The following is a 55826-nucleotide window of genomic DNA, read 5'->3' as shown; positions in this document are numbered from 1 at the left end:
CACGCCCTGAAAGCCACGGCATCATGCCGATCAGCACCACCAGTCCGGCGAGGGCGACGATCCGCGAGGCGGTGGCTTTCAGGAAGGCTGAACCCGTGGGCATCACCCTGCTGCGCCTGTACTGCTGGTGAACCCCGTCTTGCTCCTGATCAGCGCCCGCTCCCGCGGATCCCGCTCCACATCCCGCATCCGCCCGGATTCGCCCTGAATAACGCGTTCGTGCAGGAGCGGGATGGCCGCGTCCCGGGCCAGGATGAGGCTTTCGGCGGCGGCGATGGCAGCACGGCGTTCCGGGCCGGCGGGGATGCCTGCGGCCTTGGCCAGGGCTTCGTCTACGCCCGAATCGCAGAACTGGGAGATGTTGAAGGAGCCGGCGCAGGAGAAGTCGCTGAAGAGGTAGGCGACGGGGTCGCCGGAGTCCAGGACGGTGGCACGGGAGAGGATAAAGGCATCAAACTTTCCGGCCAGCGCATCAGCTTCGATGTGCTGGTACTCGCGGACGTCCTGTTCCACCGTGAAGCCGGCGGCCTCCAGCTGCTGTTCCAGTTGAACCGCAACTTCCGGCAGTTCGGCGCGGTCAGTGAAGGTTCCAAGCCGGATGGGAGTCCCCTTGACAGCGGTTGCGGGCACACGGGTGGCGAGGTTCGCAGCGAAGCCGTCGCTGTTCCGCTCCTCCGCCGCCCAGGGGAGGGCGGGGCCGAGCAGCCCGGCGGCCTTGTCTGCGCGCCCCTCATAGACCCTGTCCACAATGGTGCCGGCATCAATCGCCCCGCGGGCTGCAGCGCGGACGGCGGGATCAGCGAAAGGGCCCGACGCCGTGTTGAGGTAGAGCGTATTGGTCCGCGGCATCGGCACTTCATGCACCAGTGCCGGGTCGATCCGGGCCACCTGGCCCACCGGGATGGCTTCCACAATGTCCGCCCCACCGGTCCTCAGGGCAGCTGCCCGCGCGGTTCCGTCCGGCACAAACTGGACGTCGACGCCTCCGGCTTGCGCCTTTTCGCCCCAGTATCCATCGAAGCGGTCCAGCCGTGCTGATGAGGTGCCCTCCACCGAAACCAGTTGGTAGGGCCCGGTACCGGCATTGACCGGATTCACGACTCCGTCTTCCTTGTACGCGGTGGCAGCAAAGACGGCCAATTGGGGGCTGGACAGCCGCTGTGGCAGGAGGGGGTCCGGCGTCGCCGTCCTGACGATCACACCGCTCGGGCCGTCGGCCCGGGCGGTAAGGTCCACGCCGTCCAGGATCCTGGGCTTGGGGCTGGCCTTGGCCGCGGCGGAGAGGGAGGCAACGGCTTCCGCTGACGTCAGGGCCGTACCGTCGTGGAATTCGACGCCGTCCCGCAGGGTGAAGCGCCACGAGGTCTGGTCAACCTGCTGCCACTGCGTGGCCAATGCCGGCTCCGCTTCGCCCAGGTCGTCCAGCACCACCAGGGTCTCGGCGGTCTGCCACCGCGAGAGCTTAAAGGCGTCGTCGCTCAGCGGTGACAACCCGGACCGCGGCGGCTGGAGCATGGCCAGCTTGATCCGGCCGTCACCGTCACCGCTTTCCGCTGACTGCCCGCCACCGGCAAAACATCCGGTCAGGCCGGTGAGCAGCAGGGCCGAGATGGCAATAACGCCTGTTTTTGATCGTATTTTGGGCATATGGATTCCTGTTTCCGGGGTCGGTGGTGAAGGGAGATGGCCAGCACCCGGCCGGGTCTGGCCTTTGGGTGTCTACGTTCTGGGGCTTAGCGTTTGGCAGGCAGGAGCCGTGACAGTCCGACGGCGGGAAGGACCGTGAGTGCCGCCATCACCGCCCAGGGCCAGGCGGCGTCGGGTCCCGGCTGGGTGGCTCCCGAGTAGAGCGGTCCGAGGACAACGTTGCCCAGCAGCACCGCGCAGCCGCCCATGCTGGCAAGGAGTCCGTAATAGATGCCAGTCCGCCGGCCGCGGGCAAAGTCCAAGACCAGCGGCATGGCGACCGGTCCGATGCACATGTGCCCCAGGCACAGCCCTACCACGAGCAGCAGCGGGGGCAGGAGTTGCTGGGTGCCGGTGGCCGGAACCTGGGCGAGCAGGGCCATGGTGCCGAAGGCCAAACCCTTGAGGAGGAAACCCGCCGTTAGGGCCCGGCCCGGTCCGATCCGGGTTGTCAGCCGGGAGATGGGCCACTGCAGCGCAATGGTCAGGACCGAGGCGACGGCAAACAAGCCAGCCAGCGCGCCGGCGCCCGCACCGCTCCTGGTCAACTCGATGGGAAGGCCGAAGTACAGCTGGTTATAGGCCAGAAGGTTCACGCTGTAGAGGGCGGCAAAGGCTACAAAGCGCTTGTCTCGCAGCATCACGGTGATCCCTTCGCCCCGCGCAACGGAGGAAGGTGGCTCAGGGGAAGGTGGCTTAGAGGAAGGCGCAGTGCCGCGCACCCGATTCGGGGCTCCGGCGGGCACGCTGCGCCACAGCACCCCCGTCATCACGGCAAAGACCACCGCTCCGGCCAGTGCCGCCCAGCTGAAGGAGGTGCCCAGCAGCAGGGCGCCCACCAGCGGTCCGGCCACCGCACCGATCTCGCCGCAGATGGCGAGGAGCGCAAACAGTGCCGGCGCCTTCCCGCTGGTGTTCCGCCGCCGTTCTTCTGCCTGCCCAACCAGGGACTCCAGGGCAGGCGAGAACAGCGCACCGCCCGTCCCGGTGAGGACCGCGCCGAGGAGGAACAGCGGAAAGCTGCCGGCAAGCGCCAGGGTGAGGTAGCCGCAGATGCGGACCAGGCAGCCCACCAGCATGGCGCGCCGCGGCCCGAACCGGTCCGTGATCATCCCGCCCACCAGGAAAAGCCCCTGCTGGCTGAAGACGCGTGCGCCCAGGACCACACCAACCGCTGTTGCCGTCATCCCGAAGTCCTGGGTCATGACCAGTGCGAGGAACGGCACCACGGCGTAGAAACCGATATTGAATACGAGCTGGCTGGCGAGGAGGAGGCCCGGGGCCGGGCGCTGGTTCGCTGCCGTCCGCTCTGGAGCGTTGAGGGCAGTCACAGGGCAACCGCCTGGAGGGGACCGGGGAGCTGCGGGCCCCGCGACGCCTGCACGAGGGCAACTGCGGCGGAGCTGGCGGGGTTCTCCAGCACCTGGCCCGTTGGCGCCTGTTCCACGATGCTGCCTTCGGAAAGCACGGCTGTGGTGCCGCCCATCCTGGCAGCGGTGGCCAGGTCGTGGGTCACCAGGAGCAGTCCCAAGCCTTCTTCGCGTACCAGCCTCTCCAGCAGTGAAAGAACCGTATCCCGCAGGGGGAGGTCCAGGCCGCTGACGGGCTCGTCGGCCAGGAGGTAGGCCGGCGAGACAACCAGGGCGCGGGCCATGGCCACCCTCTGGTTCTGGCCGCCGGACAGCTCGCCGGGCCGGCGTTCGATCAGGCCGCTGGGCACTTCGACCCGCTCCAGCGCCTGGCCCATCAACACCCGGTGGTTTCCTTCCACACGGAGCTGCCGAAGCGGTTCCATCAGCAGCTGCGAGACGGTCATCCGAGGGTCCAGGCTTCCCGCAGGATTTTGCGGAATGTATTGCACCGCGCGGCGGTACCAACGAAGGGTGCGAACGGGACCGGGCGCCACTTGCTGCGCTCCGAGGCTCACGGTACCGGTGGAGGGCTTTTCCATGGCGAGCAGAATCCGCACAAAGGTGGACTTGCCGGAACCTGAGCTTCCTACCAGCGCCGTGCTGGTGCCGGGGGAGACGCGGAGGCTGACGTCCCGGAGCGTTTCCACGGGGCGCTTGTTGCGGAATCCGCGGGTGGGGTAGGCGAAGGAGATGCCCTCCGCGGCCAGCGTGCCGATCACGCTGCCACCGCTGTTCTTGCAACCGCCTGCGGCAGCACCGCACCCGAGGCCGCGTGGACCAGACGGCGGGTGTAGGGATGGCGCGGGTTCCGCAGCAGGTCCGCCATTGATGCCTCCTCGACAACCCTGCCGCCCTCCATGACCAGCGCCCGCGTGCACAGCGAGGCCGCAGCCGCCAGGTCGTGGGTGATAAAGAGGAGGCCGCGGCCTTCGGCACTCCAGGCGTGGAGAGCCGCAAGGACCGTGAGCCGGGTGACGGCGTCCAGGGCGGTGGTGGGCTCGTCGGCCACAAGGACCTGGCTGCCGCTCGCAAGGGCCAGGGCGATGCAGACTCTCTGCAGCTGCCCTCCGGAGAGTTCGCCGGTATACCGGGACAGGATGGCGGCAGGGTCCTCAATCCCGGCTTGGGTCAGAACGCGCGATGCTTTAGCCCGCGCATCCATCCGGCTGAGTCCGGCCCTGCGTAACGGGATGAGCAGTTGTTTGCCTACCGGCACCAAAGGGTTGAGCGAGGTCTGCGGGTCCTGCCGGATGAGCGCAGCCCTGGCTGCAGCGCCGGGACCTTTCGGGCATTTCCCGGCGAGGCCGGCTGCGAAGGATACCTCCCCGCTGGCCGTGATCCCGCTCGGAACCGTTCCCGTCACGGCGGAGGCTGTCAACGACTTGCCCGATCCCGAGGCCCCCAGCAAGGCGACACACTCGCCAGCCTGAACGGAGAACGTCAGGGGGTGCACCAGAGGTCGGCCGGCATGTGTCAGCGCCAGGTTCTTCACGGAGAGGGCGGGTGCAGGCATCAGAACGTCGTTTCGTGGCAGGACTTACAGGGCTAAACCGATGCTATCAATAATCATTCGCATTTACGCAACCGCGTCTTCCACATCAATCGCTGCTTTAACGAGGCACAAAAAAGCCGGCGGATGCACAGTGCAGCCGCCGGCTTTCACAAAATCCTAGGCGTAGGCGTTGACCAGGCGCACCGCGCCGCCGTCCACGCCCTTGGCGCCCTGTACGTAGTCCGGGCCGGACTTGAGGATTGAATCCGAATCCTCGGTGACGGTGCCCATGATCCATGACGGCAGGCCACGGTCGTTCAGCCGGGAGACAGCGGCATCAGCGACCTCGGCGGACACGATGGCCACCATGCCCACGCCCAGGTTCAGCGTGCGCTCCAGGTCTGCCAAGGGCACGTTGCCCAGTTCGGACACCAGCTTGAAGATGGCCGGTAGCTCCCAGGTGGAGCGGTCAACGGTGGCCACCAGGCCCTGGGGGAGTACGCGCGCCAGGTTGGCGGCCAGGCCGCCACCGGTCACGTGGCTGAAGCCGTGCACTGCAGATTCACCGGTGACCGGGAAGGTGCGGGCGAGGTCCAGGCAGTCCGCCGCGTAGACGCGGGTGGGCTCCAGGAGTTCCTCGCCGAGGGTACGGCCCAGTTCGGAGACCTGGCGGTCCAGCGCCCAGCCGGCGTGGTTGATCACCCGGCGCACCAGGGAGTAGCCGTTGGAGTGCAGGCCCGAGGAAGCCATGCCGATCACGACGTCGCCGGCGCGGACGCGGTCCGGTCCGAGGAGGTGGTCGGCCTCGATGACGCCGGTGGCTGCGCCCGCGACGTCGTATTCGTGCTCACCCAGCAGGCCGGGGTGCTCGGCGGTTTCGCCGCCGACCAGTGCGGTGCCGGCTACGGAGCAGGCTGCTGCGATGCCGCGGACAATGTCGGCGATGCGCTCGGGCACCACCTTGCCACAGGCGATGTAGTCCGTCATGAAGAGGGGCTCTGCGCCCACCACGACGATGTCGTCCACCACCATGCCCACCAGGTCGAAGCCGATGGTGTCGTGGATATCCATGGCCTGGGCAATGGCGACCTTGGTGCCGACGCCGTCGGTGGACGTTGCCAGCAGCGGCTTCTTGTACGTGAGGAGCTTAGAGACGTCGTAGAGGCCGGCGAAGCCGCCCACCCCGCCGATCACCGAGGAGTTGTGGGTGGCCTTGATGGCGCCCTTCATAAGCTCGACGGCGCGGTCGCCGGCTTCAACATCGACGCCCGCGGAGGCGTAGGTGATGCCGGCTGTGTTCCCGGCGGTGTTGCCGGAGGCGGGGGCAGCGGAAGTCATACGGACTCTTTCTTGTCAGCGTCTGGGGTGGTGACTGCGTGATGAATCTCTGGCACGAGGTCGGCTTCGGTCAGCAGGTTCTCAAACTCGGAATCCGGTCCGGGATCGCAGCCCGTGGCGCCGGACTTTTCCGCCGGGTCCACTGCCGGGTCGATTGCAGGGTCCACTGCGAGGGCGGCAGTCCGGCCCGGAAGGGCGGACGGCGAGGGCTTCAGGCCGCCGAGATCCGTGCGTTCCAGCAGGTTCTTGCCCAGTTTGTCCGAGCCCGGAAGCTCGATGGGGTACTTGCCGGTGAAGCAGGCAGTGCACAGGCGTTCCCGGGGCTGCCGGGTGGCGCCGATCATCCCGTCTTCGGAGATGTAGGCCAGCGAGTCCGCGCCGATGGCCTGCGAGATCTCCTCGATGGTCGCGCCGTTGGCAATGAGCTCGGCCCGGGAGGCGAAGTCTATGCCGTAGAAGCAGGGCCACTGCACGGGCGGGGAGGAGATCTTGACGTGGACCGCGGCGGCACCGGCTTCGCGGAGCATCCGGACGATGGCGCGCTGTGTGTTGCCGCGGACGATGGAGTCATCCACCACCACCACGCGCTTGCCGCGGATGACGGATTCGAGGGCGTTGAGCTTGAGCCGGATACCCAGCTGGCGCAGCGTCTGCGAGGGCTGGATGAATGTACGGCCAACGTAGGAGTTCTTGACGAAACCGTGGGCGAACGGGATGCCGGACTCCTCGGCGTAGCCTACGGCGGCAGGGGTGCCGGATTCCGGAACGGGAATAACGATGTCCGCTGCCTGCGTGTTTTCGCGGGCCAACTGGCGGCCCATCTCCACCCGGGACTCGTACACGGAGCGGCCGGCGATGGCGGCGTCCGGTCGGGCGAGGTAGACGTACTCGAACACGCAGCCGGCCGGCGTCGGCTCAGCAAAACGCTGGGAACGCACGCCCTGCTCGTCGATCGCAATGAATTCGCCGGGCTCGATCTCGCGGATGAAGCTGGCGCCCACTGTGGCAAGTGCGGACTGCTCGGAGGCGACCACCCAGCCGCGTTCCAGCCGGCCGAGGACCAGCGGGCGGATGCCGAAGGTGTCGCGGGCGGCGTAGAGGGTGCCTTCGTCCATAAAGACGAAGCAGAAGCCACCCTTGATCTTGGGCAGCAGTTCGATGGCAGTCTCTTCGAGGGACTTGCCCGGCTCACCCTCCAGGAGGGCGGTAACGAGGGCGGTATCCGAGGTGTTGCCCTGCTTCATTTCCCCTGTGAGCTGGCCGCCGTTGCGTTCCTGGATCATGGCGTTAAGCTCAGCGGTGTTGGTGAGGTTGCCGTTGTGCGCCAGGGCTACCGTGCCGGTGCTGGTGGCGCCGAGGGTGGGCTGGGCGTTGGCCCAGTGGCTGGCTCCGGTGGTGGAGTAGCGGCAATGGCCCACAGCCAGGTGCCCGGTGAGGGTATTCAGGGTGGTCTCGTCGAAGACCTGGGAAACGAGGCCCATGTCCTTGTAGACGTTGATCCGGTTGCCGTCGCTGGTGGCTATACCAGCCGACTCCTGACCGCGGTGCTGCAATGCATACAGCCCGTAATAGGTTAGTTTTGCTACTTCTTCACCTGGTGCCCAGACTCCGAAAACGCCACAGGCGTCCTGCGGGCCTTTTTCGCCAGGGAGAAGATCATGGGAAAGTTTTCCATCGCCGCGTGCCACTGGTCGATTATCTCACGACATGGGGTAAGACTTTTCCGGCCGCCGGTTTATGACCGGGGCTACGGCTGGGAATCCGTCTCCGGTTCAGAGTCCGGCACGGACTCCACCACGGCCCGCTGCTGCCGTTTGACGCTGCGCCGGTCCAGGATGAGCGCCAATACCGCACCCAGAACCGCGCCGCCCGCGGCGAACAGCACCAGGAAGAATCCGAAGACGGCGCCGGCGTCGAAGCTTGCCGTTTCCGGGAGGCCGTAGGCCACCACTGCGGCAGCGGCGATACCCACCAGTGCGCCCAGAATCAGGAACGGGACGTACTTGGGCGCACGGCGGACCGTGATTTCGCGGCGCTCGGCAGGGGGTTGTTCAGAAGGCATGCATCAAGCCTACATTTCCACCGTTGACCTATCACTTGCGGTTGCCAAAACCCCGGAATGGGGACCATAAGTGATAGGGCAACGGGGTGGGTCAGCTGCCGCGGTAGGTGGAGTAGGCGAAAGGGCTGAGCAGGAGGGGGACGTGATAATGCTCGGGGCCGGTGACTTCAAACACCAGGTCAACTTCCGGGAAGAACGTGGCGGTCTGCAGGCCGGCGTAGTAACTCCCGGTGGCGAAGTTGAGCTTGTAGTGTCCGGGGTCCAGCTGCTCCGGACCGAGGTCCTTCGCGCGGCCATCGGCGTCGGTGGTGGAGCCGGCCAGTTCCTGCCAGCTGCCGCCGTCGTTTTTGTACAGCACGACGGCGACCCCTGCCGCCGGGCGTCCGGCGCCGGTGTCGAGGATATGGGTGGTGACGTGGGAGACGCTCATTCGGTGATCAGTCCTTCAAGCCGCAGTACGGCGATCTCGCGCAGCTGCTGGGCCACGATGGTGTCTTCTTCGGCCGGGGAGTTTTCCAGCCGCTCCTTCAGGGATTGCAGGATTTCCGGGGCGGTGCGTCCGGCTGCGCGGATCAGGAAGACGCGGCCAAACTTTTCCTCGTACTCCCTGTTCCCTTGGGCCAAAGCCTCTGCCAGCGCGGTGTCCGCCGGGTCTACCCCGGCCTGCTCGGAGCGGGACATGGAGGCTTCGGTGGTGGCCGCTGTCGGCCGTTCGCCGATCCGCGGGTGGTGCGCCATGGCCGACTCGACTTCGGCGGAGGTGAAGGGGTTGGCGGCGTCGGCGGCGAAAGCGAGCAGGGCTTCCTTGGCAGGGAACGGCCGGGCGGCGGTGACGGTGTCCAACCAGCGTTGAACGTCGATGCAGGGCCTGAGGGTTTCCGCAGCCCTTGCGGGGTCCGCGGTATTGAATTCGGCAAGCTTCATGCTGGCTGGTTCCTCGATGACAAATGCTGGCATCCATGGTGACGGCTATGCGGAGGCCGGAATTCGGCACCCAAGCATCAGCAACGCCAGCTTAGGCTTCCGCATCATGGAACTGTTATTTCAGCATACGTAATATCTAAGGGCAGGCGGCGTGTGGTGTCAAGAGAGTACAACACCAGTTCACCGCAGCCGGTATCATCGCGGAAGGGCCGCGGGTCGCGTTAATCATTATGGGGATAACAAGTGAAGATGGACGGGGCGGCTATGCAAAAGCTGACCGAACAGGATGCCGGGCGGGATGTTGAACTGCGGGAATACGGGCTGGTGCCCGCAAACCCCGGGACCATACCGGCGCTGGTCGATGACCGGGCCCAGAGTGCCCTCAATAACCTGGTGCGCCTCGCCGCATCGCTGTGCGGCGTCCCTTACGGGGTGCTCAACATCATCACGTCCAACCAGCAGCTGCAGGTCGCGGCCTCGGGAATAGACGCGGGCATCTGCTCGCGCGAGGATTCCATGTGCGCCACCGTGTTTATGGGCCCCGGCACCACCGTGGTGCGTGACGCATCGCAGGACCCGCGCTTTGCGGCCAACCCGTTCGTCACGGGGGAGATTGCCGATGTCCGCTTTTACGCGTCGGTGCCGCTGAAAACCTCAACCGGGCTGGTGCTGGGCTCCCTGTGCGTGTTTTCCACGCAGGCTGCGCTTCCCACGCCGGATCAGATAGACCTGCTGGAGGTGCTGGCGCAGCAGGTAGTGGAGCTCTTCGAGCTGCAGCACCGCACCCTCCAGTTGAACGAAGCCCTGGCTGAGCTCCGGCGCAGCAATGCCATGCTGGCCGAGTTCGCGGGACGTGTCAGCCACGACCTGCGGACACCCCTCACCACCATCCTGGGATACGTGGAGCTCGCGGAAGATGATCCCGGCATCGCACCGGACCATCCGTCCACGGAATACCTGGGACTGATCGCCAGTGGCGGACGGCGCATGCTCGGGACCCTGGATGACGTGCTGGACTACTCCCGCACAGACGGCTCGCTGAACCGGGAGCGGGTGTCCCTGCTGGCGGTGACGGCGGAGGCTGCCCAGGATCTTGGCGTGGACCTTGGGCTGGGCAGCGGCATCCTGTGTGAAGACGCAGAGCTGTTTGCCGACCGTGCGCAGCTGCGCACCATGGTGCAGAACCTGCTGGCCAACGCCATGAACTACCGCAGCCCGCACCGTGCCCTCAAGGTCGCGGTGACTGCCGGCACCTGCCCCCGTGGGGTTACCGTGCACGTGGCGGACAACGGCAAGGGCATCCTGTCGGCAGACCGGGAGCGGGCCCTGCAGCCGCTGGTCCGGTTGAACCGTCCCGGTGACGGCCCCGGGACCGGGCTTGGCCTGGCCACCTGCAGGCGGATCGCGCAGGCACACGGGGGAGAGCTGGTTATCAGTGAGACGCCAGGCGGCGGCACCACTGTATCGGTGCATTTTCCCGCCTGTTCCTGAAACGCGGAAGAGCGCCGGTCCGGCTGCTGCCCGGCCCGGCGCTCACGTTCCTAGCCGCCCTGCGAGGTCCGCGATAGTACCCAGGTGTTGGTGCCGTCCTGCCGCTCGAAGGTGACGGTGGTGACAAGCGCCTCGATGAGCGCCAGCCCCCGGCCGGACTCTGCCTCCTCGCCCGGCCTGACCGGTTCCATCGGCCCAAACGGCGGCTTGGCGTGATAGGCGCTGACCCGCGCCTGCAGCAGCGTTGGCCGCACCTCGATGTCCACGCCCAACTCCACAGCCTCCTGCCCGGCCGGCTCAGCATGCTGGACGATGTTCGACGCCGACTCGATCACCGCCGTCGTAAACGTCATCTGGTCCATGTCCTGCACGAAGGGGACATCGAGCCAGAGGCTGTCCAGATCATTGTGGACGGACTCGATCGCGTCCCCGGCGGCCAGCCCGCGGAAGCTACGGGATGCCAGGACCTCAGTCATTGCTGAACGCCTCTTCTGCTGAACCGTAGGCCGTGAGGACCTTGTCCATGCTGGTCAGCTGCAGGACCATTTTCACCTGCGGCTGGACCGCTGCGATCCGCAGGTCCCCGCCTGCCTGCCGTGCCGCCTTGAGGCAGCCGATGAGCGCGCCGAGGCCGGAGGAGTCCATAAAGGCCGTGTTCTCCAGGTTCACCACAATCCGGTTGGATCCACTGGCAATGACGCCGCTAACAAACTCGCGAAGCTTGGGCGCGGAAACCATGTTCAGCCGTCCGTCCGCCTTGACCTCCGCATACGAGTCCTTGACCTCATAGCTAAACTCCATCGGCATTCCTTTCTGTAACTGCCGGCAGCTCTGCGGCCGGTTCATAACCCTTGTAAAGCACTGCCCGGACCAGGATGCTCATGACCACCAGGTCGAAAATGACCCAGGCGACGTTCACCAGGGTGCCCAGCGGTTCGGCAAGCCCGTTGGCCAGCCGAACGATTCCGACGACGGCGGCCACGGCCAGCAGCACGGACACCACGATCTGTGGCCGGATCAGGCTCCAGCCGGGTCCGCCGCTCTGGCGGGCCTTGGGGGTGACGGCAAACCCGAGGGGACGGCCGAACCAGACGTTGCGGGCCGCCGTCGAGCACGCCTTGATCCAGGTGGGAAACAGGGCCAGGCTGTACTGCTGGCCGCGCCAGGTGGGGATACCCCGGCCGGCGACGGCGAACAGCAATTGGTTGACCACCATGAACGGTATGAACCGGATGAAGAAGTCCCAGCTCAGGCTCGTGACCGGCAGGATGCCCAGCAGCAGGTAAATGATGGGGGCGGCGAAGTAGATGACCGCCGCGTACCCGCTGAGGTAGGTCCACATCGTGGCAAAGTACATCAGCCGCTGGCCCAGCTTGAGGCCCTTCTGGACGAGTGGATTTTCGCGGAGCAGCACCTGGATGGTGCCCTGCGCCCAGCGGAGGCGCTGGGTAAGCATGGTCTTGAGGTCCTCCGGTGCCAGGCCGTACGCCAGGACCTCGTGGTGGTAGACGCTCTCCCAGCCCATGGCGTGCATGCGCATGGCCGTGGCCATGTCCTCGGTGACGGAGATGGTGGCCAGCGGCATCACGGGCTGGGCTTCGTCGTTGCGTTCCACTGAGAGCGCGTCCAGGACGGCCTGCACGGATTCCAGGGCTCCGAGCGGCGACCAGTCGCGGGCGGACATGCGCTGAACTGCGTCATCTGCCACCACGGGAACGCCGGATTCGCCCACGTGGGCCAGTTCCATGGCAGCGATTTCTTCGAGGTCTGCCTGGAGGGCTTCGACGTCGGCCATCACCAGGGTCTGCACGGCTGCGTCCACGCGCCGGCGGACGCGGTAAGTGATTTCGCTCAGCGGCTGGCCGGCGTCCAGTTCCTGCTGGGCCTCGCGGGTGGCAACCTCCACCTCGTCGAGCACCTGAGCCACCAGGGGAGTCTCCACGTCCGCAGACTTCCGGGCCTGCTTGATGGCGGAACGGGAGGCGGCCAACGCCCGGCGGATGCTCTTCTCGGTTTCCTTCACGTAGCCCACCAGGCCCAGCTGCATCAGGGCTTCACGGCGCAGGATGGCGTTGGAGCCGCAGAAGAAGGCGGCGTTCCAGCCGTCCTTGCCCTGCTGGATGGGGCCGTAGAAAAGGGGTGCCTGGCTGCCGAGGGGATCGTCTGCGGGCACGTTGCTGAAGTACTGCGGTGTCTGGACCAGCGCCACCCGGCGGTTGTTGAAGTAGCCGAGTGTTTTTTCGAGGATGTCCGGCTCGGGGATCTGGTCCGCGTCCAGGATCAGGAGGAATTCGCCGTGCGTTTGCATCAGGGCGTTGTTCAGGTTGCCGGCCTTGGCGTGCCGGGGAACGTTCGAGGTCCAGTCCTCACTGCGGGTGACATAGCCCAGGCCGTGCTGCTCAGCGAGGGCCTTCAGCTCGGGCCGTGCGCCGTCGTCCAGGATCCAGGTGCTGTGCGGATGCCGGATCTTCTGCGCGGCCAGGGCCGTGGTCATCACCATGTCCAGGTCTTCGTTGTAGGTGGTGATGAAGACATCCACGGTGGCGTCATGCGGGGGCGGCGGCGCGCCCTTGCGGATTTTCAGTTTCCAGACCGTCATGCCGAACAGCATGACGTCAATTAGGCTGTACGTTTCGGCTACCACCAGCGGCACGGCAATCCACCAAGCGTCCCAGTTAAGGGAGGCTGCCCAGCGCCAGGCAATGTAGTTGACGCCGGTAATGACCGTCAGGACCACCACCAGGCGGGTCAGGAAGCGGGTCATGCGGTTGCTTCTTCGGGCAGCCGGCGGACCACCACTACGGTGACGTCATCCTCGGCGGTTTCGGCGGGAGCCAATGCCAGGATGGCCGTGCTGGCTGCCTGGGCCGAATCCCCGCTTTGGGCGGCGCGGCGGACGGCGTCGGTGAAGTCCTCCACGGAGCCGAAGACGTCCAGCACTCCGTCGCTGACCACCACCAGGGAATCTCCCGGGGCGAGGTCCAGGGTGGACTGGGGCCACTGGCTCCCCTCCCAGGCGCCAACCGGTGGGCCGCCGGAAGGAAGCCGGTGGGCAGTGCCGCCGGAACGGACGTGCAGCGCAAGCCCGTGCCCGGCGTCGACATACCTGACCTTTCCTGACGCCGCGTCCAGCCGTGCATGGAACAAGGTGGCAAAGGAGTTGGAGGAGTCGAGGTCGGTGGCGATGGCCTTGCTGGCGGAGGCGAACGCGCCGTCCAAGTCCTGCCGGTGGCCGGTGGAGCGCATCACAGCGCGGACGGTTGCTGCAATCAGCGCGGCTCCCATGCCCTTGCCCATGGCATCGGCGAAAGTCAGGTGGAGCCCGTCCGGCGTCTGGTACCAGTCGTAGAAATCCCCGCCCACGCTGCGGGAAGGGCGGAACATGCCGGCCACGTCATAGCCGTCCACGCGGATGTCCTCCTTGGGGAGGAGGCTCTGCTGGACTTCCGTGGCGCGCTCAAGTTCGCTGCGGGCGGCCAAATCCACGGCGGCGGATGGCTTGCGACGGAAGAGGGCGTTGATCCTGGACTGCAGTTCCCGGGGGCTGAACGGCTTGCTGATGTATTCGTCGGCTCCGTTGTCCAGGCCTGTCAGCTTGTCCAGTTCGTCGGCGCGGGCCGTGAGCATGACAATGAAGGCATCCGAGAATTCGCGGAGCAGCTTGCAAACTTCCAGGCCGTCGAGATCCGGAAGGTTCAGGTCCAGGGTAACCAGGTCAGGCTTGCGTCGGCGGACTTCCTCGACGCCGGGCAGGCCGGCGGCGGCCTGAGTGACGTCGAAGCCCTGCTTGACCAGGACGCGGACCAGCAGGCCACGAATGTCCGGGTCGTCCTCGATAACAACGGCACGTCGGATTTCGGGGGTAGAGACCATAGCTCTACTTCTACCGCATTAACGGCTGCCGCCCGTGTCGCACCGCTTCCCAGCCTTGAATGTCGTGGTTGTTTCCTTGCTCACGACGGCGGGCGCGGCCATGCGGGGCGATCTTGCGTAAATCTTGGGACCCGCTTTCCCGGACGTTGAGGAAGGCCCGGGACACTCGAAGGCAAGGCAGGGAGCAGCTTCTTCAAGTATGAGGGTCAAAGACGATCCCCCCGGAGGCTGCACGGCGTGCAGGAAGGCGGAGCAGCCCATGGGACAAACCAACAAGAAGGACCGGACGACGGCGGGCGGTGTGGCTGGTGCAGAACCGGCCCGTGCAGTGCCGGCCGGTCCCGAACTGAACTCCCGGGATTCAGCAGGGGAAGCGGCGCACGGTGACCTGGTGCAGGCCGCTGTGGAGAAGGGCAGGGCGCTGCTGCGGGTCTACTTCCACTCACGGAAAGTGCGTGCCGCTGCCAATGCCCTCGCGCAGGCGCTGGCCGAATCGAGGGAGGCGTCCAGTTGGCCGGGCGACCGGCTTCCGGTGGGCGCGGAGATGTCTGTCCAGGTGGAGAGGCTGACGCACCGCCTCAAACTGGAGACGGAGGCACACAACAGGCTGGAAGCACTTTTCAGGAGTGTAGATGTGGGGCGTTCCGCCGCGGCGGTTTAGGTGCAACACTTAGGAGCAATCGAGTGGCTGGGGGTTTACCGGGTCAGGAGATTGTTGTGGGTTTGTGGACAGGTTGGGCGTACCTCATTGCGGGACTCATGACAGTCGATGCTCTGCTTTTGGCATTGTGGGCCATTGACGAGGACTGGCCCCGAAAATGGTGGAAGAAACCCTGACTCACGGACCCGGGGCCATCAACCTGACAGGTCCAAGCGCATCAGCACCCGCGGGAAGCCATTGAGGACTGACTCTGTGTCCGCCGCCTTGGTGAATCCGGCGTCCTCGAAGAGCTTGCGGGTGCCCACATATGCCATGGTGAGGTCGACTTTCCGCCCGCCGTTATCCACGGGGTAGCCTTCGATGGCTTCTGCTCCATAGGTCCGCGCCAGTTCCACCGCGCCCTTCAGCAGGTGGTGCGATATCCCCCTGCCACGATGACCCGGCCGCACTCTGATGCACCACACCGACCACACCTCCAGATCGTCCACGTGCGGGATCTTCCGGTTGCCGGCGAAACTGGTGTCAGCGCGGGGGTGGACCGCTGCCCACCCAACTGCCTCGCCGCCGTCGTAGGCCAAAACCCCCGGCGGGGGATCCTGGGCCACCAGCTCTCTCATCAGGTCCCCGCGCTCCGTCCCACGCAAGGCCTGGTTCTGTCTGGACGGAATGCGGTAACTCAGGCACCAGCAGACGGTGGCGTCGGGCCGCTTGGGCCCAACCATCGTCTTGACGTCCTCAAACTCGGTGGCCGGACGGACCTCGATCACCATGCGGCCATCCTGTCACCGGGGTGGGTGTGCTGCAACGCTCTAGCGGAGATACTAAGCATGGATTAGTATTTTTCCCTACCGCGGCACTGGCTGGGAGCGGTCGCGGTTGAACCCTCACGACCGAAGGAGAACCCTTGAAGTCTCTCAGCCATTCCGCCCGTCTTACTGCAGCTACGGGCTCGCTCATTCTGGCGACCTTCGCCCTGCCAGCCGTGCCGGCCCTCGCCGACCATACACGGGAACACACCTGCGAACAGGCCGGTGGTGTCCATACCACAGGAGCTACGCCGGGAGCAGATCGGTGCGTGGTTACCGCCTCCAATTCCGTGACCGGCCCATTCGGTGCACCTACAACCACGTTGAGCCAACCCGTTCCTGACGGCACCAGCCCTATCGTCATCGATACCGTCCCAGTGCCGGCCGGTAATCCCACCATCGAGAAGGAGACACGGAATGTCGGGGATCCCGTCGTCGTCGCCACATCAGTTGCAGGGACGCCAGAGAAGTCGTCCGTGGATCGCGATGCCGGCGAGCCCACGTCGGCATCCGTGGTGGTCGCCGGGGTACCGAGCACGGAGACACGTACCGTCCGAGGCGCTCCCACCAGCACGGAGGCGCCCGGAACCCGTAACTGTGAACGTGTAAACAACGCCAATGCCAGGCAGCCTGTCGAGAGGTGCGAGCGAACGGTGGTCACCACGACGACCACCCCCACTGAGGAAGTAGCTACTGTCACCACGCCACAGGAGAGGGTCACGACCACCACCCAGCCGCGTGAGACGGTCACCACGACCCGGACGCCGAGCACAGAGGTGTTCACGTCGACTCAGCGACGGGAGCAGTGCGTCATCACCACCCAGCCGACCGAGTTCACTCGGACGACGACCCAGACTACGACCCAAACACGGACCGTCAGCTATCAGCAACGGACCATCACAACGACCACGACCACAACATACGGCTATCGAGTTGTCGCGGGGAGGCCAACACTTGAGCCAATAGTTTTCCCGGTCGCGCCCAACCCGAGGGTCCAGACGACGAGTGCACCAGCTGAGCCGCTCGTCAGCCGGACCACCGTGGCCGGGCCCCCAAGTGTAAACGTTCAGACGTTGGCCGCTGATCCGGTCGAGACGACGGTTTGCGCACCCACCGGACCTGATGTAGGGACCACCGAGGGTGAGACCACCTACGCGGAAGAGCAGATTGTCGCTCCTGCCGCCCCGATCATCACCGAAGAGCGCGAAGACATTGAGCCGCTGGTGGCCGAAACCAGGACACCCGGTCAGCCGGTGATTACAACCACGGTGAACGGTACCGGCCAGACCTGCACGAACAATCCATCGAACGCGCAGGAGCGCGCTAACCGCTGCTGAGCCCCTAGCTGGTGCAGGGGTGGTGGAGCATGAACTCCGCCACCCCTCAGTCAGCTTGCCGTTAAGCTGCTTAACGGGTCCTGCGGTGGCAACGGAGGGGGGTTTTCACCCTGTCGGCTCCCGGTTGGTCCTCACTACACTGGGACGCATGACCGAGCAGGAACCGGCCCGGCGCAGGGCTGCTGCGGCGTCCGACGGCGGGACAGGACACGGCGAGGACGTGGCCGTCAGCTCCATGCCCGTTGAGGACGGGGAAGCCCCGCACCTGGCTGACCCGGACGCCGTCGACACCTCCGTGCGCAGCCCGTCAGAAAGGTCGCGCACCTTCACCGGAATCCTGGTGAACACTGCCCTCGCCAACATCACCACCAGCTACCTGTGGTTTGCCCTGACGTTCTGGGTGTACCTCGAAACGCGCAACGTGATCGCCACCGGGGTGGTGGGCGGCGCGTACATGCTGCTGATTGCCCTTTCCAGCATCAGTTTCGGCACCTTCGTGGACCGCTACCGCAAGCTGGCCGTGATGCGTTTTGCGGCCGGCTTCACCCTGGTGATGTTTATGCTGTCCGGGGTGATGTTCCTCCTGACGCCCGCGTCGTCGCTGCTGGACCTGACCCAGCCATGGTTCTGGGTGTTCACCCTGGTCATCCTGATCGGCGCGGTGGTGGAGAACCTGCGGAACATCGCATTGTCCACCACGGTCACCATCCTGATTGAGCCGGACCGGCGGGCCAATGCCAACGGCCTGGTGGGGATGGTGCAGGGGCTGATGTTCCTGATCACTTCCGTGCTGTCAGGGCTGTCGGTGGGGCTGCTGGGTATGGGGTGGACCATCGTGGTCGCCCTCATGCTCACGGCGCTCGCCTTCGCACACCTGCTCATCCTCCGCATGCCAGAGGAAAGGCAGGTCGCGGCCACCGATGCGCACGGCGGGTTCGACCTTCGCGGCTCCTACGCCGCTGTGCTGGCCATTTCCGGCCTGTTCGCACTGATCCTGTTCTCCACGTTCAACAACTTCATAGGCGGCGTCTATATGGCGCTGATGGACCCCTACGGCCTGGAGATGTTCCCAGTGGAACTCTGGGGGATTTTTTTGGCTGTAGGCTCCAGCGGATTCCTGATCGGCGGGGCGCTGATCAGCAAGTTCGGCCTCGGGGCCAACCCGTTGCGCACTCTGCTTATCGCGGTAGTAGCCATGGGGGTCCTCGGCGCGGTGTTCACCCTCCGGGAGTGGGCATGGCTTTACGTCGTCGGGATCTGGCTGTACCTGACGCTGGTGCCCGTTGTGGAGGCCGCCGAGCAGACGGTGATCCAGCAGGTGGTTCCGCTGCCACGGCAGGGCCGGGTGTTCGGTTTCGCCATGGCGTTTGAGTCTGCGGCGGCGCCCATCACGTCCTTCCTTATTGCGCCGATCGCCCAGTTCTGGATCATCCCCTACGCACGGTCGGCCGACGGCGCGGCCCAGCTGGCCCCGCTGCTGGGCGAGGGCACCTCCCGCGGTATTGCCTTGGTGTTCCTCATCGCCGGGATCATTATGGTCATCGCCGCGCTGCTGGCTTTCCTGACCCCCGTGTACCGGCGGGTTTCTGAAGAGTATGCGGTGGCGGCCGCAGAGGCGAAGGCTACGGCGGACAGGGACGTGTAGGGCGTCAAGGCAGCAGCATGTTGCCGTCGCGGTTGTGCCCTTAACGCCGGGACGCTCCCGCAGTAGATAGGTGCGAGAGCGTGCCGGGAAAACGCGCGTTAAGTGAGAGAGCGTTCGTTGAAAAGCGGCGTTAAGTGAGAGAGCGTTAAAGGCCCAGGGCTTCCTTCAGCGCCGCAACGTGGCCGTCGGCCTTGACCTGGTACTGGGCCAGCGTGACGTTGCCTTCGGAATCCACCACCACGGTGGAGCGGACAATGCCCTCGGTGATTTCGCCGTTGACCAGCTTCTCGCCCCAGGCGCCGTAGGCCAGGGCAACCGCGTGGTCCTCGTCGGAGAGCAGCGGGAAGGTCAGGGAATAGTCGCCGGTGAAGCCGGCCAGGGCCTCCGGGGCATCGGGGGAGATGCCGATGACCTCGTAGCCCTTGCCCTGCAGTGAGGCCAGGCTGTCGCGGAAGTCGCAGGCCTCCGTGGTGCAGCCGGGGGTGGCGGCCTTGGGGTAGAAATACACAATAACGTTCTTGCCACGGTAGTCGGCCAGGGCAGTCTCGCGGCCCTGGGCGTCCTGAAGGGTGAAATCAGGGGCCTGGGTTCCGGGCTGAAGCTTGGTGGTCAGGGTCTGGCTCATGGCGTTCCTTTGGAAGACTTTGTCATTTACTGGCAAAACATCAAGTGAAGCGGCTTCCCGCTGAGTCATACAACTCCGGCGTCATATGCAGTATTCCGCCGGGCCGCGGACAGTTGCCCGCTGCCCCGGCACAAACCGGTAGCCTCCACCGCGGACAGTGGCCACGGCATGGCGCGCATTTCCGAGTTTCCGCCGGATCCGGCCCACGTACACATCGATGGACCGGGCCGAGGCGCCGGGGGTTTCAAACGAGTCCAGGAACTGCTGGAGTTCCTCCCTGCCCACAGTGCGCGACAGGTGGGTCACCAGGTACCGGAGCACCTTGAACTCGACGCCGGTCAGCTGCACGGGGCGGCCGTCCAGCAGCACGGTGTCGGCTGCCAGGTCCACGGCAACCCGGCTGACGGGGCCGGCCGACGGCGGCAGCCGGGTGCCGCCGTCGTCATCGGTGCCGCCGGGGTTCTCCGCCGCGGAGGGAGGCTGAGAGGAGTCGTCTGCGGCTCCTTCCGCCGTGGCGGAGACCCCGGACGTGGGAGCTCCGGCGGCAGGCCAGTGGACTTCCGCCTCCGGAGCAGTTTCGAGGGCCTTGGCAAGGACCAGTTGGGCGGCGCGGGCGAGGAGTTCCGGGCTGGTGCCCTTCTCGGGAACCACCCATACGGCGAGGCCACGGGCAGCCGCCGCCGGCACAGCAGCACCCGGGACGGCTAACCGCGGCCGTGCCACCGTCCTCGGATGGTGGGCTTCCACTGCCATGGCCCGTCCTTAGACTCCGCCGCGGCGGATCAGCTTGCCCGTGGGGGTCTTGCCGTCCACCACAGCGCCGCGCAGGAACGTCTTGCGGACCACCCCGGAGAGGGCTTTGCCGTCGTAAGGGGTGATGGGGTTCTTGTGCTTGAGCTTGGAAACGTCCACCACAAAGGCGTCGTCCGGGGCGAACACGGCGAAATCGGCGTCGTAGCCCAGCGCCAGCTGCCCCTTGTTGGAGAGCCGCGCCAGCGCTGCCGGCTTCTCGCCCATCCAGGATACCACCTGCTCCAGCGGAATGCCGCGGTGCCGTGCCTCGGTCCAGATCAGGGACAGGCCCAGCTGCAGTGACGAGACGCCGCCCCAGGCCACCGCGAAGTCACCGTTCTCCAGGTCCTTCAGGTCCAGTGTGGAGGGGGAGTGGTCCGAGACGATGCAGTCGATGGTGCCGTCCTGCAGGCCCTGCCACAGCAGCTCCCGGTTGGAGGCCTCGCGGATGGGCGGGCAGCATTTGTAGGCGGTGGCGCCGTCGGGGATTTCCTCGGCCATCAGGGTCAGGTAGTGCGGGCACGTCTCCACGGTGAGCTTTACGCCGTCGCGCTTTGCGGAGGCAATCATGGGCAGCGCGTCCGACGACGACAGGTGCAGGATGTGCGCACGCGCACCGGTCCAGCGTGCACGTTCGATGACCTCGGCGATGGCCTTGTTCTCGGCACCGCGGGGGCGGGAGGCCAGGAAGGTTTCATAGTGGTCGCCACCGGGGTGCGGTGCGCGGTCGATGGCATGGGAGTCTTCAGCGTGGACGATCATGAGGGAGTCGAAAGACTTCAACTCGGCCATGTCCTCCTCCATCTCATCCGCGTCCAGGTGCGGGAACTCGTCCACGCCCGAATGCAGCAGGAAGCACTTGAAACCGAAGACGCCTTCGTCGTGCAGGGCACGCAAGTCAACCTTGTTGCCGGGGATTGCGCCACCCCAGAACCCAACGTCGATGAATGCCTGGTCTTCAGCCACCTCGCGCTTCAGCTTGAGGTTTTCCACGGTGGTGGTGGGCGGGACGGAGTTCAGCGGCATGTCGATGATGGTGGTCACCCCGCCGGCAGCGGCTGCACGGGTGGCGGAGGCAAAGCCCTCCCACTCGGTGCGGCCGGGCTCGTTGACATGGACGTGGGTGTCCACAAGCCCGGGGATCAGGGTTTCGTCGTCGGCCAGTTCAATGACCTCGGCGCCGGCCAGGCCGTTGCCCAGCGGTTCGAGGGCCACGATTTTTCCGCCGCGAACGCCTACCTCGCGGGGTGCCAGGCCGGCGGTGGTGAGGATGCGCTGGCCGCGGATGACCAGGTCAAAACGTTCTTCAGACATGGAGGTCCTCCTTGGTGGTGGCGGAACGGGACGGCGTGTTTGCCGCCAGCCTTCCGCTGATCTGGGTACCCAGCTGCTCCAGAAGCTGCGCTGCCTCTGCTATGCACCTGTCTACATTGCTTTCAAGCTCGGTCAAAGCGTAAACGTCCTCGAATCCGGCAGCGGCTGCCTGGCCCTCGCTTAGCGTGGTCCGGCCGCATACCGCGATCACCGGGACACCCTGGGCTGCGGCTGCCCGGGCAACACCCATGGGGGTCTTGCCGAGCAGGCTTTGCTCGTCCAGGCTGCCTTCGCCGGTGATCACCAGGTCGGCGCCGGCCAGTCTCTGCTTCAATTCTGTGAATTCGAGGACGACGTCGATGCCTGGACGGCGGGTTGCAGCGAGTACGGCGATGGCGGCGTAGCCAACGCCTCCTGCTGCTCCCGCTCCCTGGGCTTCCGCCGCCTTAATGGCGCGGTGACCGATTTCCCTGGCCAGGACTTCGACGAACCTGGCCAGGGCGGCGTCGAGCACGTCGACGTCCTGTTGTGCGGCGCCTTTCTGCGGGCCGAAAACCGCCGCGGCGCCCTGGGCACCCAGCAGGGGATTATCGACGTCGGACGCCAGCACAAAGCGTGTGTCCTTCAGCCGGGGTTCAAACCCGCTGAAGTCGATCCGGTCCAGGCGGGCCAAAGCGGCACCACCGGGCGGAAGATCATTTCCTTTGGCATCGAGGAACCTTGCGCCGAGCCCCTGCAAAAGGCCCGCCCCGCCGTCGGTGTTGGCACTGCCGCCCACGCCCAGGATGATCCGGTTGCAGCCGGCGTCCAGAGCGGCGGTGATGAGCTCGCCGGTGCCCAGGCTGCTGGCGGTGGTGGCCGCCGTCGGGCCTGGCCGGCGGTTAACCAGCGCGCCGGCGGGGAGCAGGGCCAAACCCGAGGCCGCTGCCATTTCGATGACCGCTTCATTGCCCCGGACAGCGAACTCGGCCGTTACCGGTTCGCCTGTTGGTCCGGCGACCACTGCGCTGCGGCGCGTGAAGCCGGAGCCGACGGCGGCGTCGAGGGTGCCCTCGCCGCCGTCGGCCACGGGAATCCGGACCACGTCAAGGTTTCCGCCAACCCCGCGCTGCAGTCCCTTTTCCAGGTGCATGCAGACCTCCGGGGCGGACAGGGACCCCTTGAACTTGTCCGGGGCAATGACGATGTGCATGGGAGTGTGTCTTTCCTGGTCTAGGCCTGCAGCGCCAGGATGGCGGTGGGGGCGTCGGCAGCGGTCTCGGCCAGTTCCTCAAACTCGTTCACGGCGTTGATTTCCACACCCATGGAGATGTTGGTGATCTTTTCCAGGATCACTTCCACCACCACGGGCACCTGGAACTCGCCCATCAGTGCCTTGGCCTTGTCGAACGCGGCGGCGAGGTCCTTGGGATCCTCCACGCGGACGGCCTTGCAGCCCAAGCCCTCGGCCACCTTCAGGTGGTCCACGCCGTAGCCGTTGGTCTCTGGCGAGTTAATGTTGTCGAACGCCAAGGACACGTTCTGCTCCATCTTGAAGCCGCGCTGGGACTGGCGGATCAGGCCCAGGTAGGAGTTGTTCACCACCACGTGGATGTACGGGAGGTTGAACTGTGCGCCGACGGCCAGTTCCTCGATCATGAACTGGAAGTCGTAGTCACCGGAGAGGGCCACCACGGTCTCGTCCGGCTTGCCGCGAACAACGCCGAGGGCCGCCGGAGCGGTCCAACCCAGGGGACCTGCCTGGCCGGCATTGATCCACTTGCGCGGGCCGAACACGTGCAGCATCTGGGCGCCGGCGATCTGGGACAGGCCGATGGTGGATACGTAGATGGTGTCGCGGCCGAAGGCCTTGTTCATCTCCTCGTATACCCGCTGCGGCTTGATGGGGATGTTCTCGAAGTGCGTCTTGCGGTGCAGCGAAGCCTTCCGTTCCTGGCACTCGGCCACCCAGGCGCTGTAGTCCGGCAGGGACCCTGCCGCCTTGCGCTCGCGGGCGAGCTCGACCAGCCCGGCCAGTGCCGCAGCGGCGTCGGACGCGATGCCCAGGTCAGGCGAGAACACGCGGCCGATCTGCGTGGGTTCGATGTCGATGTGCACGAACTTCCGGCCTGCCGTGTAAGTCTCCAGGCCGCCGGTGTGGCGGTTGGCCCAGCGGTTGCCGATGCCGATCACGAAGTCGCTCTGCAGGTAGTTCTCGTTGCCGTAGCGGTGCGAGGTCTGCAGGCCCACCATGCCGGCCATGAGCTGGTGGTCGTCCGGGATGGTGCCCCAGCCCATCAGCGTGGGGATGACCGGGACGTTGAGGATCTCGGCCAGTTCCACCAGCTGCGCGGAGGCGCCGGCGTTGATGATGCCGCCGCCGGCCACGATCAGCGGGTGCCGGGAGGCGGTGAGCATGGCCAGGGCCTTTTCCAGCTGCTTGCGGGAAGCCTTGGGCTTTTCGACGGGCAAGGGCTCGTAGGTATCGATGTCGAATTCGATCTCGGCGAGCTGCACGTCGATGGGCAGGTCCAGCAGGACGGGACCGGGGCGGCCGGAACGCATCAGCTGGAAGGCCTTCTGGAAGGCGCCGGGAACCTGGCCGGGCTCCAGGATGGTCATGGCCATCTTGGTGACAGGCTTGGCGATGGACTCGATGTCCACTGCCTGGAAGTCTTCCTTGTGCAGCTTGGCAACAGGGGCCTGGCCGGTGATGCAGAGCATGGGGATTGAATCAGCCCACGCGGCGTAGAGGCCGGTGATCATGTCCGTGCCGGCCGGGCCGGAGGTGCCGATGCAGATGCCGATGTTGCCGTCCTTGGCGCGGCTGTAGCCGTCGGCCATGTGGCTGGCGCCTTCAACGTGGCGGGCCAGGGTGTGGCGGATGCCGCCGTGGGCGCGCATTGCTGAATAGAAAGGGTTGATCGCGGCGCCTGGCAGGCCGAACGCCTCGATGGCGCCTTCCTTTTCCAGGATCGCCACCGCTGCATCAACGGTACGCATCTTGCTCATGGTGTGCTCCTACTTAAGTCTGTTGGGGGAAGTCTGTTTTTGGGTGTGCTGCGGGAGCCGCCGTCGTGATGTACGACGGCGGTTGCCCTGTTTGTGCTGGTTATGACGCCTTGGCGCCGGCGTTACTCGCGGCCGCTGAGCTGGAGGACCTGCTTGAAGAGTCCGGAGTGGTCTAGGCCGCCGTCGCCCTGGTTGACGGTGGCGGCCACGAGCTGTGCGACGACGGCGCCGAGGGGGACGGCGACGTTGGCTTCGCGGGCGGCGGAGGTGACGATGCCCAGGTCCTTGTGGTGCAGGGCGAGGCGGAAGCCGGGCTCGAAGTTGCGGTCGAGCATCTTCTGGCCCTTCTGGTCCAGGACCTTGGAACCGGCCAGGCCGCCGCCAAGGACCTTGAGGGCGGCGTCGGTGTCCACACCGTAGGCCTCGAGGAAGGCGATGGCCTCGCCGAGGACCTCGATATTGACCGCCACGATGAGCTGGTTGGCTGCCTTGACCGTCTGGCCGGAGCCGGAGGGGCCGACGTGGACGATGGTTTTGCCGACGGCGTTCAGGACGTCCGAGGCGGCGTCGAAGTCTTCCTTGTCGCCGCCAACCATGATGGAGAGGACGGCGTCGATGGCGCCCTGTTCGCCGCCGGATACCGGGGCGTCGAGGGGGCGGATGCCGGCTTCGCGGGCGTCGTCCGAGAGGCGCTTGGCCACGTCGGGACGGATGCTGGAGGCGTCAATCCACAGCGTGGCCTTTTTCGCGTTCGCAAAGACGCCGTCCTTGCCGCCGACGACGCCCTCAACATCGGGGGAGTCCGGCACCATGGTGATAACGACGTCGGCATCCTTGACGGCGTCGGCGATGCTGGTGGCGCCCTTGCCGCCTTCGGAGACGAGCTTGTCGATCTTGTCCTGGCTGCGGTTGAAGCCGGTGACGCTGTGGCCGGCCTTGACCAGGTTGATGGCCATGGGCAGGCCCATGATTCCGAGTCCGATAACTGCAACGTTGCTCATGATGGTTCTCTTTTCTGAAGTCTGTGGTGTTACTGGCTTAGCGGGAAGCGTGGTCGCGGATGGCCCAGCTGAAGGCGGTTTCCTGCGGTTCCTTGTATTCGAGGCCGATGTAGCCTTCGTAGCCGAGTTCGCGGCTGCGGGCGATCCACTCGCCCAGGGGGAGGGTGCCGGTGCCCGGTGCGCCGCGGCCGGGGTTGTCGGCTATCTGGATGTGGCCGAAGTCCTTGGCGTGGTTTTCGATGACCGATCCGACGTCGTCACCGTTGACGGACAGGTGGTAGAAGTCAGCGAGGAGCTTGATGTTGCCGACGCCGGCCTCCGACTTTACGCGTGCGATGACCTTGAGTGCGTCGTCAGCTGTGAGGAGTGGGTACCTCGGTGCGCCGCTGACGGGTTCGAGGAGGACTGTTCCGCCGATCCTGGCGACACCTTCTACAGCTGCAGCGAGGTTCTTGACGGCCAATTCGTCCTGCTCTTCGGGCGTGAAATCGTCCTGCCGGTTGCCATAAAGGGCGTTGAAGGCCTTGCAGCCGAGGCGCTCCCCGATGCCCGCGACAACGTCGATGTTGTCCTTGAACTCGGAGCAGCGCCCCTTCCAGGAGACCAGACCGCGGTCACCGCCGGGCATGTTTCCGGCATTGAAGTTCAGGCCCGTGAGCTGGACGCCGGCCTCCTTGATGGCGTTCTCGAATTCGGTGACCTGGGCGTCGCCGGGAACGGAGCTTTCGAAGGGCCACCAGAACTCGACAGCGTCAAAGCCTGCTGCCTTGGCTGCGGCGGGGCGCTCCAGCAGGGGAAGCTCCGTGAGGAGGATGGAGCAGTTCACTGTGTACGTCATCGTAGGTCCTTCCGAGGAGGGGCTTTGATCTATTTTCCTTTGCTTCCCGGCTTCGCTGCCGTTTCCGCTTTGTGGAATTTAGATTCTGCTTTATGAAAAGTGTAGGGAAGGAGGGTGTGGGGAGTCAAGGGGGAGGCGCAGAGGGGATCAAAAGCGCGGATGAAGCTATGAATCGGAATGACTTCGAGGCTCCGGTTATTCAGGAAGACCGGATAAGCTTCGCGACCCGATCGAGTTCTTCCTCAAGGTTGTAAAAATGTACTGCCAGCCGAACCCTGCCGGCGCGCAGCGAGGCCAGCACGTTTACCTCCCGAAACCGCGCGGCCACCGCGCCTGTGTCACCAACCTGGACGGAAACAATGGTCGAGCGGTTCTCGTCAGAGGAGGGCTGGAAGGAGAGGCCCTGCGCCCGCAGCGCGTCCCGTAGCCGGAGCGATAATCGGGAGTTGCGCTCCAGGAGCGCGCTGGTACCGAACCGGCGGAAGATACTTAATGCCGCTTGATCCGCCATGGCTGGAAACCACGCCAGTGAGGCATCGAGCTTGGAGGCAGTCGGTGACAGGTCCATCGCGGGCCCGTAAAAACTTTCTGCCGGTTTTCGGGCTGCCTTCCACCCGGGCCCGACGGGGTGGAGGTTGTCCAGCAGGTCCCGGCGGACGTAGAGGTAGCCCATACCCCTGGAACCGAGGAGGAATTTGTGGCTCGCTGCGGCGAGGAAGTCCACGCCGGCGCGGACAACGTCCAGCGGCACTGCCCCGGCCGCTTGGCAGGCGTCGACAAAAAACCACGCCCCGGAGTTCCTGGCGATTTGGCCAATGGCATCCAGGTCAGCCCGATAGCCGTTGGCTGAACTGACAGCACTCACCGCAATCAGGCGGGTACCGCCGTCGGCCGCCTGTTCGAATTCCTCGGCTGACACTCCTTCTCCGCCCGGCGCGACTGCGCGGACATCGTAGCCGCGCTCCTGCAGCAGGAGCCAGGAGTAGTAGTTTGACGCGAACTCGTTCTCGGCGACCACGACATTCTCACCATGCTTGGCTGCCGGCATGTTTGCGGCCACAATCCCCGCAGCCGCACTGACTGCCGGGACGATCGCGACTTCCCCGGCTGTGCACCCCACAATTTCGGCGAACATGGCGCGGGCTTCCTCCCCGGCCAGTTCCGCTTCAGGCCAGTCAAACCGGCCCGCCGACCAACGCTCGAGCGCCCGCTCGTAGGCTTCCCGGGCTGGAGTGCAGCCGACGTTCATGGTGGCTGTGTTGAGATAGATGATGTTTTGGAGCCCAGGGAAGAGCAGACGAATATCGTCAGCCTGCATCAGGACCACTCCTTCTTATGGGCCGGATCTGGTGAACGCCAGATAGTGAGGAGCCAGGGGCTTGTGCCCCTGGCTCCTGTGCGCGCGATCGTTTTATGAACGTTCGACGCGTTAGCGGCGCAGCTCCTTTACGGGACTCTTCTCCCAGCGGCTCCAGTCGGACCAATGTCCCTTGTGGTCCTTCACCCGGAACGAGGTGACATGGTAGACCTCTTCGGCGCCCCTGCGGTCCAGGTTCCGTACGCGGTCAACGCTGCTGATGTACTTGTGGTCGTTGTGGCGCTTGTGGAAGTTCTCCTTGAAGTGGGAACCGCCGAGGAAATCGTCACTTCGCCGCGGCCCTCGCTCATCTTCGTAGCGCAGCTGGCGGATCTGGACAGTCTTTTCGCCGTAGCAATGGACTTTGATCTTGAAGTCGACCTTGTGGCCCCGCAGATCCTTGGGCTCCAGGGGGTCGACGTTGCAGCCGTGCCGATAGTCGTTATCAGCCGCTGCCGGGGCAGAGATGGCCACGGAGCCCCCGAGCAGGGCCAATGAGAGGGCCGGAATCAGGGCGATCTTTGCCCTGAAGGACCGGGTTTTAGTTGGAGTGATGGACATTTTTCTTGCTCCTGTGAGGATGCGATTCACCATTTTTTGTGCGGGTGCGATTCACCTGTGTGGGGGTGCGACTCCCCGTTTTTGGACAGCATGAACCGAGCGACTGAGCATGTCGCGATTGATCAGTGTGGCGGCCCTTGCCTGCCCGTCCCATTTTCAAACAGCACGCCCGGCTGTGTGGGGGCGTGATTCCGGGCTCGTTTGATTGCGAGTCCGGTAGTTCAATGTTGCGCCTGGGTCTGGCGCGGCGCTAGGGCGCAAACTACCCTTCTTGGCGGGATTTCCCCCCCATTGACTTCAGGTGCCTTAGGGCTACGGTTAGAGATACGCCAGCGCTCCTCTGGCGAATGCGTGTGCGCGCCGGGGCAAAGGTGTGCACGGCTACAGGTTCTTCGAAAATTCTTAACCGCTCGCCGGTATCCACACCCATCGTCTGGTCCGCGGCCAGGCGTCCGCATACAATCCGTAGGCTGTGTCCGAATGACCGCAAACTTCATCAGAGCCATGGCCGTCAAGTCCTTTGATGTTCCCGACAGGAAGCGCTGCCCTGACAAGGCCGAGTTCGACCTGGTGACCGTTGATGATTACTCGGTGGCCCGCCTGATCCTCGCGCCGGGCTGGCGTTGGTCCGAGTCCGCCAAGCCAACCGAGCTGACAGCCCTCTGCGAGCACCACCACCTCGGCTATTGCATTTCCGGCCAGTTGGTCATCGAAACGGCCGACGGCGCGCGGTCCACCATCCACGCGAACGACACCTATGCACTTCCGCCGGGCCACGACGAATGGGTGGTGGGGGATGAGCCCTTCGTCGCCGTCGAGTTCCTCGGCGCCGCCTCGTTCGGCCGGCCCAGAAGCCACGGCATGCATGCGCTGATCTGACGGCTTATGGTCGAGATGGGGTTAGCGGTCAGGCCGGTAGTCCTGCCGGAGGTCTGCAACCCAGCCGGATGATTTATTCGCGACCTGGGACCTGTGGCGTCGGCGACTCCGGCTGCTCCGGCACTGTGAGCAATGCCAGGGAAGCTGAGACGGAGTGGTCAGGTTTCCCCGGCGGGCTCGTGTACGCCCGAAGCACCAGCAGGGACTTACCCACCAGTTCCACTGTTTCATTCGCATGCAGGAGACCAGTGTCCGCGTGCTCACCGGCGGTATCAATGAGCTGCTCCCAACTGGGCGAATATTCCGCGCTGGGCAGCGTGAAAACCACGGAGTCGTCGCCAGAGTTGCAGTACAGCAGGAAGTTGTGGTCACGGATCATGCGGCCACGGTGGTCCTTGCCGATTGCCGCGCCGTTGTAGAACACTCCCAGGGCCCGGGCGAGGGGGTTGTCCCAGTCCCCGGGAACCATGGCCGAAGCGTCCTTGTCGAGCCAGACGATGTCCGGCAGTGGCTGGCCGAGGCCCCGCAGAACGGGGCGGCCTTCAAAGAACCTGGTGCGGCGGAAAGTGGGGTGCTCCCGGCGCAGCCTGGTGACGGCGGCAAGGAACTCCACCAGCGGCTGGTCCGCTTCCTCCCAGTTGACCCATGAGAGCGGCGAGTCCTGGCAGTACGCGTTGTTGTTCCCCAGCTGGCTGCGGCCCAGTTCGTCGCCATGCAGCACCATGGGAACACCCTGGGAAAGGAGGAGCGTCGCCAGGAAGTTGCGCTGCTGGCGCGCCCGCAGCGCAAGGATTCCACTGTCCGTGGTGGGTCCTTCAACTCCGCAGTTCCACGAGCGGTTGTGCGATTCGCCGTCGTTGTTGTTTTCTCCGTTGGCTTCGTTGTGTTTGGAGTTGTAGGAGACCAGGTCGCGCATGGTGAAACCGTCGTGTGCTGTGACGAAGTTGATGGATGCCACGGGCCGGCGTCCTGAGCTTTCGTAAAGGTCGGAGGAACCTGCCAGGCGGGAGGCGAACTCACCGAGCGTAGCCGGTGCACCGCGCCAGAAGTCGCGGACGGCGTCGCGGTACTTGCCGTTCCATTCCGTCCACAGGGGCGGGAAGTTCCCTACCTGGTACCCGCCCGGGCCCACATCCCACGGCTCGGCGATGAGCTTGACCTGGGACACCACGGGATCCTGCTGGACGAGGTCGAAGAAACTCGACAGCCGGTCCACCTCATAGAACTCGCGGGCCAGCGCGGAGGCGAGGTCGAAGCGGAACCCGTCCACATGCATTTCCACCACCCAGTACCGCAGTGAGTCCATCATCAACTGCAGGGCGTGCGGGTGCCGGACGTTGATGGTGTTGCCGGTACCCGTGTAGTCCAGGTAATGCTGCTTCTCATGGTCAACCAGCCGGTAATACGCCTGATTGTCGATGCCCTTGAAGGACAGCGTGGGTCCCAGGTGGTTCCCTTCAGCGGTGTGGTTATAAACGACGTCGAGGATCACCTCGATGCCGGCAGCGTGCAGGGAGCGGACCATCGCCTTGAATTCCTGCACCTGCTGCCCGGGCCTGGTGCTGGAACTGTAGCTTTCGTGCGGGGCGAAGAATCCAATGGTGTTGTAGCCCCAGTAGTTGCTGAGGCCTTTGTCCTCCAGGGTGCTGTCCTGGACGAACTGGTGCACCGGCATCAGTTCAACCGCGGTCACGCCAAGCTTTTGCAGGTGTTCGATGACTGCGGGGTGGGCAATGCCGGCGTAGGTGCCGCGTTCCCGCTCCGGCACCTCAGGATGTGTCATCGTCAAGCCCTTCACGTGGGCTTCGTAGATCAGGCTATCGCTGTAGGGGATCCGCGGCGGGCGGTCGTGCTGCCAGTCGAAGAACGGGCTGATCACCACGGACCTCATGGTGTGGGGTGCGGAATCTTCCGTGTTGAAGGATGCTGGGTCGCCGAAGTTGTAGGAGAACATCGCCTGGCCCCAGGTGATGTCGCCGCTGGTTGCCTTGGCGTAGGGGTCCAGCAGGAGTTTGTTCGGATTGAAGCGGAGGCCGCGGGCGGGGTCATAGGTGCCCTCCATCCGGTAGCCGTACAGCTGCCCGGGCAGGATATGCGGGAGGTAGCAGTGCCAGACAAAGGCATCCACGGCCTCCATGCTGATCCGCTGCTCCGCGCCGTCGTCGTCGAAGAGGCACAGATGGACGGCGCTCGCCGCCTCGCTGAACACCGCGAAGTTCGTGCCGCTGCCGTCATAGGTGGCGCCCAGCGGATAGGGGCTCCCCGTCCACACTTCCATGTCCGCCTCCATCCCCGGTAAGAGAACTCCATCCAACCACAGGGGTGTGACATAGGCCGGGAGGGGGCATGGCAGGGCAGCACCGGGCAAGGCGGAGCGGGGCAGGGAAGAATGGGAGCGCTGGCCAGGTGAGCGCAGAGGGCTAATTACGACGGCGGCCATGCGCCGCCGTCGTCATGCTAGCCACGGATGATGGGGATCCTCCGCTTAGCGGCGCCTTCCTGGTCAGGCAGCGGCACGCGGACCTCGAGGATGCCGTCCGTGTAGGTAGCTTTCACCTCGGTCTGGTCGGCAGCACCGGGGAGGGTGATGGAGCGGGAGAAGGTGCCATAGCGGAATTCCGAGCGGTACCCTTCCTTGCCTGTGTGCTCCGATTTCTCCTCGTGCCGGACCGTGATGCGCAACTGGTCTCCGGTCAGGGTGATGTCCACGTCCTTGTCCGGGTCGATGCCGGGAACTTCGGCCTTGACCACCAGCGTTCCGTCTTCCTTGTACTCCTCGGTCCGGAGCCACGGATCAAGGTCTCCTTCAAAGAAGCGCCGGAGCGGTTCGGTGATGTCCGAACCTGTCCGCCGCAGAATGCCGTTGTTCATGCCCATAACTCCTTTCGATCAGTTGTTGACCCATGCACCGGCCGCTTGGAAGCCGGCTGTTTTGCCACCAATAAATTACCCAAACGCAGCGGCTGCATCACGCCTCTCAGCGAACTTTTTGCGTCAAGCGGTGCGTGCCGGCTCTCGTCGTGCCCATGCTGCACACTGTCTCCATGACCTTTGCGAATGTTGGAAGTCTCGGAACCAAGCCCGGTCAGCGCGACGCCGTTGTGTCCATCCTGCTCCGGCCCATGGCCGGCCTGAAGGAGGCAGGATGCCTGCTGTACGAGGTGGGCGTCAATGAGGAGGTGCCGGACACGGTATTTGTGTCCGAATTGTGGGAATCACCGGAAGCGCACCGCGCCTCACTTCAGCTGGACAGTGTGCGGGCGGCCATCGCCGAGGCGATGCCCTTGCTCTCGGGTGAGATGGGCGGCAACCAATTCACCGTGCTGGGGTCGCCGCTGCGCTGAACCGTGCGCAATGCATGGAGCCGCACGCGCGCAGCCCTGTCCCTCGCGCGCGCCAGCAGCTAGGCTCTCGGGCATCGGCTGGACCTGGACAATCGACTGGATTTTGACGAACGGGGTAAGGGACTCACATGAAACCGCTGCCTGCACTTGAACTTGTTGCCCGCCTGGAAGATGCCGAGTGGCTCGATCCCGTGGCCAAGAAGATCCGGAAAGTAGTAAAACGCACGATCCGTCCGCAGTGGGCGCGTGACATCCTGCACGGGGTGCCCATCGGCCACCCGGTTCATCCACTCGCCGTCCAGGTTCCTTTGGGTTCCTGGATCTCAGCTGCCGTCCTCGATACGCTGCCCGGCAACGATCAGGCAGCCATGGTGCTGATCGGCGTCGGAACTGCCTCCGCTGTGCCTTCCGCAGTGGCAGGCTTTATGGACTGGTCGCAGCTGCACAGCCAGCAGCAGCGGGTGGGCCTGGTCCATGCGGCGGCCAACATCACCGCCGTTAGTCTCTACAGTGCTTCGCTGGTGGCGCGTGCAAACGGAAAGCAGGGCGCCGGCAAGATGCTCGCCTACATGGGCTTGGGAGTTGTCAGCTTTGGCGGCTTCCTGGGCGGCCACCTCAGCTACCGCCAGGCGGCTGGTGTGAACCACAGCGAGGACATTCCGCACCGCTTCCCCAGCGGGTGGCAGGCCCTCGCCCCATTGGAGGACCTGCCGGAAGGAAAGCTCCATAAGCGGGTGGTGGCCGGACTCCCGCTGCTTGTATTTAGGGAGGCGGACTCAGTCAATGTGCTGTCCGACGTTTGCAGCCACCTCTCCGGTCCGCTACACGAGGGCAAGCTAAAGGGCGGCAGCCCTACCAACGACGGCGACCCGTGCGTGGTCTGCCCGTGGCACGGCAGCACCTTCTCGCTGCGCTCCGGCGAAGTGCAGGCAGGGCCGGCCACCGCCAGGCAGCCGCGGTTTGAAACCCGCGTCACCGGTGGGCTCGTGGAAGTGAACCTTCCCGGCGCTGACTAAGTTTCTTCGTGCGGCTGACGTGGGTTGCTCGGCGGGAAGCGGACACAGCCGCCATAAGCCCGGCGCCACCGGCGCGAAAGAGCACGTTAGGCCATTAGGTAGTCCACGAGAACCGCTTCCACGTAGCTCTTTTCCGCCCGCAGGGACCCGGGCGGCCACACTGGTGGTTCCCAGTCGGGGTGTTCGCTTTTGTAGTGCCGGCCGGTGGGTGAGGTCCAGCCGGGTGGTTCGTTTTGGGTGGCTGGTGTGGGTTGCCAGCCGCCGGTGTGCCGGAGTTTGTGGTGCTTGGGGCAGGGTTGGCCGAGGTTGCTGATGCCGGTGGTGCCGCCATTGTGCCAGGCGAGGAGATGGTCGGCTTCGTTGTCGAGGGCGTTGTTGCTGCAGCCGGGGAACGGGCATTTGCCGTCCCTGAGCCGCAGCCAGTTCCGCATGGCCTTGGTCAGCCGGTAGCTGGTGCGGCCGATCTCCAGCGGCGCCCCGTCCCGCGGATCCACCAGCAGCCGGTAAAACGAATTCGCACCGTCAGCGACCAGGACTCGTGCCATCGAGGGCGGGATCGGGCCGAACCCGTCCAGCATCGCCGGCTCATCCGTCAGACCCATGAGTGAGAACACCGGCACGGTGACCAGGACCTGAGCCCGGGGTGAGGGGAGCTCGGCGGTCGTGCCGCCCAGAAGCCAGCCCGCAGCCACATCCGCCCGGAGCTGGGTCAGGGTGCGGGGCTCATCCGGTCCCTGCATACCCCGCGCTGCTGCGGTGAGCCGGTCCCAGATCGCGGAGGCCTGGTCCGCGGGCAGGCACGCGGCCACCCAGCCCATCCCGTCAGTGTCCCGCCAGAACTCGACCCGCCGGTCCGCCACACTTTTGGCATGCCGGGCCTCCAGGCTCTCCGGGTGATGGCGTTCCCGCCAGGTCCTGGCCTTGGCTTTGAACCGGTACGCCGGCAGCTCCCCGACCGGGCACCCCCGGGCGGGGTTCGGTGCCGCCGGGTCCAGGAAGTGCGCCTCCAAAGCAGCGGCCCCTTTACGGTCAAGGCTCGCGGTCTGGTCCACCATGGTCCGGGCGTGCGCCCAGGAAATCGTCCCGGTCTGCAGTGCCGCCAGGGTCCGGGGCAGGGACGTGGTAAGGGCATGGGAGTCGGCGAGCAGGGCACCGGCGGTCCGGTCACCGATCGCCAGGACACACCCGACCTCGGCGATCAGGCTCCGGTCCTGCGCCGTCGCCTCATACGGTGACCGCGGAGGAGGATTCAGCGCTTTCGTGGCCCCTGCGAACACCGCCACCGCCTGCACCTTCAGGGCCGCCAGTTTCGCTTCCGACCGTGCCACCGCTGCAAGGACATCCAAAGCCCCATCAGCAACCCGCTGCAATGGATCATCATCCAATCCCGCCGCCGCCCCAGGCACACCCCGGGCCTCAGACCCTCCATCCGCACTGGAAACAGCACCGCCGGAAACAGCCGCATCACCGCCCGCGAGCACTGCAGCAAACGCAGCGACAGAAGCGTCAACGAGCTTCTCCGCCTGCACCACTGCCGCGTCCGTTTCCATATGCACAGCATTTCAGAGGGGTATGACAATCCAGCACTCTCGCCGCAGTGCCGTGATGCCCCTACCGAACGGCGCGCCGGCGCAACACCCGGGGCACCGATTTAGATGGGCTGCTGCAGCTCCGTCACCCACTCGCCCCGGCGCAGGACTCCAGCCAGGTTCAGTTCAAGGTCCACCACCACGACGTCGGCCGGCATCCCTGCCGTCAGGTCACCCGCCTGCCGCGAGAGTCCCAGCACCGCCGCCGGGACAGCAGTCGCTGAAGTGACGGCGTCCCTCAACGCAACGCCGGCTGCCACGGCGGTGCGGACAACGTCCAGGAGCGTGGCCGTGCCGCCGGCGATGGCGCCCGTGTTGTCCACGCGGGCTACGCCTCCGTCAACCGTCGCCGTCAGCGTGCCCAGCTTGTAGTGGCCGTCCTGCAGGCCGGTAGCTGCCATGGAGTCGGTAACCAGCGCGATGTTGTCTGCTCCCACCAGCTCGAACACCGTCTTCACCGTCTCGGGAGCCAAGTGGACGCCGTCGGCAATGAGTTCGACGACGGCGTTCCCGGCGCGGGCGGCGCTGAGGCAGGCTGAGACGGGGCCGGGGGAGCGGTGGTGCAGGCTGGGCATGGCGTTGAAGAGGTGCGTGACTGTGGGGCGCCGGACCTCGTGTGCCGTTTCCGGACCTGGCTCCGCGGAAGGCTCCGGTGCTGCGCAAAGCGCAGGCGCTAATGAAAGCCCGGCAGCAGCCCGCGCCAGGAACGAGGCGGCGGCCGGGTGATCCGCTGCAGTGTGACCCAGCGACGGAATGACGCCGCGGGCAGCAAGCAGGTCCGCCAGTTCGCCGACGCCCGGAAGCTCGGCCGCCAGCGTCATGGAAGCCAGGGAAGGGCCTGCCGCCTCGAGCAGTTTGTCCACCAGCCCCGGGGCGGGTTCCAGCAGCAGCGAGGGGTCATGCGCTCCGCACTGCCCGGCCGAGAGGAAGGGACCTTCCAGGTGTGACCCGGCAACCAGCCCTTCGTCCGTTACCGTCCGCAGTGCCTTGAGGTTGCGAAGCAGATCCGCGGGTGCTGCCGTCACCAGGCTGGCCAGCAGGGTGGTGGTGCCCCGGCCATGCAGGTAGCGGGCAGCAGAACGGGCGCCCTCGACTGAACCCTCCGAGAAGTCCGACCCGTGGGCGCCATGGCAGTGCAGGTCCACCAGGCCGGGCATCAGGATGTGGCCCCCACCATTTCCGAAGGTGCTCCCGTCTGGGGTACCCAAGTCCCCTGCAGCCTCCCCGCGGAAGCCCGACGCTGGCCCGGCGTAGGTGATGTGTCCGCCGTCGACCGCTACCAGGCCGTCCTCGATGTCCATGCTCCCGGACACGATGCGCCCCCGGAGTATCAGTTCCTCGCCCATAAAGTCGTCAGCCTCCTGGTGGAAGCCTAGTTTGGCGGATAAGCATGTGCTAAGTCGCCACTGGCGGTCAGGAAGTTGCCGCGCCGGTATTTCCTGCTTGGGGAAACACCCTTTAGTGTTAATAACACTAAGCATGCTTCCTATCTCAAAGGGGTTGTACCTGATGCGAAAAGTACCTGCACTTGGATTGATGACGGCAGCGATGATTGCCCTGGCCGGCTGCACCGGTGGCGGGGGTGGTGCTGCCAGCCCCTCGGCCACCGAAACGGCCAGCGCCTCCCCCTCCGCAACGGCAGAAGCAAAGGTCTATACCGAGGATGAGCTGCGCGAACTGATCTCGGGCATGAAGGACGAGGACGGCAACGAACTGAAGCTGTACTCCAAGGAGCAGGTGGACCAGGGCGGCAACATTGCCAACCTGCTCCTGAGCACAGCCACTGTGGACCCTGAAGACTGCAAGGACATCGCCACTGCCGGCCTGCTGGATACGGTCGAGACCGGTGAGATCGCCGTCGGCCTGTCTGAAGGCGACCAGCCCCGCACCCTGTCCGCACAGTCGGGCAGCGAAGGGCCGGACGCCGTGGAGGTCTTGAATGAGATCAGCGGCAAGATGAATCAGTGCGCCACGTTCTCCGTAACGGCGCTGGGACAGACGTACGAGGTCAACAGCGAGGAGCTGCAGGCTGATACGAATGCCGCAAAGACCTTCGGCACACTCAGTACCCGCAGCGGGGAGAACCAGCAGAAGCTGATGCAGGTCTCCGCCGCCGAGGGCAGGCTGCTGGTCGTAGCCACGAAGAGCGGTGCAAACCTCGGCGATCCGGACCAGAAGGAGCTCGAGGACCTGATTAATGAGGTGCTTCAGAAGGCCGACGGCGGCAGCGCAACGTCCAGCCCGACGTCCACCAGCACCTCCGATTCCACCAGCACGTCGTCACCTAGCGGTTCAGCGTCGCCTGAGGCAACCGAGACCGAGACCGAGCAGGCCGAAACGTCATCAGCTTCGCCGACAGCCTCCCGCTAAGAGGCCGCGGTAAGCCCGTCCGTAACGGCGGGAAAGGAGGAGGGCAGGACCTGGTGGTCCTGCCCTCCTCGCCACCTGTATCACAACTTGAAAGGCAGGAGCATGACCACTTCGAATGAGGAGCCCCGGAACAACGCCGACCTTCGCGGACCGGGTGACCCGGACGAAGCTGAGCAGGTGACCCAGGCGCCGCAGAGCGGCCAGCACCCGGAGCTGCCAGGGGCCAGCAACATCCGCGAGGAGCAGCAGGGGCATGCAGCCGGCACTGTTCCGGCGTCGTACTCCGGAAGTGGCGAACCGCCGCAGGAACACAAACCCGAGGAAGCCCTGCAGGAACCGGGTACCTGGGACGACGAAGTCTGACGTGATAACCCGCGCCGATGTGGATGAGGCGGCCCGCCGCACGGCAGGCCTGACCCGGCGGACGCCTGTCCTGCAGGCTGACCCGGGTGTGTTCCGGGGCGACGTGTGGTTCAAGTGCGAATTTTTGCAGCACACCGGCACGTTCAAGGCCCGTGGCGCGCTGAACCGCCTCCTTGCCGGCAAAGAACGCGGAGAACTGAAGCAGGACGTGGGTGTGGTGGTGGCTTCCGGCGGCAACGCCGGGCTGGCCAACGCGTACGCGGCAGCCCAACTGGGAGTGCCGGCAACCGTTTTTGTCCCCGCCGCCGCACCGGCCGTGAAAGTGCGGAAGCTCGAAGCAGTCGGAGCCACTGTCATCCAGGGTGGAGCCGAATATGCCATTGCCTACCAGGCCGCCGTGGCGCACGCCCAGGAAGCGGGTGCTGTTTACTGCCACGCCTATGACCAGCCGGAAATTGCAGCCGGCGCCGGAACAGTGGGGACAGAACTGCTGGAGCAGATTGCAGGAGTAGACACCGTGCTCGTGGCGGTGGGTGGCGGCGGACTGATGGCAGGGATCGCTGCTGCAGTGGAAGGCCATGCGAAGGTGGTGGGCGTTGAGCCCGAAAATGCGCCGACACTCCATGCCGCTCTTGCCACCGGGGAACCTGTTGACGTGGCAGTATCCGGCGTCGCTGCTGATTCCCTGGGGGCCCGACGCATCGGTGACATCGGCTTCTCCGTCGCGGTCCGCGCCGGCGTCGTCAGCGTCCTGGTGTCCGACGCCGCCATCGTCACCGCACGTTCGCTGCTGTGGAACGACTACCGCATCATGGTGGAACACGGAGCTGCCGCCGCCTACGCTGCCCTGACCTCGGGTGCTTATGAGCCGAAGCCGGGGGAGCGTGTCGCGGTGGTTTTATGCGGAGCGAACACGGACCCGGCTACCTTTTAGGAAGGGCAGCCGGGCCCGGTCAGTGAGTAGGGCTTAGCTGCAGAACTGGCTGTAGGTGCTGCCGGCCTGCTCGTAGCCGGCCTGGAGCTCGGAAAGCTTGGCCTCGTCCGGTGTTTCCTTTGCCTGCTCGTCCGTGTATTCGAGGATCGACTCAAGGGCGGGCTTGAGGTCATTCGAGGCAACCGCGTGGATGGGCCGGATCTGGTTGGCCAGGCGGTTCATGCCCGTCTTGCCGGCGTTGTTTGCGGGGTTGGATACAACGCTCTGGATCCGCTCGCAGGTTTCCGCGGTGGAGAGCTGGTTCGAAGCGGTGCAGGCTGTGGCGGAAACAACGAGGCCGGCAGCAAGCAGTGCTGTGGTGAGTTTCTTCATGGGTCCCTCAGTAGTTGATTGAGGTTTCGATTGTAAGCAGAATCCGGGACGCGGTGCTGGCCTACCCTGCCTGCAGCCGCGACTATGAAGGGGGCATCAGGCTCTGGCGGGCACTCCTGCCGGTGCTTAAACTGGCATCACCATCGTGCGGAGCTGCCGCAGATCGGCCCCGCGCATCAGTCCAATTCAAGGAAGCACCATGCGCCGAACAGCACAGCGCCGCACCGCCGTCGGATTCATCGCTCTTCTGGCCCTGCTGTTACCCGCGGCGCTGCCGGCTACGGCCTCGCCGCCCGCCAGGGATGACGTCATTGTGCTCGACGGCGCCAAGTCCGCCGAGGGCATCGCGTCAGGGAAGGGCAAGACTTTCTATGCGGGGGAGCTGATGACCGGGGACATCTTCCGGGGTGACATCCGTGACGGAAAAGCCAAGCGTTTCATTGACGTGCCCGATGGCAGGATGGCAGTCGGCATGAAGGCGGATGTCCGCAAAGACTTGCTGTTTGTGGCCGGTGGAGCCAATGGGAAGGCATACATCTACAACACCGCAACGAAGGCGACAATCGCCGATCTCACGTTGACCACCAAGGCAGGCTCCTTCATCAATGACGTCACGCTCACCCACGACGGCGCGTGGTTTACGAACTCGAAGTATGGCGAGCTGTATCTGGTCAAGGTCAGCCGCTGGGGTGAGGTGCGCAAGGATGTGAAGACGCTGACCGTGAAAGGCGAGGCAGGGGTTAACCCGGCCCCGATGGATTTCGGGTTCAACGGCATTGCGGCCGCCAAGGATGACCGGGTGCTGATTGTGGCCCACACCAAGAACCGGGCCCTCTACACGGTGAACCCGTGGAGCGGCGAGAGCAACAGAATCAAAGGACTGGACCTGCAGTTCGTCGACGGCATTCTCCTGCAAGGCCACACGCTCTGGGCGGTCCAGAACCAGCTCAACAAGATCGCGCGCGTTAAGCTCGCAGGTGACCTCTCATCCGGAACCGTCCGCGACGAAATCACGAGTAAGCACTTTGACGTCCCGACGACGGTTGCCAAGTTTGGCGATACCCTCGCCGCCGTGAACGCGCAGTTCATGCGCCCTGCCAGCCCGCATGAAGTGGTGCTGGTTCCTGCGCGGGACTAGTTGAACCACAAACTGGCTGGCAGCCAAAGCGTCAAGACACGATTCTCAAGACGTTTGCTGCCAGCCAGCTTTTGGTGTGGCCGGCTTCGGTAAGGGCCTAGATGGTCCGCGGCGCCCTGGCGAGGTTGTCCTTCAGTTCCTGGGCGTTCTGCCGCACCCCATACGCCGGACGGTCGCGCTCGACGCGCCAGCTCTCCTCCAGTAAACCGATGTTGACGGTGTCGAAGCCAAATTCGTCGTAGAGGCGGGTAACCAGTTCGGCGGCTTCAGGGTAGTCGCTGGCTGTGGCCAACGCCCGCCGGTTCTCCGTTCCCACGGGGGCCCCGTCCGTGGTGATCTGGGCGGCACCGATGTGGTTGAAGCCCTTGGCTACCTTCGATTCCGGCAGGTGCTCCTGCAGCAGTCCGGAAGTTGTAGCCTCGCCCTTGTCCAGGGCCGGGATGCGGCCGTCCCGTTCCCAGTAGTAGTTGTTGGTGTCGATGACGATCTTGCCGCCCAGCGGTTCCACGGGAATATCCGCGTAGTTCTTGAGCGGAACAGTGACCACGGCGAAATCGCCGGCCGCTGCTGCTTCTGCCGCTGTGGCTGCCCGCGCCCGGGCGCCGAGCTCTTCGACCAGCCCGGACAGGGTTTCCGGGCCGCGGGAGTTGCTGATAACTACGTGATAGCCCAGCTCGACCGCCTTCCGTGCGATCTGGCTTCCAATGTGTCCTGCCCCGATGATTCCAATGGTTGTCATGTCCCGCCCAACCCTGTCTTGCCCTCAGATATTTCCGCGTTGACTGCTCATAACGAAACGCAATGGGACAAATTCGACCATTAAGCGACGCCCAATCCTTGACCCGCCCCCGCGGGCACTGATAGACCAGTAGGGCAGAAAGCGTTTTCCCCGCTCCGCCGGCCAATCCCTCACTTCCCCTGCGGGACCTTGGCCGGTGGTTAGTGAAACGTTCCAACCTGTCGCGCGGCAGACTCAGCTGCCGCCGCATCAAAGGAGATGGTCTCTTGCTCTATCCCTCAAAATGTTCCCGTCCGTCCCGGGCCGGCCGCGCCTGGAAAGCTGCTCCACTTGCGGCAGCAGCCTCACTCACGGCCGCCGCGCTGGCGTTCACGGGTGTGCCCCTGGCCCAGGCCAACCCCGCCGCCCCCGGGCAGTCAGGCAAGGCAGGGCTCCAGCGCCAGGTGGAGAACCTGGACCGGGCACCCGTGGCGGTGCTGACGGACCAGGGCGTCACCCTCGGCTGGCGCATGCTGGGCCTGGACAAGGACAGCGTTGGCTTCCACGTGATCCGCGACGGCGTCCAGCTCACTGACGAGCCCATCCGGAACACCACCACCTACATTGACCCGGCCGGAACCGCAGCCTCCAAGTACGGCATCAAGACGGTGGGCAATGGAGACGGGCAGGACAAGCTCAGTGCGGAGTTCACCCCGCTGGCCCAGAACTACCTCGCCATCAAGCTGGACAAGCCGGCCGACGGCGTCAGCAAGGACGGAAAGCCGTACACCTACTCGGCCAACGATGCCACCACGGCGGACCTGGACGGCGACGGTAGCTACGAGATCGTCCAGCTCTGGAACCCCTCCAACGCGCAGGACAACTCGAAGTCCGGCTACACGGGCAACGTGTATGTTGACGCCTACAAGATGGACGGCACCAAACTGTGGCGCATCGATTTGGGCCACAACATCCGTGCCGGCGCGCACTACACTCAGGTGCTTGCCTACGATTTTGACGGCGACGGCAAGGCTGAAGTGTCCATGAAGACGGCGGACGGCACCAAGGACGGGGCCGGAACCGTAATCGGCGACCCCGCCGCGGACTACCGCAACAGCGGCGGCTACGTGCTGTCGGGGCCGGAATTCCTTACGGTGTTCAACGGCGCCACCGGCACTGTCATGGACACCGTGCCTTACGACCCGCCGCGCGGCAACGTCAGCTCCTGGGGTGACGGCTACGGCAACCGCGTGGACCGCTTCCTGGCGGGCGTCGCGTACCTCGATGGTGAGCGGCCGTCCATGATGTTCAGCCGCGGCTACTACACCCGCGCCGTGCTGGTCACCTATGACCTGGTGGACGGCAAGCTGGTGAAGCGCTGGACCTTCGACTCGGACATTTCCGGGGCGGAGTACAAGGGCCAGGGCAACCACAACCTGTCCGTGGCCGATGTTGACCAGGACGGCAAGGACGAGTTCGTCTTCGGTTCAATGACCATCGACGATGACGGCAAGCCGCTGTACAACACCAAGCTGGGCCATGGCGACGCCATCCACACCAGCGATTGGGATCCGTCCCGTCCCGGCCTGGAGACCTTCGCAGTACACGAGAGCATGAGCCAGAGCGGCAACCGCGGCGCCACTTTCCGCGATTCGGCCACCGGCGAAGTGCTGTGGAGCATTCCCGCTACCCGGGACACGGGCCGCGGCGCCATCGGGGACATCGATCCCCGCCACGCAGGTGCTGAAGGCTGGGCTGTTGGCGGCGACGCTGCCTGGAACTCACCTGTCGGCTTCCTGATGTCCTCGAAGGGCGAAAAGATCGCCAACAAGATCCCGGCCGCCAACTTCATGGCTTGGTGGGACGGTGACCTGCTGCGCGAAGTCGTTGACCACGACTTCGATGCCGTTGCCGGAGTGGGTGTCCCCACCGTTTCCAAGTGGAACTGGGAAACCGAGTCCAGCGACAGGCTGCTGACGGCCACCGGAGCCAGGACCAACAACCACACCAAGGGCAACCCGTCGCTCCAGGCGGACCTCCTGGGTGACTGGCGCGAGGAACTCGCCTTCCCGTCGTCGGACAGCACCGAGCTGCGGATCTACACCAGCACCTCGCCCACCGAGGTCCGGCTCCGCACCCTTATGCATGACCCGATGTACCGGACGGGCGTGGCACGCGAAAGCGTGGCGTACAACCAGCCGCCGCACCCGAGCTTCTTCATCGGTGAGGGTATGGAAACCCCGGCCATGCCGTCCGTGAAGTACGCCGGCACGGACCAGTAGCACCAGGACAGCGAAGCGCCGCCCGCCTCCAATAGGAGATGGGTGGCGCTTTCGTTATGCCCGGAATGTCCGACGCCGGAGCCCTGCCTCAGCGGCAAGCTTCAGTCAGTTCCGGCGTCGGTTAGTCCCGGCTAGCGCTGTCCAATTCCGGGGACGGGCGGCAGCCCGCCATCGGGACGCCGGTCCTGCTCGCGGCGCTCCCCGGCGCTGAGGTTCTCGCCTTCCAGCGTCTCGTCGGACTCGCCGGTAGTGTCCACCAGGCCGTTGGTCTGGTCGAAGGCGTGCCCGATCCTGTCATCGCCCAGGTCGGCGACCGAACCGGTGGAGCCGGCTGCCGCCGTCGTGCCCGTTGTTGTCGTGCCCGTTGTTGTGGTGCCCGTGACGGTGGTGTCGGTGGTCAGCGGCGTGACGGTGGCCGGCTCCCCGGGAGCCACCGGAGTAACCGTTTCGTCGGCAGCCGCGGTTTCGCCCTTGTTGCCGCCGGCGGCCATGGCTGCTGCTGCACCGGCTGCCGCTGCAACACCCAGGCCTGCGGCTACCTTGCCGGAGATGCCCGCCTTGCCTGAGTCGCCGCGCGATCCTGCTGCGTCCTCGACCCCGGGCGTACCTGCGGGTGCGCCGGAGCTGACGCTGCCGCGCCACGCTCCGCTGGCGTAACCCTCATCCTCGATGAATTCCTTGAACCGCTGCAGGTCTGCCTCGGCCTGGCGCTCCACGACGTTGAGCTTATCGCCCACCTTCTCAATGATGCCTTCGGGCTCGTACTCAAGCGTCAGCTGCAGGGAGGTCTGGCCGCCGCCGATGTCCTCGAACTCGATTGCGCCGGCGTTCGTGGCGCCTTCCGTGGCGGCCCAGGCCACCTTGCGATCGGGGATCTGCTCCAGGATCTTGGCTTCCCACTGCCTGCGGATGCCGCCGATCTCGGCCACCCACTCCAGCCGGTCGTCACTGAGCTGCGTGACGCTCTTGACGCCGCCCATGAAGTGCGGGAACTCCTCGAACTGGGTCCACTGGTTGTAAGCGGTGCTTACCGGTACGTTCACCAGAATGCGTTTTTCCACCTTCGTGCTCATAACGTCTCCTTCGCTTGTTACCGGAAGCTGATGAGTCGGTAAAAATCATCAGCATGCTTACCAACATACCTTTTCAGGTGGCTGGTTTCCAGAGCAAGGAATAACGACGGCGCCAGCGGGCATCGTGGGTCCGTCTCGTAGAAGGGCTGGTCAGGGCTGCCCGAAGAGGTTGCCGTAGGGCGGAATTCCCTCCCCGTTATGGCGATTCCGTCGTGCAGTGGAGCTGTAGTTCTCGCCCTCAGCTGTTCATCCGACTCGCCCTCAAAGTCCACCAGGCCGCCGGTCTGGTCGAACGGGTGCTCAAACCGGTTGTAGGGCCGCGGTTCGGTACCAGGTTCTGCAGTTGCCGCCGCCCCCGGAATGGACTCGCGCCAGGCCCCGGTGACGTGGCCCTCGTGTTCGATGAATTCCTTGAACTTTTTCAGGTCGTGCTCTGCCTGGCGACACACGACGTGGAGCAGGTTGCCCACCTTCTCCACCACGCCTGCGGGCTGGTACTCGAGCGTCAGTGCCAGTTCGGTCCTGTTGTGTCCGAGGTCCCGAAACTCGACGGTTCCGGAGTTCGTGGCACCCTCGGTGGACGCCCAGGACACTTTGCGGTCCGGGACCTGCTCGAGGATTTTGGCTTCCTACTTCCGGTGGACTCCGGCGATGTGGGCAACCCACCTCAGGCGGTCATCACTCAGCTGGGTCACACTGTCCACGCCGCTCATGAAATGCGGAAAATCCTCGAACTGCGTCCACTGGTTATAGGCCGTGCTGACCGGCACATCCACCACGATCCGTTTCTCCACTTTCGTGCTCATCATGTCTCCTTTGACTGAACCGAACCTGATGAGAAAACCGAGGTCATCAGTAGCTTTAAGATAATCCCGCCGGAAGCCCCCAACCACCCATGGGGAGGGGACGGACGACGGCGGCACCTGGCGTTTGGAATTCGCCCCGCCAGGGTCCGCCGTCGGAATGGAAACCTGGCGGTTAGTGCAGGTGGTTGCCGACCAGCGCCAGGTTCTGGATGACCGCCAGACCGAACTGGGAGGCGTCGTTGGTGGAGACGGTGGGGGCCTCATCCACGGGCAGCAGCACGTGCGGCGGCTCGATCTTCCGCAGTGTGAAGGCTGATTCGTGGTTCAGGTGCTCCCCGCCCTCGGCAAAGCTTTCCCATGCCCGTGCTGCCAGTTCCGGATCATTCAGCCGGGCTGCCGCATAAGCGGTGAGCCGGCTGTGCGCCTGCGTGAGGTAGATCCCGGCCAGCGGCTGGCCCACGGCTTCCACCTGTTCCTCCTTGCTGGCAAGGAAGAGCCGGCAGTACTGCAGCCATGCACGCTCGAACGCCGGATCGGGCACCAGGTCCACCAGCTCGCTGCAGATCTCCACCAGGCCGAAGACTGCGCTGAGGTGGGAGACCTGGATGAGTTCGCGGCCGGTGTCGAACCGTCCCTTGTCCACGTCGTACAGGGCCTCGCCCGTGAGGAAGCCGTATTTGAACGCGCCGATGTCTGCCATGGTGCCCAGGAGGCGGTCGCGGGAGCGCGGGTTGCCGGTGCGTTCCCAGTCGGTGAGCCAGGTGGCGGCGAGCGAGCCCCAGTCTGTCCCGAGCCCCACGCCCAGTGCATTCCGGTTGGGGCGGTAGGTGTCAGCGTCGGGGCGGACCTTGCGGACCGGGTCCAGGCCCAGGAAGTTCTGGTCGCTGTCCACCAGTTCGCTGAGCAGGTCGCCGGTGCGCTCGTCCGCGGTGAGGTAGTAGTAGAAACGGCGGTAGGCCGGCGTGCTGATGCGCAGCTGCTTGGCGCTGCAGCCCCAGTGCTGGACGTTGTGCCGCGAGCCCAGTCCCTTCCACGGCCCCAGGTGGTACACGTCCACTTCGCCGGTGTGCCGGGTCATGGCCTCCGCGAACCGGAAGATGTCGGCCCGGCCCGAGCGCAGGTAGGAGTACCAGAGCCAGAGGTCGGGGGAGAGCTCGGAGTTGTCCCATGCGTAGCCGCCCACGTCGTACCGCCACACGTGCCGGTCATGGTCGTAGGTGTGCATCACGTCGCCGTAGTTCCAGAAGCCGTACCAACGGCGCTGCTCCACCTGGCCGGCGTAGAAATCGAAGAGGAAGTCCAGGTGGTCCTCGAGTTCGGCGCGGGCGGGGGTGCTGCGGTCCACAGGGTCCCAGTCGCCGAAGACGCCTACGGAGTGCAGGTATTCGGGGGCGGACTGAAGCAGGGCCGGTGTTGAGGCAGCATGAGCGTCCAACGCGAGGCTTTCCGTGGCCGGCGTGCCCTCGTAGGCGAAAAGAGTTAACTCATGTGTGCGGGCAATGCCGGTGGCGTTGCCGAAGCCCGGCTCGTAGTCCTCATACGTGATTTCGAGCCCCTCGAGTTGTTCCTCGAACGTGTCCTGGCCCAGGCCGTCGTGGTAGAAGCGCAGATCCATGGGCTGGGCCTCGGGGGAGTACAACCAGGCGGTCATGGACGCCTCACCGGTGGCCGCACCACGGATGTCCAGCTGGCCCGGGTGGGACTGCCAGAAGCCCTTGACGCCCACGCCGAATCCGCCACGGGTATCGGTGAGTGAGCAGAATCCGGCTGACCGGGTGCCGCCGGAGATTCCCACCCAGGCGTGGCCAGCGCCGGTGCGCTTGCGGAGGTCGAAGCCGTCCGCGCTGAGCTGTGTGAGTGTGTAGTCATTCCACGCGGGAACCAGGTGGAGCCGCTCGGAAACTTCCGGGTTCCACTCGGCCAGCGGCGGGGTGGGCCGGCCTTCCAGCTGCGCCCGGCGGACTTCCTCGCCCGGATCCCGGCGCAGGCCGGTGAGTCCACGCACGCCTTCCATGAGGAATCCGCCGTCGGCCCCGGCGATCCGGATGTGCCGGTCATGGAGCTCGGCCTCGAGCGGCACGGTGAACCGAACGCCCAGCCCCGCCAGGAAGTCCTGCCCGGCGTCACCATCCCAGATGAACGAGTGCACCATCCGGACGCTGCGGGCGTTGGCGTAGAAATAGAGCCGCACCACGAACGGCAGCCAGGCGCGCCGGCCGCTGCCGGCTGTGTCGGGGCGGTGTTGTCCTTCCAGTCGGAGCACGGCTCGTACAGGACCCGCTTGTTCAAGCACGACGGCGGTGACCTCGCCGGTAAAGGCCTCCCGGCTGGCGGTGCCGGCACCCTCTGGGATGCGGTCCTGCAGGAGGCTGACCAGGCGGGCATCCCGCGCAACTTCGGTTCCCCCGCGGGTAAGGCTGCTGAAGAGGTGGGAACCGCTGCGGTGGATCACCGCCTGCAGCGTGCCCGTGTCCACCGTGAACGCTTCGGCCGTTTCGGTGACGGTGACGCTGGGGACGTCCGACGGCGGGAGGCTGGCTTGGGCGGGTGAGGTCCCGCCGTCGGCCGTTACCTCGTACACCTCGGAGGGAGCATCGGTGGCAGGGATCGCCAACCCGGCCCATTTGAGCGAACCATCGGGCCAGGTGGCAAGGGGCCAGGCCTGGCTTGTGATGTGCTTGCCGGCCGAATCGCGGACGCTGAGTTCCGCGGTGTCCGCCACTTTTCCGCGTGGGAACGGCATGCCCCACGTGGTGCCGCTGCTGATTTCCGCCGGGGCGTCGCCGTCGATCCACCTGACCAGCGTATTTTCAGTCATTATGTCCAATTCCGTTGCTTTGTTTCCGCTGTTTTCGGTTTCGCCAAAGGCATGCGCCTCAGCCCTCCAAGGACCAGGTGAGAAACCGCTTTCTGATTCGTTTCAAAATAATCACAGCGGAAGCTGAACCGCAAGGGGTAGCCATCATCTGGAGTGGGTCACCAGCTAACGGCCTCGCGGGCAGTGGCACCCGCGTAGCGTTAGTGCCCCCGTGTTCTCCAGGGTCTGACAGTAGTGCCGGCAGTCAGGTTGGCTCCTGCCGCATGGGTTTGCCGGGTTCGCGTGGGGCCTCGTTCTCCGCCGTCTTCACCAGCGTGAATATTCCATATCGCATCGCACGGGTGCGGTAAGCCAGGATTAGGCGGGGGAAGCTCAGAAGGAAGATGCGCTTGCGGGCGCCAAGGGCGAGGCTGCGGGTTTCGCGATCGCTGAGCAAGGCCTTCACTATTCGAGGAGCGCAGATCGTCCATGTGCGCGCAACGCGGCGGCTGACATCCTCATAGCCAGCGATCGTAAAGCCCGCTGCCATTGCCATCGCCTCATACTCCTCGCGCGTACCCATCGAGGGCAGGCGCCCTTCGCGGCAGATCGGCTCGAGCAGGTGGCGAACCTTCCAACCGCTCGCATCGGTCTCGGCCAGCCACGCGCAGACGACGAAGCGGCCGCCGGGCGACAGCACGCGATACGCCTCTGCAAAGAACTTGGGCTTGTCCAGCATGTGCTCGCTTGACTCGATCGCCCAAGCGGCATCGGCCGAGGCATCTGCCAGCCTGTTGACGAACCAGTCGCGGAGGTGGATGTCCACGTCGGGTACGGGATGCGCGGCGGCGTAGTGGGCCTGCGCAGCGGAAAGAGTGAAACCGGTAACGCGGACCCTGCGTGTCGCCGCGAGTTGCCTGGCGGTGGAGCCATAGCCGCAACCGATGTCAACGCACGTTTCGCCGGGCATAAGGCGCAGCCGATCGCCAACCGCGTCAACCAGTGCCTCGACGGCCTCGGCCGGAGTCTCTCGCCCCGTGGCCCACAACCCGTGATGGACGTGTTCACCCCACACCCGGCGATAAATCGGATCGAGCTCGTCGTAGTGATCCGCGACCGCCACGGCGCTCTGGGAAATCCTGGGGACGATCACGCCATCACGTTATACCGCCGATCCATGCCACCGTAAGGTCACAGCTCACGACGCCACGGCTTCTAAGGTCGTTGCGGCGAAACGCAGGGTCCGATGCGCTCCTTCGAGTGCCGGCGTCACCTGTCTCGTAACCAACGATGAGTACTCGATTTTTGCCTGAAGGTTGCAAGACATAGTTACGAGAATTGCCGTTGCCACGCGCTTCCATAATTCCGGCGAAAATCTGTGACTGTGAAGGTGAGCTGACTGTTCACTCGTTGGGACGTCTCGTTTCCCAGGGTTTCGAGACACCAGTAGGTCCAGATAGGGCGACCTCGCGGATAGCTTCATCGGGCGGGGCATACGGGAATCGGTAAGGAGGACCTCGCCACGCCATGATCTTTCAAACCAACCGTGCGTTGACCGACTGGCTAACGGGACGGGTTGCGGTCGGGCCTCCGCGGGACGACGGGTCAGAGCTAAACTCGCTCTCATAACTAGGTTGGGGGACCAAATGAGCACACCTACAGAGCCGACTCGCACAGCAACCGGTGGACTAAACAAGCTGGCCATTGCAGCGATTGTTTTTGCTTTCATAGCAGTATCGGGGTTTTGGGTTTTTGGGGTCGCGGTTCTTGCTGTTTTTGCAGTGGGTGCCGGGCACGTTGCCCTGAGTCAAATCCAACTCAGAGACGAGCGAGGCAAGGGGCTAGCAATCGCTGCCCTCGCCATTGGGTACGGCATTGCCACGCTGGCGTTGATCAGCACTTTGGGGTTCATACCGAGCGCAGTCCAACAGTTTTCGCAGTGATTCTGACAGCGGAGCCACGGCCAGGTGATTGCTCTTGCCAGGTGGAACTCCGAAGTACGTCGTATAGATGGTTCCCGTGGGGGTTTTCTTAAAAACGCTCCACGCGGTCGGCAACTAAGGAGAACTCGTCCTGCTGCGCTTCGTGCCAAGTGAGCATAACGTCCTCGCCCGGGACAAGCTCAAGAAACTCATTTGCCCTTTGGACGATGCAGGAAAAATGAGCGAAGCATTCTGCGGCTACTCCCTCGATCCGGATAGATCCCCACCCTTCATCGCGGTGCCAGGTCTTCACCGTTCCCTTGCTCAAAATCTCATCCACGTCACCGATGATAGCCACCTCCTTTCCGTGGCCGATCTGGTGAATGTGGGTGACGACCAGAAGTACGTCCGGTCAAGGTTCCTCAATCCGCGATCTTCAACGACGATGTCCTATAGGCGTCAAATTGGGAGATCCGGCTTTCAATGGCGCAGGAGCAGATTCAGGCCAGCGAACAGAAGCCCGGCTCCAAGGAGCCCAAACATCACCCCTATCGCCAGCCAGGTGCCCTGTGTCACCGCTTCAGCTGCTTGGCGGCCTCGCCGGCCGGCGAACATGTTCATCCATTCCCGATGCCCCTTCGAGACGGCAGTCCGAAATACGGCTATTGCCAAGCCGATGAGCAGGAATAGCACCCCGAATAATGTGAAAGCTGATCCCTGTAAAACCACGGCGATCCCCCTACTCATCGGCTGACTGTCTCCCGCTCTTAGGAACAGAGGCCAGATGAATGTACCCCCACAACTCGGCAGAAAGGAACAGTGCGTATGCCAAGGCGTGGCTGGGTGCCGTAAAGGGTTCCCTCGGGAAGACCTGCTTAGGAGTTTCGCTGACGCTCCGGGCATTCGAGAATGCACAGCAGTGGCCACCAGTCATCCCGTTCAGTATTGTCGCGTGCAAATGATGCTGCTGTGCCGGCCGAACCTGGTTCAGCCCTGAAAATGAGGTGGGGATGTTTGGAGTAGGGCCGTTTTCTCGTTCACAGAAGTTGATTTTGACGGTCGGCACGTCAATTCTCACCGTTCTGGCGCTCATCAGATGTATCACCTTTGTCGCCACGGGCAATAGCGAGTGGCCGTGGACAGCATGGACGGTCCTGGTGGGAGTAGTCATGCTCATCTGGATTCGCAGGGTTCCTATCAAGGAGCGGGGCCAATGACTCCACTCGGGCTGACGCTTTTCGGGCTGGGCCTCGTCGGCCTACTCGTTACCGTCATGTACGCGTTCATCGACAAACAACGAACCGGTCAGTTGTTTAGGCGAAAAGGGATTTTTCTCCCACTGATGATCGCTTCAGGAGTCCTCGGCTTCTCAGGAATGTTCATCGTCTTCCTGTCACAATCCTCTTGAGCTTAGGGGCCGTATCCCAGTCGCGGTGAACCGTCCCAGGGAGGGTTCCGTCCGAGGGCAGCGGCTCCTTCTCCTAATCCGGTTCGGTGTCTCGAAACCTCTGCGCCTCGAAACCCTATGCTTCCAAGACGCTCCTAGGCCAGCAGCATATGGAGTGCAACGATCAGGGCACCCGCCAAGAACAGCAACGAGCACAAGAAAATGCCGAGAAGCTCCATGCCCCTTGCTTGTTCCGTTTTGTCGCGGACGGGAAGTACTTTGAACTTTTCGGTGATGATGGACAACTGATAGGCGGCAATGCGCTTGCGGAAAAGAAACCACACGGCCCCTATCACCATAAATACGATGCCCCCTTCCATGATTCCCCCGATCTGGCGTGGCTCACCCTTGCGCACTGACACTACTCCGCCCTCCTGTGGGAAGTGCCGTTGTTCCTGAGGGCGGCCTCCTTCAATTCGGTGCCTCGAAACCTCGCGGGTGGCTCCGGCTGGCGCATAGAGGTGGACGCCCATCCGGCTCGTACCTTTTGGCCACTCGAAGACGTCCACCGATTCCCCTGAACGGGTACGCATCTCGTGGTACTCCGGTTCGGATCCGACCACGGCAACGTAGTGCTCGCGCAGCTCCTCAACCACCGACATGCTCCCGGTGAGGTCCATCTAACCATCGCCTTACGGATAGCCGAACCCGCCCACAAGCCCAGCTGGAATGTCTCGAAACCTCTGCGCCTCAAAACGCTAAGGTTATGCGGCGGAGGCTTGCTTCCGGCCTTTCGTCGGAACTTGCGGGATCTGTGCCGTAGAGGGTTCGTCATGGAAGCAGGGTGATTCTAGTTTTGCTCAGCGAGCAGTCTTTGATCGTAGACGCAGCAGCTGGTACGTCAGCCAGATTGTGCCGAGGATCGGAAGAAGGGGAAATGTCGGCCGGCCAGTCGCGACGAGGACGGCGAAAGCGATCCAGAGAATAGCAGTGATCGCCGCTAAGGAAATGAGCGTCTTGCGTGTGACCGGAAAGGATGGCAGCACAATGCCTTCGTCGCGGAGTCTGTGCGATTCAAGGACTACCCTGCGGATCAATGGACCGAAGACAGCAGCCAAACCCACAAGGGCCAATACCGTGCGCCAGGGTTGTGGGACGTTTAGTGCATCCAAGGCACTACCCAGCACCGCACCCAGGAGGAAAAACCACCACATTCCCCAGACAACAAGTTGTCTTCGTCTCGGCGGCATACCGTCGAGTGAATCAGGCGGCCAAGACTGCCACTCATATTTGTTGTCATTCGTGCCTGCCCCCGGGGTCATGCGCTTAGCCTAGCCCGATGACCTAAATTACAGACCCGCGCACGTTCATGGGACATCATTTGGCAAAACAGCTGTTCAGACTGAACTCCGTGTCGTATGGGGTTCCCTGGGGGAAGCAGGAAGAACCACGGGCGGCGGCCAAGGGCTGCCCGGGTGTGGTGGTCATCCGCAGAGCGGGTATGGGGGCGTCGTCCTTGCGCGTTTTCAGATTCATCCTCGCCAATACCTCGGTGCAATCTGCAGGGTCGGATGGGGGCCCGATGCGGGGTACGTTCTTCAAGTTCCTATTCGTCCAGCCCGTTTTGTTGCTCGAACTCACCTCGGAGCCCTTTGAGCTTCAGCGCCGCCAACGATCCACCGATGGCGGAAAGGGCGGCCACGATGAAGGCGATAGTTCTCTCTTCAAGGGTCAGTTCATACCTCAGGATGAGGAATATCATTGCGAGCAGAGTTACGACGCTGAGCAGAAGGAGGGATGAGAAGTACCACCTTGCGCGGCGTTCCCTGGGGTCAATCCATGGCTGCATGCCAACTCGCCTCTCTTTCTCATTGATTCAACATAACGTGGACCTTATCCCCGTAAGCGCGAGTGTCCGATTTTCTGTGGAACACTTTTTGGCATTTAGCTGATTATTCCTTCGGGTGATGGCGTAGGCGTTGGCCTTGGGAAGAACCATGGAAATCGCCCTGCCGGTCGTTTTCACGGCTGTCTTCTTTTACGTCCTTTTACGGAATCATCCCCGGCCACGAGACGGCATCATTGCGGCTCGCTGAACGGGCGCTGTCTCGGTAATTCCCCATGGAACCGGCGTCTCGAAACCTAACTGCCTCGAAACACTAGGGTTTCGAGACGGCCTAGTGGCTCCAGCTTGAGGGCCTTCACCGAGACCACAACTAGGAGTTCGAAGTGTCGCGGCGATATGCCGAGATAGTCTCTTGACTGCTGCTGAGGGTTGGTCAGGTGTAGAGCGCGCTGATCGTGCGGGCTGATCCGTTTATAGTGATGTGTCCGCCGTAGGGCACTATCCATTGGGGACGGGTATGACCGAAAGGGATCCCGACGCAGATGACTGCCTTGGGGTTGTACCGGGTGACCTCCTCGATCACGGCGTCCCGCTGGGCGGCCCGCAGGCGGGAGCGTTCATCGGGCTCCGGCCGGTGCTCGAAGTTGCTGGTTGGTGCCCTCGCGACGAGAACCCCCTCGACCGCGTTGAGGATGCCTCGCTCCCCGAGTGCGCGGACCCACCGTTTCACCCAGTCCGCGGGTGGGGTCAGCTCACTGGTTTCCAGAAGCAGGATGCACCCGTGCAGGTCAGCAACCGGCGGCAGCCGATCCGCGAACGCAAGCTCGTCGATGACCTCCAGGCATCCGCCCCAGCTCCGCCCCGACACAAGCCGCTCCGGCCCGGCCCATGCCCAGGGTTCGGTGGGCTCCCGTTCTCCGAATTCAACAAGGGCTTTGGGGTCACGCCAATCCTTGCCGAAGTCCTCGGATTCACCGGGATCGGTAATCGTGAGTTCACCGCCGGTCATCAGGGCGGCCTTCAAGGAGGTGAGGTGGACTTTGTCAATGCTGGGGCCGGGACCAAGATGAACCTGGGTGGAACCACCGTAGTAACCGGCGATGCCGTGGGCCCAGAGCCAGTTCAGCAGGTTTGTGTTGTCGCTGTAGCCAAGGAAAATCTTGGGGTCTGCCCGGGCGAGTCCGGCGTCCAGATGAGGGATGACAGTGATCTGGTCGTCACCTCCGATGGTGGCGAGGATGGCCCGGATGGTTGGGTCACCGAAGGCCGCATTGAGATCAGCGGCACGGTCTTAGCGGTTGCACCGAGTTGGCGGGTCGTGGGGAATTCCACTGGCACCAGGCCAGTCGCGGCGGCGAACCGCGCCATCGCCTGCTCGTGAACTTCAGGCGCGAAGCCGGGAGCAGCGAATGACGGTGACAGGATGGCCACCCGATCACCCTTACGAAGTTTCGGTGCCGCTACCGTGGATCCCCATTTTTTCATCACGCCATTCAAACACAGGGGAAAAGCCACAGCTTCGGCACAGACATGAACTCGCCCCGGCGCAGAGGGGCGAGTCATCGTACAACTGCAGCAGCTCCGGGTGCAGGTGGCGCTGCATAACTCAGTGCTTAAGAGTCGGCAGATGAAGGGCGGGGGCTATTTGCCGGGCCCGGCGGCTTCCGGAGTATCGGGTCCCTCGGCGGGGTCCTGGGTGTGCACCCGGATCTCCGTGACGTCGGCATCCGGGTCGCCCTCGGCCGGTGCCTCCGTGTGGACCCGCTCATCCTGCAATGGATTCTCGCTCATGCCTGCTCCTCACCGCGCCGGGACTTCGCTACAGAACATTCAGCGCTCCCCGGCGAAGCGTGTCAAGGACCTGCCGGAGCTCTGGCCGTGGTTGGCCTTCTGTGCTGGACTGGTGGGGCAGTGAGCACCAACGGCCGTCCAGGAACGGGCGGCACCTTTTCCAGGCAGAACATGGACGGCCGGCACTGACTGGCCATTGGGAGGAAAACTCATGGCACCGTTTAAGATCGGATACTTTGTGGGGAGCCTTGCTACCGGTTCCATCAACAGGGTCCTCGCCAACGCGCTGATCAAACTCGCTCCGGAGGACCTCCAATTTACGGAGATCCCCATCCGGGACCTCCCGCTCTACAGCTATGACTACGACGCCGACTTCCCGCCGGAAGGCCGTGCCCTGAAGGAGGCCATCGAGGCCTCCGACGGCATCCTGTTCGTCTCACCCGAATACAACCGCTCCATCCCCGGTGCCCTCAAGAACGCCATCGACTGGGGCTCCCGCCCGTGGGGAAGTAACTCGTTCGCCCGCAAGCCCACCGGCATCATCGGAGCCTCCGTAGGCAGCATCGGCACGGCGGTGATGCAGTCCTCGTTCCGCAGCGTGCTGAGCTTCCTGGACGCGCCGCAGCTGAATGCACCCGAGGCCTACATCCATTACGACGCTGCAGTATTTGGTGAAGACGGCGAGGTCAAGAACGAGGACACCGCCAAGTTCCTGCGGCACTTCATGGACGAATATGGAGCCTTCGTTGCCAGGGTCCTCGCAGCTAACGCACCCGGTCACATCGGCGACCTGGAGCACGATAGCGCGAAGCTGACGCGGTAGCGGCACCAAGTGCTGAAAATGCGGATACCCGCCGTCCCAGCGACGGCGGGTATCCGAGTCTTCTAAACGGTCATCCCGGTGATTAGTCCAGCGGAAGGGTGATGGTCACGGTGGTGCCGTGACCAGGGGTGGAACAGATGTCCACAGTGCCGCCCGTCTCGTGGACGGCT

General features: G+C 64.5%; 56 protein-coding genes and 1 pseudogene (2 of these 57 only partly in view). 15 read left to right on the top strand and 42 right to left on the bottom strand.

What is annotated here, in order from left to right; all coding sequences use genetic code 11:
• The 10 genes from M1D32_RS18095 to uraD form a co-directional block, all read right to left on the bottom strand.
• A protein-coding gene (locus M1D32_RS18095) for an ABC transporter permease subunit (RefSeq protein ID WP_458779999.1) crosses the window boundary here: on the bottom strand, nucleotides 1–103 show its 5' end (the start). The gene continues 1706 nt to the left of window position 1, outside the view; only the first 103 of its 1809 coding nucleotides appear in the window; it begins with the start codon at nucleotides 101–103; its stop codon lies off the left edge, out of view.
• Nucleotides 103–1647: an ABC transporter substrate-binding protein gene (locus tag M1D32_RS18090; protein WP_458779998.1), complete on the bottom strand. Its 1545-nt coding sequence runs from the start codon at nucleotides 1645–1647 to the stop codon at nucleotides 103–105. The genes M1D32_RS18095 and M1D32_RS18090 overlap by 1 nt, the downstream gene beginning before the upstream one ends.
• A gap of 86 nt (nucleotides 1648–1733) precedes the next feature.
• Nucleotides 1734–3017, bottom strand: coding sequence for an MFS transporter (locus M1D32_RS18085; RefSeq protein WP_458779997.1), 1284 nt, complete (start codon nucleotides 3015–3017; stop codon nucleotides 1734–1736).
• On the bottom strand, nucleotides 3014–3817 hold the full coding sequence (locus M1D32_RS18080) for an ABC transporter ATP-binding protein (RefSeq protein ID WP_458779996.1): 804 nt from the start codon (nucleotides 3815–3817) through the stop codon (nucleotides 3014–3016). The genes M1D32_RS18085 and M1D32_RS18080 overlap by 4 nt, the downstream gene beginning before the upstream one ends.
• Nucleotides 3814–4611, bottom strand: coding sequence for an ATP-binding cassette domain-containing protein (locus M1D32_RS18075; protein ID WP_458779995.1), 798 nt, complete (start codon nucleotides 4609–4611; stop codon nucleotides 3814–3816). Before M1D32_RS18075 ends, M1D32_RS18080 begins: the two co-directional genes overlap by 4 nt.
• A 156-nt stretch (nucleotides 4612–4767) precedes the next feature.
• Complete coding sequence (gene purM / locus M1D32_RS18070) at nucleotides 4768–5928, bottom strand: phosphoribosylformylglycinamidine cyclo-ligase (protein ID WP_458779994.1); 1161 nt, start codon at nucleotides 5926–5928, stop codon at nucleotides 4768–4770.
• Nucleotides 5925–7616, bottom strand: a complete 1692-nt coding sequence (gene purF / locus M1D32_RS18065) for an amidophosphoribosyltransferase (protein ID WP_458779993.1) — start codon at nucleotides 7614–7616, stop codon at nucleotides 5925–5927. Before purF ends, purM begins: the two co-directional genes overlap by 4 nt.
• Nucleotides 7617–7675: 59 nt before the next feature.
• Nucleotides 7676–7990 (bottom strand): hypothetical protein, encoded by a 315-nt coding sequence (locus M1D32_RS18060; protein ID WP_458779992.1) that lies wholly within the window; start codon nucleotides 7988–7990, stop codon nucleotides 7676–7678.
• Between the two features lie 91 nt (nucleotides 7991–8081).
• On the bottom strand, nucleotides 8082–8420 hold the full coding sequence (gene uraH / locus M1D32_RS18055; protein ID WP_458779991.1) for a hydroxyisourate hydrolase: 339 nt from the start codon (nucleotides 8418–8420) through the stop codon (nucleotides 8082–8084).
• Nucleotides 8417–8914, bottom strand: coding sequence for a 2-oxo-4-hydroxy-4-carboxy-5-ureidoimidazoline decarboxylase (uraD, locus tag M1D32_RS18050; RefSeq protein WP_458779990.1), 498 nt, complete (start codon nucleotides 8912–8914; stop codon nucleotides 8417–8419). The genes uraH and uraD overlap by 4 nt, the downstream gene beginning before the upstream one ends.
• A gap of 264 nt (nucleotides 8915–9178) precedes the next feature.
• Here uraD and M1D32_RS18045 point away from each other — a divergent pair, with 264 nt between their 5' ends.
• On the top strand, nucleotides 9179–10405 hold the full coding sequence (locus M1D32_RS18045; RefSeq protein ID WP_458779989.1) for a GAF domain-containing sensor histidine kinase: 1227 nt from the start codon (nucleotides 9179–9181) through the stop codon (nucleotides 10403–10405).
• A 50-nt stretch (nucleotides 10406–10455) separates the two neighbouring features.
• On the opposite strand, the gene M1D32_RS18040 is transcribed toward M1D32_RS18045, so the two are convergent.
• Genes M1D32_RS18040 through M1D32_RS18025 form a run of 4 tightly spaced genes read right to left on the bottom strand, consistent with a single transcriptional unit; the run spans nucleotide 10456 to nucleotide 14278 of the window.
• On the bottom strand, nucleotides 10456–10881 hold the full coding sequence (locus tag M1D32_RS18040) for an ATP-binding protein (RefSeq protein ID WP_458779988.1): 426 nt from the start codon (nucleotides 10879–10881) through the stop codon (nucleotides 10456–10458).
• Entirely contained in the window at nucleotides 10874–11206 is a 333-nt protein-coding gene (locus tag M1D32_RS18035) for an STAS domain-containing protein (protein WP_458779987.1), read from the bottom strand. Before M1D32_RS18035 ends, M1D32_RS18040 begins: the two co-directional genes overlap by 8 nt.
• Nucleotides 11196–13169: a glycosyltransferase family 2 protein gene (locus M1D32_RS18030; RefSeq protein WP_458779986.1), complete on the bottom strand. Its 1974-nt coding sequence runs from the start codon at nucleotides 13167–13169 to the stop codon at nucleotides 11196–11198. The genes M1D32_RS18035 and M1D32_RS18030 overlap by 11 nt, the downstream gene beginning before the upstream one ends.
• Complete coding sequence (locus tag M1D32_RS18025) at nucleotides 13166–14278, bottom strand: PP2C family protein-serine/threonine phosphatase (RefSeq protein ID WP_458779985.1); 1113 nt, start codon at nucleotides 14276–14278, stop codon at nucleotides 13166–13168. The genes M1D32_RS18030 and M1D32_RS18025 overlap by 4 nt, the downstream gene beginning before the upstream one ends.
• A 259-nt stretch (nucleotides 14279–14537) precedes the next feature.
• On the opposite strand from M1D32_RS18025, the gene M1D32_RS18020 reads away from it, so the two are divergent.
• Nucleotides 14538–14939 (top strand): hypothetical protein, encoded by a 402-nt coding sequence (locus M1D32_RS18020; RefSeq protein ID WP_458779984.1) that lies wholly within the window; start codon nucleotides 14538–14540, stop codon nucleotides 14937–14939.
• 194 nt (nucleotides 14940–15133) lie between these two features.
• Here M1D32_RS18020 and M1D32_RS18015 read toward each other — a convergent pair whose 3' ends face one another.
• On the bottom strand, nucleotides 15134–15709 hold the full coding sequence (locus M1D32_RS18015; protein ID WP_458779983.1) for a GNAT family N-acetyltransferase: 576 nt from the start codon (nucleotides 15707–15709) through the stop codon (nucleotides 15134–15136).
• Between the two features lie 1109 nt (nucleotides 15710–16818).
• Here M1D32_RS18015 and M1D32_RS18010 point away from each other — a divergent pair.
• Nucleotides 16819–17082 carry a hypothetical protein gene (locus M1D32_RS18010; RefSeq protein ID WP_458779982.1) on the top strand — a complete coding sequence of 88 codons (264 nt, stop codon included), beginning with the start codon at nucleotides 16819–16821 and terminating at the stop codon, nucleotides 17080–17082.
• Nucleotides 17083–17317: 235 nt separating this feature from the next.
• Nucleotides 17318–18727, top strand: a complete 1410-nt coding sequence (locus M1D32_RS18005) for an MFS transporter (protein ID WP_458782226.1) — start codon at nucleotides 17318–17320, stop codon at nucleotides 18725–18727.
• Between the two features lie 145 nt (nucleotides 18728–18872).
• Here the strand turns inward: M1D32_RS18005 and bcp are convergent, their stop codons facing one another.
• From bcp to M1D32_RS17960, 9 genes are all read right to left on the bottom strand, one after another.
• Complete coding sequence (gene bcp, locus M1D32_RS18000; protein WP_458779981.1) at nucleotides 18873–19352, bottom strand: thioredoxin-dependent thiol peroxidase; 480 nt, start codon at nucleotides 19350–19352, stop codon at nucleotides 18873–18875.
• A gap of 81 nt (nucleotides 19353–19433) precedes the next feature.
• A complete protein-coding gene (locus M1D32_RS17995) occupies nucleotides 19434–20105 on the bottom strand; it encodes a winged helix-turn-helix domain-containing protein (protein ID WP_458779980.1) in 672 nt (223 codons plus the stop codon).
• Between the two features lie 9 nt (nucleotides 20106–20114).
• A complete protein-coding gene (allB, locus tag M1D32_RS17990; protein WP_458779979.1) occupies nucleotides 20115–21458 on the bottom strand; it encodes an allantoinase AllB in 1344 nt (447 codons plus the stop codon).
• The gene (locus M1D32_RS17985; protein WP_458779978.1) at nucleotides 21451–22650 is read right to left on the bottom strand and encodes a glycerate kinase; all 1200 of its coding nucleotides are present in this window, start codon (nucleotides 22648–22650) and stop codon (nucleotides 21451–21453) included. Before M1D32_RS17985 ends, allB begins: the two co-directional genes overlap by 8 nt.
• Nucleotides 22651–22670: 20 nt before the next feature.
• Nucleotides 22671–24449 carry a glyoxylate carboligase gene (gcl, locus tag M1D32_RS17980; protein WP_458779977.1) on the bottom strand — a complete coding sequence of 593 codons (1779 nt, stop codon included), beginning with the start codon at nucleotides 24447–24449 and terminating at the stop codon, nucleotides 22671–22673.
• Between the two features lie 122 nt (nucleotides 24450–24571).
• Nucleotides 24572–25450, bottom strand: coding sequence for a 2-hydroxy-3-oxopropionate reductase (locus tag M1D32_RS17975; protein ID WP_458779976.1), 879 nt, complete (start codon nucleotides 25448–25450; stop codon nucleotides 24572–24574).
• Between the two features lie 37 nt (nucleotides 25451–25487).
• Nucleotides 25488–26288, bottom strand: a complete 801-nt coding sequence (locus M1D32_RS17970; protein WP_458779975.1) for a hydroxypyruvate isomerase family protein — start codon at nucleotides 26286–26288, stop codon at nucleotides 25488–25490.
• Nucleotides 26289–26487: 199 nt separating this feature from the next.
• A complete protein-coding gene (locus M1D32_RS17965) occupies nucleotides 26488–27606 on the bottom strand; it encodes an aminotransferase class V-fold PLP-dependent enzyme (RefSeq protein ID WP_458779974.1) in 1119 nt (372 codons plus the stop codon).
• 111 nt (nucleotides 27607–27717) lie between these two features.
• Complete coding sequence (locus M1D32_RS17960) at nucleotides 27718–28206, bottom strand: hypothetical protein (protein WP_458779973.1); 489 nt, start codon at nucleotides 28204–28206, stop codon at nucleotides 27718–27720.
• A gap of 480 nt (nucleotides 28207–28686) precedes the next feature.
• Here M1D32_RS17960 and M1D32_RS17955 point away from each other — a divergent pair, with 480 nt between their 5' ends.
• On the top strand, nucleotides 28687–29085 hold the full coding sequence (locus tag M1D32_RS17955) for a cupin domain-containing protein (RefSeq protein WP_458779972.1): 399 nt from the start codon (nucleotides 28687–28689) through the stop codon (nucleotides 29083–29085).
• Between the two features lie 73 nt (nucleotides 29086–29158).
• Here M1D32_RS17955 and glgX read toward each other — a convergent pair whose 3' ends face one another.
• Nucleotides 29159–31363, bottom strand: a complete 2205-nt coding sequence (glgX, locus tag M1D32_RS17950) for a glycogen debranching protein GlgX (RefSeq protein ID WP_458779971.1) — start codon at nucleotides 31361–31363, stop codon at nucleotides 29159–29161.
• A 179-nt stretch (nucleotides 31364–31542) separates the two neighbouring features.
• On the bottom strand, nucleotides 31543–31956 hold the full coding sequence (locus M1D32_RS17945; RefSeq protein ID WP_458779970.1) for an Hsp20/alpha crystallin family protein: 414 nt from the start codon (nucleotides 31954–31956) through the stop codon (nucleotides 31543–31545).
• 173 nt (nucleotides 31957–32129) lie between these two features.
• On the opposite strand from M1D32_RS17945, the gene M1D32_RS17940 reads away from it, so the two are divergent.
• Together M1D32_RS17940 and M1D32_RS17935 are read left to right on the top strand one after the other, a co-directional pair.
• Entirely contained in the window at nucleotides 32130–32429 is a 300-nt protein-coding gene (locus tag M1D32_RS17940; RefSeq protein ID WP_458779969.1) for a putative quinol monooxygenase, read from the top strand.
• 128 nt (nucleotides 32430–32557) lie between these two features.
• Entirely contained in the window at nucleotides 32558–33445 is an 888-nt protein-coding gene (locus M1D32_RS17935) for a Rieske (2Fe-2S) protein (RefSeq protein WP_458779968.1), read from the top strand.
• An 86-nt stretch (nucleotides 33446–33531) separates the two neighbouring features.
• Here M1D32_RS17935 and M1D32_RS17930 read toward each other — a convergent pair whose 3' ends face one another.
• On the bottom strand, nucleotides 33532–34995 hold the full coding sequence (locus tag M1D32_RS17930; RefSeq protein ID WP_458779967.1) for an HNH endonuclease signature motif containing protein: 1464 nt from the start codon (nucleotides 34993–34995) through the stop codon (nucleotides 33532–33534).
• A 101-nt stretch (nucleotides 34996–35096) separates the two neighbouring features.
• Nucleotides 35097–36380, bottom strand: a complete 1284-nt coding sequence (locus M1D32_RS17925) for an N-acetylglucosamine-6-phosphate deacetylase (RefSeq protein WP_458779966.1) — start codon at nucleotides 36378–36380, stop codon at nucleotides 35097–35099.
• A 163-nt stretch (nucleotides 36381–36543) separates the two neighbouring features.
• Between M1D32_RS17925 and M1D32_RS17920 the strand changes: the two genes are divergently transcribed.
• The 3 genes from M1D32_RS17920 (at nucleotide 36544) to M1D32_RS17910 (ending at nucleotide 38701) form a co-directional block, all read left to right on the top strand.
• Nucleotides 36544–37404, top strand: coding sequence for a hypothetical protein (locus M1D32_RS17920; RefSeq protein WP_458779965.1), 861 nt, complete (start codon nucleotides 36544–36546; stop codon nucleotides 37402–37404).
• Nucleotides 37405–37506: 102 nt separating this feature from the next.
• A complete protein-coding gene (locus tag M1D32_RS17915; protein WP_458779964.1) occupies nucleotides 37507–37767 on the top strand; it encodes a hypothetical protein in 261 nt (86 codons plus the stop codon).
• Between the two features lies 1 nt (nucleotide 37768).
• Complete coding sequence (locus M1D32_RS17910) at nucleotides 37769–38701, top strand: threonine/serine dehydratase (RefSeq protein ID WP_458779963.1); 933 nt, start codon at nucleotides 37769–37771, stop codon at nucleotides 38699–38701.
• A gap of 33 nt (nucleotides 38702–38734) precedes the next feature.
• On the opposite strand, the gene M1D32_RS17905 is transcribed toward M1D32_RS17910, so the two are convergent.
• Nucleotides 38735–39073: a hypothetical protein gene (locus M1D32_RS17905; RefSeq protein ID WP_458779962.1), complete on the bottom strand. Its 339-nt coding sequence runs from the start codon at nucleotides 39071–39073 to the stop codon at nucleotides 38735–38737.
• A gap of 199 nt (nucleotides 39074–39272) precedes the next feature.
• On the opposite strand from M1D32_RS17905, the gene M1D32_RS17900 reads away from it, so the two are divergent.
• Nucleotides 39273–40211: a YncE family protein gene (locus M1D32_RS17900; RefSeq protein WP_458779961.1), complete on the top strand. Its 939-nt coding sequence runs from the start codon at nucleotides 39273–39275 to the stop codon at nucleotides 40209–40211.
• Between the two features lie 97 nt (nucleotides 40212–40308).
• Here the strand turns inward: M1D32_RS17900 and M1D32_RS17895 are convergent, their stop codons facing one another.
• The gene (locus M1D32_RS17895) at nucleotides 40309–40950 is read right to left on the bottom strand and encodes an NADPH-dependent F420 reductase (protein WP_458779960.1); all 642 of its coding nucleotides are present in this window, start codon (nucleotides 40948–40950) and stop codon (nucleotides 40309–40311) included.
• A gap of 266 nt (nucleotides 40951–41216) precedes the next feature.
• Between M1D32_RS17895 and M1D32_RS17890 the strand changes: the two genes are divergently transcribed.
• Nucleotides 41217–43211, top strand: coding sequence for a rhamnogalacturonan lyase (locus M1D32_RS17890; protein ID WP_458779959.1), 1995 nt, complete (start codon nucleotides 41217–41219; stop codon nucleotides 43209–43211).
• A 131-nt stretch (nucleotides 43212–43342) separates the two neighbouring features.
• Here the strand turns inward: M1D32_RS17890 and M1D32_RS17885 are convergent, their stop codons facing one another.
• From M1D32_RS17885 to M1D32_RS17865, 5 genes are all read right to left on the bottom strand, one after another.
• The gene (locus M1D32_RS17885) at nucleotides 43343–44284 is read right to left on the bottom strand and encodes an SRPBCC family protein (protein ID WP_458779958.1); all 942 of its coding nucleotides are present in this window, start codon (nucleotides 44282–44284) and stop codon (nucleotides 43343–43345) included.
• 17 nt (nucleotides 44285–44301) lie between these two features.
• Nucleotides 44302–44877: an SRPBCC family protein gene (locus M1D32_RS17880; protein ID WP_458779957.1), complete on the bottom strand. Its 576-nt coding sequence runs from the start codon at nucleotides 44875–44877 to the stop codon at nucleotides 44302–44304.
• Between the two features lie 36 nt (nucleotides 44878–44913).
• Entirely contained in the window at nucleotides 44914–45093 is a 180-nt protein-coding gene (locus tag M1D32_RS17875) for an SRPBCC family protein (protein WP_458779956.1), read from the bottom strand.
• 169 nt (nucleotides 45094–45262) lie between these two features.
• The gene (locus M1D32_RS17870; RefSeq protein WP_458779955.1) at nucleotides 45263–47908 is read right to left on the bottom strand and encodes an exo-rhamnogalacturonan lyase family protein; all 2646 of its coding nucleotides are present in this window, start codon (nucleotides 47906–47908) and stop codon (nucleotides 45263–45265) included.
• Nucleotides 47909–48152: 244 nt separating this feature from the next.
• Complete coding sequence (locus tag M1D32_RS17865; RefSeq protein ID WP_458779954.1) at nucleotides 48153–49040, bottom strand: SAM-dependent methyltransferase; 888 nt, start codon at nucleotides 49038–49040, stop codon at nucleotides 48153–48155.
• A gap of 493 nt (nucleotides 49041–49533) precedes the next feature.
• Here M1D32_RS17865 and M1D32_RS17860 point away from each other — a divergent pair, with 493 nt between their 5' ends.
• Entirely contained in the window at nucleotides 49534–49830 is a 297-nt protein-coding gene (locus tag M1D32_RS17860) for a DUF4190 domain-containing protein (RefSeq protein ID WP_458779953.1), read from the top strand.
• Nucleotides 49831–49918: 88 nt separating this feature from the next.
• On the opposite strand, the gene M1D32_RS17855 is transcribed toward M1D32_RS17860, so the two are convergent.
• A complete protein-coding gene (locus tag M1D32_RS17855; RefSeq protein ID WP_458779952.1) occupies nucleotides 49919–50167 on the bottom strand; it encodes a cold-shock protein in 249 nt (82 codons plus the stop codon).
• An 855-nt stretch (nucleotides 50168–51022) separates the two neighbouring features.
• Here M1D32_RS17855 and M1D32_RS17850 point away from each other — a divergent pair.
• On the top strand, nucleotides 51023–51217 hold the full coding sequence (locus tag M1D32_RS17850) for a hypothetical protein (protein ID WP_458779951.1): 195 nt from the start codon (nucleotides 51023–51025) through the stop codon (nucleotides 51215–51217).
• 134 nt (nucleotides 51218–51351) lie between these two features.
• Here M1D32_RS17850 and M1D32_RS17845 read toward each other — a convergent pair whose 3' ends face one another.
• The 5 genes and pseudogenes from M1D32_RS17845 to M1D32_RS17825 all read right to left on the bottom strand — a co-directional run bounded on the left by M1D32_RS17845 (nucleotide 51352) and on the right by M1D32_RS17825 (nucleotide 54833).
• On the bottom strand, nucleotides 51352–51876 hold the full coding sequence (locus M1D32_RS17845; protein ID WP_458779950.1) for a hypothetical protein: 525 nt from the start codon (nucleotides 51874–51876) through the stop codon (nucleotides 51352–51354).
• Between the two features lie 180 nt (nucleotides 51877–52056).
• Nucleotides 52057–52518: a hypothetical protein gene (locus M1D32_RS17840; protein ID WP_458779949.1), complete on the bottom strand. Its 462-nt coding sequence runs from the start codon at nucleotides 52516–52518 to the stop codon at nucleotides 52057–52059.
• A gap of 284 nt (nucleotides 52519–52802) precedes the next feature.
• The gene (locus tag M1D32_RS17835) at nucleotides 52803–53045 is read right to left on the bottom strand and encodes a hypothetical protein (protein WP_458779948.1); all 243 of its coding nucleotides are present in this window, start codon (nucleotides 53043–53045) and stop codon (nucleotides 52803–52805) included.
• Nucleotides 53046–53475: 430 nt separating this feature from the next.
• Nucleotides 53476–54527, bottom strand: a pseudogene (locus M1D32_RS17830) (S66 family peptidase).
• Between the two features lie 156 nt (nucleotides 54528–54683).
• On the bottom strand, nucleotides 54684–54833 hold the full coding sequence (locus tag M1D32_RS17825) for a hypothetical protein (RefSeq protein WP_458779947.1): 150 nt from the start codon (nucleotides 54831–54833) through the stop codon (nucleotides 54684–54686).
• A 211-nt stretch (nucleotides 54834–55044) separates the two neighbouring features.
• Here M1D32_RS17825 and M1D32_RS17820 point away from each other — a divergent pair, with 211 nt between their 5' ends.
• Entirely contained in the window at nucleotides 55045–55656 is a 612-nt protein-coding gene (locus tag M1D32_RS17820; RefSeq protein WP_458779946.1) for an NADPH-dependent FMN reductase, read from the top strand.
• An 82-nt stretch (nucleotides 55657–55738) separates the two neighbouring features.
• On the opposite strand, the gene M1D32_RS17815 is transcribed toward M1D32_RS17820, so the two are convergent.
• Nucleotides 55739–55826, bottom strand: the final stretch of a protein-coding gene (locus tag M1D32_RS17815) for a sensor histidine kinase (RefSeq protein WP_458779945.1). 386 nt of this gene lie beyond the right edge of the window; only the last 88 of its 474 coding nucleotides appear in the window; the start codon falls outside the window, past its right edge; the stop codon is at nucleotides 55739–55741.

The organism is Arthrobacter sp. D3-16 (assembly GCF_054408515.1).
Note: the sequence above shows the minus strand (reverse complement) of the source record. Positions and strands in the feature narration are given on the sequence as shown.

Coding starts and splice junctions, on each gene's coding strand:
- M1D32_RS18090 (WP_458779998.1), bottom strand. CDS start 1,647: ATGCCCAAAATACGATCAAAAACAGGCGTTATTGCCATCTCGGCCCTG.
- M1D32_RS18075 (WP_458779995.1), bottom strand. CDS start 4,611: ATGCCTGCACCCGCCCTCTCCGTGAAGAACCTGGCGCTGACACATGCC.
- purM (WP_458779994.1), bottom strand. CDS start 5,928: ATGACTTCCGCTGCCCCCGCCTCCGGCAACACCGCCGGGAACACAGCC.
- M1D32_RS18060 (WP_458779992.1), bottom strand. CDS start 7,990: ATGCCTTCTGAACAACCCCCTGCCGAGCGCCGCGAAATCACGGTCCGC.
- uraH (WP_458779991.1), bottom strand. CDS start 8,420: ATGAGCGTCTCCCACGTCACCACCCATATCCTCGACACCGGCGCCGGA.
- uraD (WP_458779990.1), bottom strand. CDS start 8,914: ATGAAGCTTGCCGAATTCAATACCGCGGACCCCGCAAGGGCTGCGGAA.
- M1D32_RS18045 (WP_458779989.1), top strand. CDS start 9,179: ATGCAAAAGCTGACCGAACAGGATGCCGGGCGGGATGTTGAACTGCGG.
- M1D32_RS18040 (WP_458779988.1), bottom strand. CDS start 10,881: ATGACTGAGGTCCTGGCATCCCGTAGCTTCCGCGGGCTGGCCGCCGGG.
- M1D32_RS18035 (WP_458779987.1), bottom strand. CDS start 11,206: ATGGAGTTTAGCTATGAGGTCAAGGACTCGTATGCGGAGGTCAAGGCG.
- M1D32_RS18030 (WP_458779986.1), bottom strand. CDS start 13,169: ATGACCCGCTTCCTGACCCGCCTGGTGGTGGTCCTGACGGTCATTACC.
- M1D32_RS18025 (WP_458779985.1), bottom strand. CDS start 14,278: ATGGTCTCTACCCCCGAAATCCGACGTGCCGTTGTTATCGAGGACGAC.
- M1D32_RS18020 (WP_458779984.1), top strand. CDS start 14,538: ATGGGACAAACCAACAAGAAGGACCGGACGACGGCGGGCGGTGTGGCT.
- M1D32_RS18015 (WP_458779983.1), bottom strand. CDS start 15,709: ATGGTGATCGAGGTCCGTCCGGCCACCGAGTTTGAGGACGTCAAGACG.
- M1D32_RS18005 (WP_458782226.1), top strand. CDS start 17,318: ATGCCCGTTGAGGACGGGGAAGCCCCGCACCTGGCTGACCCGGACGCC.
- bcp (WP_458779981.1), bottom strand. CDS start 19,352: ATGAGCCAGACCCTGACCACCAAGCTTCAGCCCGGAACCCAGGCCCCT.
- M1D32_RS17995 (WP_458779980.1), bottom strand. CDS start 20,105: ATGGCAGTGGAAGCCCACCATCCGAGGACGGTGGCACGGCCGCGGTTA.
- allB (WP_458779979.1), bottom strand. CDS start 21,458: ATGTCTGAAGAACGTTTTGACCTGGTCATCCGCGGCCAGCGCATCCTC.
- M1D32_RS17985 (WP_458779978.1), bottom strand. CDS start 22,650: ATGCACATCGTCATTGCCCCGGACAAGTTCAAGGGGTCCCTGTCCGCC.
- gcl (WP_458779977.1), bottom strand. CDS start 24,449: ATGAGCAAGATGCGTACCGTTGATGCAGCGGTGGCGATCCTGGAAAAG.
- M1D32_RS17975 (WP_458779976.1), bottom strand. CDS start 25,450: ATGAGCAACGTTGCAGTTATCGGACTCGGAATCATGGGCCTGCCCATG.
- M1D32_RS17970 (WP_458779975.1), bottom strand. CDS start 26,288: ATGACGTACACAGTGAACTGCTCCATCCTCCTCACGGAGCTTCCCCTG.
- M1D32_RS17965 (WP_458779974.1), bottom strand. CDS start 27,606: ATGCAGGCTGACGATATTCGTCTGCTCTTCCCTGGGCTCCAAAACATC.
- M1D32_RS17960 (WP_458779973.1), bottom strand. CDS start 28,206: ATGTCCATCACTCCAACTAAAACCCGGTCCTTCAGGGCAAAGATCGCC.
- M1D32_RS17955 (WP_458779972.1), top strand. CDS start 28,687: ATGACCGCAAACTTCATCAGAGCCATGGCCGTCAAGTCCTTTGATGTT.
- glgX (WP_458779971.1), bottom strand. CDS start 31,363: ATGGAAGTGTGGACGGGGAGCCCCTATCCGCTGGGCGCCACCTATGAC.
- M1D32_RS17945 (WP_458779970.1), bottom strand. CDS start 31,956: ATGAACAACGGCATTCTGCGGCGGACAGGTTCGGACATCACCGAACCG.
- M1D32_RS17940 (WP_458779969.1), top strand. CDS start 32,130: ATGACCTTTGCGAATGTTGGAAGTCTCGGAACCAAGCCCGGTCAGCGC.
- M1D32_RS17935 (WP_458779968.1), top strand. CDS start 32,558: ATGAAACCGCTGCCTGCACTTGAACTTGTTGCCCGCCTGGAAGATGCC.
- M1D32_RS17930 (WP_458779967.1), bottom strand. CDS start 34,995: ATGGAAACGGACGCGGCAGTGGTGCAGGCGGAGAAGCTCGTTGACGCT.
- M1D32_RS17925 (WP_458779966.1), bottom strand. CDS start 36,380: ATGGGCGAGGAACTGATACTCCGGGGGCGCATCGTGTCCGGGAGCATG.
- M1D32_RS17920 (WP_458779965.1), top strand. CDS start 36,544: ATGCGAAAAGTACCTGCACTTGGATTGATGACGGCAGCGATGATTGCC.
- M1D32_RS17915 (WP_458779964.1), top strand. CDS start 37,507: ATGACCACTTCGAATGAGGAGCCCCGGAACAACGCCGACCTTCGCGGA.
- M1D32_RS17905 (WP_458779962.1), bottom strand. CDS start 39,073: ATGAAGAAACTCACCACAGCACTGCTTGCTGCCGGCCTCGTTGTTTCC.
- M1D32_RS17900 (WP_458779961.1), top strand. CDS start 39,273: ATGCGCCGAACAGCACAGCGCCGCACCGCCGTCGGATTCATCGCTCTT.
- M1D32_RS17895 (WP_458779960.1), bottom strand. CDS start 40,950: ATGACAACCATTGGAATCATCGGGGCAGGACACATTGGAAGCCAGATC.
- M1D32_RS17885 (WP_458779958.1), bottom strand. CDS start 44,284: ATGAGCACGAAGGTGGAAAAACGCATTCTGGTGAACGTACCGGTAAGC.
- M1D32_RS17875 (WP_458779956.1), bottom strand. CDS start 45,093: ATGATGAGCACGAAAGTGGAGAAACGGATCGTGGTGGATGTGCCGGTC.
- M1D32_RS17870 (WP_458779955.1), bottom strand. CDS start 47,908: ATGACTGAAAATACGCTGGTCAGGTGGATCGACGGCGACGCCCCGGCG.
- M1D32_RS17860 (WP_458779953.1), top strand. CDS start 49,534: ATGAGCACACCTACAGAGCCGACTCGCACAGCAACCGGTGGACTAAAC.
- M1D32_RS17850 (WP_458779951.1), top strand. CDS start 51,023: ATGACTCCACTCGGGCTGACGCTTTTCGGGCTGGGCCTCGTCGGCCTA.
- M1D32_RS17845 (WP_458779950.1), bottom strand. CDS start 51,876: ATGGACCTCACCGGGAGCATGTCGGTGGTTGAGGAGCTGCGCGAGCAC.
- M1D32_RS17840 (WP_458779949.1), bottom strand. CDS start 52,518: ATGACCCCGGGGGCAGGCACGAATGACAACAAATATGAGTGGCAGTCT.
- M1D32_RS17835 (WP_458779948.1), bottom strand. CDS start 53,045: ATGCAGCCATGGATTGACCCCAGGGAACGCCGCGCAAGGTGGTACTTC.
- M1D32_RS17825 (WP_458779947.1), bottom strand. CDS start 54,833: ATGAGCGAGAATCCATTGCAGGATGAGCGGGTCCACACGGAGGCACCG.
- M1D32_RS17820 (WP_458779946.1), top strand. CDS start 55,045: ATGGCACCGTTTAAGATCGGATACTTTGTGGGGAGCCTTGCTACCGGT.